The organism is Candidatus Planktophila sp., from assembly GCF_036734405.1.
Classification (GTDB): Bacteria; Actinomycetota; Actinomycetes; order Nanopelagicales; family Nanopelagicaceae; genus Planktophila.
Genome location: NZ_DAIMYR010000001.1, coordinates 252094 through 309250 on the forward strand (window position 1 = coordinate 252094; position 57157 = coordinate 309250).

Here is a 57157-nt window from a genome sequence, read left to right on the forward strand (position 1 = left end):
CGGACACACACGTGATGATTTCCCAGGCATGGATAACAAGTGGCGTCAGATCAACCACATCTCATCTTTTGATGGCGAGAAGGTAAATATTCGCAAGCAGTCACTGCCTTCAATGCCAAAGGAACTATTTGATCTCTTTGATATTCACGAGCTGGAGAAATACATGACACCGGATGAAGTTTCGAAAGGCGGTTCCAACTAATGGCGCGCAATATTAAACTTCGCATTTGGCGTGGAGATTCAACCGATGGTGGTCTCAAAGATGTTGTTGTAGAAGCTAACGAAGGTGAAGTAGTCCTAGATGTAATTCACCGCGTTCAAGCAACACAAATGGGCGACTTGGCGGTTCGTTGGAACTGTAAGGCTGGTAAATGTGGATCGTGTTCAATGGAGATCAACGGAAAGCCACGTCTTGCATGTATGACACAGGTTGCATCATTTGGTGAAGAAGAAACAATCACTGTTACCCCACTTCGTGCGTTCCCAATCATCAAAGATCTAGTTACAGATGTCTCTTTTAACTACAAGAAAGCAATGGAAATCCCGGCTTATGAGCACCCTAAGGATCTAGCACCAGGTGAAGCTCGTATGGAGCAGATCGATGTGGAACGCTCACAAGAGTTCCGTAAGTGCATCGAATGTTTCCTTTGCCAAGATGTGTGTCACGTTGTGCGCGACCACGAAGAGAACAAGAAATCATTTGCTGGCCCTCGCTTCTTTATCCGTATCGCAGAGCTAGATATGCACCCATTGGATACTTTGAAGAATCGCAAGAAGACAGCTCAAGAAGAGCACGGTCTTGGAATGTGTAACATCACCAAGTGCTGTACTGAAGTATGTCCTGAGCACATCAAGATCACTGATAACGCAATCATTCCTATGAAGGAGCGCGTGGCAGATATTAAGTACGATCCAGTTCGTTGGCTAGGTTCAAAGATTCGCAAGCGCGAGGGCCTATAATTTCTTCATGAAGTTATTGGTTCGTTGGGGTGCACTTGCTTTATCTTTTTGGGTAGCAACTGCGTTGATTCCAGGAATCGATGTTAAGGGTGGATTTACAACGTACCTATGGGTGGCTTTGTTGTTTGGTTTACTCAACACAACTCTGGGATCCCTGCTCAAACTTTTAACACTTCCTGCAGTAATTTTAACTTTAGGTTTATTTCTTGTCGTAGTTAATGCCGCAATGTTGATGTTAGTTGCGCGTTGGAGCGAGAGTTTAGATATCAATAACTTTTGGTCTGCAGTATTTGCAGCTGTTGTGATTTCTATAGTCACACGCATCGTTTCGAGCTTTGGTAAGAAAGCGTTACCCAACTGAACTCCTTAGCTCTTGTTTCACTTGGCGGTGTCGCCGGAACTTTGGCACGCTATGGAATCGGTGCGTTTTTTCCCGATGATCGGCAAGGAACATTAATAGCAAATGTTGCAGGCGTAACTTTAGCTTCAGCCCTGTTGGTCCTAATGGAACGTCGTGGAATCAGCCAATTACGCTTACTTTTACTGCCTGGGTTTTGCGCAGGTTTTACTACTTTTTCAGCAGTCACCGTGCACGCTCTTGAACCAATTGAAGGTGGAATGCTCTTTCTTGCACAAAACATATTATTTTCATTAATTGCTGTGATTATTGTTCTTCCCTTGGCCCGCAAAGTGATTCCGGTGCGCAGATGAAAACGACACTCATACTTCTAGGAGCTGCAATTGGTGGCTCAATGCGCTTTGTTGTTGACCAAAAGATTCGTTCATATACATCAAAGCCATACGGAATTTTTGCAGTAAATATTCTTGGTTCCTTTCTTTTGGGCCTAACCTATGGAAGAGTCGAAGAAAGTTTTGAGCTATTCGCAATTGGTTTTGCAGGTGCTTTTACAACTTGGTCAACTTTTATGCTCGATATCTATTTAGCCTATGAATTAAAGCGTCACAAAGAAGCAACAATTAATCTTGTGATGTCCCTTGGTTTTGGCTTGTTAGCTGCGTGGATTGGAATCCAATTAGCGCAGTGAAGCCATCCATGCTTCAATCTCATCTGGATGATGCGGAATATGCTCGCTTAAATTCAAGCAACCATCTTCTGTAACAACAACATCATCTTCAATGCGAATACCGATTCCGCGGTATTCAGCTGGAAACAGTTCATCATCAGGCTGGATATATAGACCAGGTTCAACAGTTAAACACATACCTACTTCTAGAATTCCATCGCGATACTGTTCTGCCCGAGCATGAGCACAGTCATGAACATCCATGCCCAACATGTGGCTAACTCCGTGCAAAGTCCAGCGCTTATGTAATCCAACCGCTGGATCCATAATTTCATCAAGACTCATAGTCAGAATTCCCATATCAATCAAACCTTGTGCCAAAACTGTGTGACTAGCCTTGTTGATACTTAAGAACTTTTCACCAGGCTTAACTGCAGCAATTCCAGCCTTTTGAGCCTCATAAACCAGCATGTATAGCGCGCGTTGTGCGGGAGTGAACTTTCCATTAATTGGCAAAGTTCTAGTGATATCTGCCGTGTAATACGAATCAACTTCTACACCAGCATCAAGCAGCAATAGCTCCCCATTTTTTACATCGCCATCGTTGCGATTCCAGTGCAATACACAAGCATGTGAACCAGAAGCTGCAATGGTGTTGTATCCAAGATCGTTGCCTTCAATACGTGCTCGGCCAAAGAATGCAGCTTCAACAACGCGCTCACCACGTGGTGTTGCAACCGCGGCAGGCAGTGCGCGAATTACATCGCTAAAGCCACGATGGGTTGCATCGACAGCCTTTTGCATTTCATTAACTTCGTATTGATCTTTAATAAGTCGAGCAACTGAAACAAATTCAACAAATTCAGCATCGCGTGCATGTTCTTTAACAGTTGCATCAACAATACCGTCAAAGCCACGAAGCGCTGCCGCTTTCTTACCCTTCAAAAACTTTTCAAGCTCAGCAATTTCGCGAACTTCAATTCCGTAACGCTCTGAAGCCTCACCAGTTGTGAAGCGACGGCCAACCCATAGTTCACCATTTTTTGCATCGGTATAAAAAGCAGATGTGTCACGAGTAGAACGTGGATTGATAAACAAAATTGGATTATGACCATCATCGGTTGGATCCATGACTAACACCGAATCAGGATTAGCTTCAACGCCTTGGACACCGGTGTAGTAAGCAAAAGCGGTATGTGGGCGATATAAATAATCGGTGTCATTGCTGCGTTGCTTTGGACCACCACTTGGAAGAACTAAACGAAGACCAGTAAATGCTGCCGATAACTCTGCGCGACGTGCAACACAAAAAGCAATTACCTCATCTTGGGTAATTCCAGTTAAAGGTGTTGGTGCCCATCCGGTTTTCATAAACTCGGCAAACATTTCAGATGGCGCTACGTCATAAACGCGCTTAGCGCCGGTATCTAAAGCTTTATCTGAATTCTCCATATATCTAGCCTACAAGTGCGGGGCTGGCGGGGCCAAAGGGTTGCGCTAAACTAGTGCTGCAACAAGGAGACGTCGCATAGCCCGGTCGAGTGCGCCTCACTGCTAACGAGGTAAGGGGTTAAACCCTTCAGGAGTTCAAATCTCCTCGTCTCCGCACAGATGTACCGCAGATTTCCTGGGGGATCAACGAGAACTTCGTGTGAATTTGTCACTTCACCTTAGTGTTGCATTCGATTAATTTTTCTAGTTGTACTTTGGAAAAATGAATAAACCCAATTTTCTTATCATTGGTGCTCAGAAATCGGGAACATCAAGTTTGCGGAAATTCATGGAACGAAATCCAAATCATTTTTTCACTCCGCGCCAAGAATTACATTTCTGGAACCGCGATCGAGAATATCGTGATGGTGAGGGAGTAGCCGAGTACTATGAAAACTTTAAAGAGGCCGCCCACAATCAGATAGTCGGTGAGAAATCACCGAGCTATCTCCCAAGCAGTTCAGCCGCAGAAAGAATTGCACACCACTTACCTCAAGTAAAGATTGTGGCAGTCCTTCGAGATCCCGTAGATAGAGCTCATTCGGCATATTTGCATGGGTTACGGGTTGGAGCAATTCCACGAAGTCGAACTTTTAGTCAGGCTATTCGGAATTACCAAGACTTTCAAGGAGTTCCATACGGTGATGTGGTGTCACAAGGATTCTATTTTGAAAACCTAGAGCGATACTTTAAATTTTTCCACGCAAAACAGATTCATGTCATGAGTTTTAGTCAACTCACTCAAACTCCGAATCTGATTCTGCCAAAGCTGATGAATTTCCTCATAACACCGGAATTCGACTATGAGCCGGCAAAGATCGACTACAGCATGCCGCGTGTAAACGTTGCCAGAACTTCTCGCTTTCCTCAACTAGTACGTCGGGTCAGAGCAAGTAAGAAACTTTCAATAGAACAAAAGAATTATCTATCTGGATTAACATTTAAGAAGTTGCCTGAAGCACCGATACTCCCTGAAGATAGAACATTCCTGGATGAAATCTATGCTGAGTCAAATTCTAATTTACAGAAACGCTTAGGCCCCAATTTCATTTTCTAACTCAAGGTCAAACCTTTCAGGAATTCAAACCGCTGGCCTCGGCACACCTTTATCTCAGTGTTATTGAACGGTGAACTTTTTGTCATCTATCGCAAAAAGTGAACCATCTTCGGCTGAATATTCGAGCACCTGGATTGTGTACTCGCCTGATTTCAATTCATCAAGGGAGATACTCCAATCCCCACGAGTTGGACATCCAGCACTAGCGGTCGTGAAGCCCTCCTTAATAACTGTGCCATCTTGCAGCAATTTCCACACAACATTCGCTTCAAAGGTGCAGGCCTGGCCCGAAATAGTTACCGGTGAAGCAAGTTCAGCTCCTTGATTAACAGAGCTGATCTGAAGTGGGTTTAAAACTTCATAATCAATAGCCCTTGCAAAGGTAGCGGTTGTATCAACGTGACCAGCAAAGGATTCAACAACTTCACCATTTACAGTAAATGCAACAGTTGTAACTTCGGGTGCAAACTCGGTAAGGGTCCACACGATTTGATCAATAGCCCGCTGTTCACCTTCAGCTCCGACATTCAAAGAGATCTCGCCCAGATCAACGGTTGCTACTGAATCATTTACATTGACTGAATTAACGGTATTTGTACTACCCCAGAGATTTACATATTCGGGATCAAGTGGGACCACATTTCCTGACACTAGATCTGAAACTACCTGCAGATTCAAATCTCCTTCTCTTGCCAACTGGTTTTGTACTTCAGAGAAAAGTTTGAACCCACGAGCGGTATCTGAGACGAAGTAAAACTTTATCGGGATCCCATCTTCAAACACTTTTTCAGTTGTAGTTTGAGAACATCCAGTAAGAATAAACAGGGAGACCATAAGTAAGGCGATTCTCTTCATAAATTCACCATAACACGCGTGCCTGAGAGGACGAGATAGACTTCTCTCATAACTCAGGTGTTTGAAGGAGCAGTTTTGTTGAACTTTAAGGTGGCAATTGTTGGCGCAGGCCCGGCGGGTTACTTCGCTGCACAAGCTCTGCAAAACCTTGCCAACGATGATCGCGCATTTGAAATCGATATGATTGAACGGCTACCAACACCATGGGGTTTAGTTCGAAGCGGTGTTGCACCAGATCACCCAAAGATTAAAACTGTTTCAAAGGTCTTTGAAAAGATCGCAGCACAAGAAACCTTTAGATTATTTGCCAATGTCGAAGTCGGTGACGACATTACTGTTGCCCAACTGCAGGAAAAGTACGACGCGGTCATTATCGCAACAGGCTCTTCACTCGGAAAGAAGCTTGGAATACCAGGTGAAGACCTGCGTGGATCTTTATCTGCTGCAGTCTTTGTACCTTGGTACAACGCCCACCCTGATTTTGTTGGGGTTGATACACCATTAGATGCAGACACAGCAGTTGTGATTGGCGCAGGTAATGTTGCGATGGATGTTGCCCGCATGTTGGCCTTAGAACCAAGCGAGCTCGATCCAACCGATACTGCAGATCACGCAATTGATGCCTTTAAGAAAAGCAATATTCGCAAGGTTTACATCAGTGCGCGCCGCGGGCCAGAGCATGCAGCTTTTACTTCGCCAGAATTGCGCGAGCTTCCAAAGTTAGAACACACAAATGTGATTATGAACAAAGCCGACATTGAAGCAGCGGTTGTGCGTGCGGGTGATGCACCTGAAAAAGATGTGAAGAGCAACCTGGATGCGATGCTTTTGATTGCAGAAAACCCTAAAACCGAGCATGAACGCACAATGCAATTTTTGTTTCAACACACGCCAAAAGAGATTCTTGGGTCAGATCGTGTTGAAGGTGTTGTTTATACAACGCCAAATGGTGATGTAACCATTAAATGTGGGCTAGTTATTACTGCAATTGGCTATCAAGCCGAAGGAATTAATGGCGTTCCATATGAAAATGGAAAAGTTGCAAACACTGATGGTCGGGTAGCGGGCAACATGTACGTTGTGGGTTGGGCAAAACGCGGTCCTTCAGGAGTAATTGGTACTAATAAGTCAGATGCTGCAGCGGTTATTGAGCTATTAGTGTCAGATTTAAAAACCCCAAAAAATACTGGCGATATTTCAGAACTTTTAACCCACCAAGTTGTTGTTACCCAAGAACATTGGCAAAAGATCAATGAAGCCGAAGTTGTAGCGGGTGAGGTAAAGGGTAAACCTCGGGTTAAGAGTGTGGACCGTGCAGAATTACTTAAGTACGCTGGAATGTAACAACATTCACTACGACGCAACCATTTCGTAACCTGAAAGTGTGCAAGGTGAATTCCTTGGTTGATTAGGATGCGGGTATGAACAAAACCCTCTCATCCCGCAAAATCTTTAGCTGGGGCTCACTTGCCCTTGCTACATCGCTACTAGTTTCATTACTAGTTCCATCAGCACAGGCAAACACATTTTCAGCGCCTAACGCTCCAACAAAAGTTACCTCTTACATCGGCGCTAGTGGCGTCGTCGTTCGCTGGGTAGCAGGTGCAGATGTTGCACCAGGTGTAATCGGACACGTTGTTTCAGCAGGTGCGGGTTCATGCCCAATCTTTGTTCCGATTAGAAACAACTCTGTTGTAACAATGCCAGTTGTTGAAGGACAACCAGCAGGAACTCCTGTTGTACAAGCAGTTAATGCATATGGTTTCTCAAAGCCAACCGCGTCTAACAAGAGCTACACAGCTGCTGAACTTGCAACAGTTGCAAGTTCAAGAAATAAGGCTGTTCAGGTTCTACAACTCAGCGACCTACACGGTGCGATTGAAGGAACTTCCTTCGGTGCCGCACTGCTAACAAGTAACTGGGCTGCAGATCGTAAAGCAAATGCTGCAACCGTTGCTATTTCAGCCGGTGACAATATTGGTGCAGCTCCACCAATCTCAACCGAGTTTGAAGAGCTTCCAACAATTGAAGCGTTAAACCTTGCAAAACTAGATGTATCCATCTTTGGAAATCACGAGCACGATCGCAATATCGATCACCTTAACAAGATGATCGGTGCATCTGATTTCCAGTGGGTAGTTTCTAACTACAGCGAAGGCGCACTAGATGCCCTTAAGTCAGGGGACAAGCAAGCCAAGAACTACACAATCATTAATCGTGGTGGCGTAAAGATTGGTGTTGTCGGTTCAAATACCCCTGAAACAATTGAGCAGGTATTCCCAGGAAACCTTGATTACAAGGATGCATCAGGTGCGAAGAAGACCATTGTTATCAACCCAGGCGTTGCTGGCGTAAATGCAGCGATCGTTGAGGCCAAGGCAGCGGGTGCGGACATCGTTATCGCAGCCCTTCACCAAGGTTGGTTGGAAAACGCAGATGGTGTTGCAAAGGGTCTATTTAACGAACTCGCATCACAGATCAAGGGTGCAGCAGCAATCTACGGTGGTCACAGCCACCAGACATATGCTTCTGTAATCCCTGGCAGCCCACGCGTTGCACCAACTGTTCTTGGACAGACTCGTAACGCAGGTGTTGAGTACACACGCACACAGATCTGTATGCGTAGTGGAAAGGTTGTTGGTCAATCAATTCAGCACGTATTGCGATCAGTATCAGCTTCAATTAATACAAGTGTTGCTGCCACAACTACAACAGCAGATGTAGCAACTGCTGCAATGGTTAAGAAGTACAAGGATCAACTATCTGCAAAGCTTGATGTCAAGATCGGTCAAGTTTCAGGAACATTCCCACGTGGTGGATCACCAGCTGTAGAGCGTTCAGGTGAAACTCCAATGGGTAACTACATTGCAGATGTTATGCGCGCTAAGTACAAGACTGATTTTGCAATTCAGAATGGTGGCGGTATCCGCGACACATTCCCTGCAAGAACATATATTCCAGCAGCTACAGGTCTTGTTCGCACAGGTACTGGTCCACTAGATGTAACACTTGGTGATGCGTTCACTGTGTTCCCATTTGGTAACCAGATTGCAACAACAGTGATTACTGGTGCAAACCTTTGGAAGGCGCTTGAAAACGGTGTCGGTGGTAACTATCCAGGAGATGGACGTTTCCCACAGATTTCCGGCTTCAAGTTCTCATTTGATGCATCAAAGCCAGTTGGTTCACGTATCGTCGAAGTTACAAAGCTTGACGGAACTGCAATCGCAAAGGATTCAAAGGAGTACACACTTACTACTCTTGACTTCCTAATCTACGGTGGAGATGGATACGTCAACGTATTCTCACCATCAAAGGCCAAGGTTCAAGGCGCGCTACTAGATGTATTTGTAGAAGCGTTGCGAGCAGACATGGCTGCTAAGAAGGTAACTCAGGTTCCTGCAGCAGATGGCCGCATTAAGAAAGTTGGCTAATAGTTAACTAAGTAAACAAAGGGCGTCCGTTAATTCGGGCGCCCTTTGTTATGCCTCCAAATACGCTTGATTTATAAGGGTTTTAGAGCATTTGGGCGATGAATAAAAAGCGGGTACTATTGCACTTCACAAATAAATAAGCGTGCGTAGCTCAACGGATAGAGCATCTGACTACGGATCAGAAGGTTAGGGGTTCGAATCCCTTCGCGCGCACAAGTTAAGCTCTCGGTGCCTTTCACACCGGGGGCTTTTCTTCTTTTAGTAAGGTTGGTAAATGACCAAAGTATTACTGACAGGCTTTGAGCCTTTCGGGACAGCAACATCAAATCCTTCGGGTGAGATTGTTAAGCAGATTAGCGGTGACAATATTGTCACCGCTATTTTGCCTGTTGCCTACACACAATCTGCCGAACGTTTATTGGAATTGATTGCAGACCACAATCCAGATGTAGTTATTTGTTTGGGCCAAGCCGAAGGACGTACCCAGATAACACCTGAAAAGGTTGCAATCAATCTAGATGATGCACGTCTTGCAGATAACGAAGGTGTCCTTCGAAATGATATGAAGATCATTGATGCAGGTCCAGATGGTTACTTTTCAACTCTTCCAGTAAATGAAATTGTTGAAGCAATCAAAGCCAAGGGAGTTCCGGCTACTGTTTCTTTAAGTGCGGGCGCTTTCTTGTGCAATCACGTTTTCTATGTTGCGCAGGACAAGTTTGCTGGCACCAAGGTGCGTAGCGGATTTGTTCACGTGCCATTGATGGATTCGCAGGCACCTGAATTTCCAGGGTTGCCTACGATGCCCTTAGATCAAATGGTTACTGCAGTGCGAGTTATATTGGAGATAGTTACTTAAGGATACAAACCGCGAAGTTTGTGGGCTTGTGCAACACGTCCAACACCAATCATATGTGCAGCTTCGCGCCATGAAACCTTTTTTGAAGTTGCAGTCTCTTCAACTTCTTTGAATGAGCGCATCATTATTTGATTTAGGTTAGATTTAACTTCTTCTGCGGACCAGAAGTAATTTTGTTTGTCCTGCACCCATTCAAAATATGAAACGATCACTCCGCCAGAGTTTGCGAGGATATCCGGCACTGTAAGAATTCCCTTGTCATTAAGGACGCGGTCTCCTGCAGGAGTAGTTGGAGCGTTTGCGCCTTCAACAACAATCTTTGCTTTAATGCCTGGTGCAGACTTTTCAGTGATTGCATCGGACAACGCGGCAGGAATCAAAACATCAACCTCTAAATGAAGAAGTTCTTCCTGAGTTAGCTTTTCCGTACCTGGCATATTTAATGAGTGATTTTCAGTAAAATACTTCCAAAGCTCTGCGACGCTTTTAAATCCGGTTACAGCACCATTTACATCACTTACCGCAACGACTTTAAGCCCTAAGTTTTCAAGTCCTATAGCGGTCCAGTAACCAACTTTTCCAAAGCCCTGAATTGCAACTGTTGCACCATTAGGATTTATTCCACGTGTTTTCAAAGCCTCAACCGTAGAGATCACAACACCATCACCAGTTGCTGAAGTTCGCCCTAAGGAGCCTCCTAGAACGATTGGTTTTCCTGTAACAACACCCGGTACTGAAAATCCAGCGTTGACCGAATATGTATCCATCATCCAGGCCATGTTACGTTCATCTGTTCCTACGTCAGGTGCGGGAATGTCTCTCTCTGGCCCAATGATTGGAAGAATTTCAGAGGTATATCTACGAGTTAATCTTTCGTTTTCGCGTTCAGATAAATTTTTAACATCTACCGCTATTCCACCTTTAGCACCACCGTAAGGAAGATTAGTAAGGGCACACTTCCAAGTCATCAACATTGCAAGAGCAACAGTTTCATCCATGTCAATTGATGGGTGGAATCGAACGCCACCTTTAGATGGTCCACGAGTTGTTGAATATTGAACGCGAAAACCTTTATACATTTCTACATCGCCATTATCACGTCGCAGAGGAACTGCGACTTCAAGTATTCGACGAGGGGTTGATAATGTCTGCCAGTCATTATCAGAAAGCTCAAGCAGTTGAACCGCTCGTTGTAATTGCTGCCTAGCAGTGTCGAGCGCTGACTCCATTGTCAATTAATTTACCCTATTCTTTTATGCGCGAAGTGCTTTTGCAAACTCCAAGAAATCATCAACTAATAAATCAATTTCCTTCTGCCCATGTGCCAAAGAGATCAACCATTGTTCATCTAGCCCCGGAGGTGTGATGATCCCTCGATTGAGTGCAAACAACCAGTGTGCTTCTGCAACGGTGAAATCAGTTGCTTTGTAGTCACGATAGTTGCGAACAGGCTGTGTAGACCAAGTAACACATCCTTTAACACCAAATCCAACTGTGTGTGCCGGAAGTTGGTACTCATCAATGATTGCACTGATGCGATCTAGAGCTTGCTGGTTAAGAGTTTCTGCTGCAGCAAGAGCTTCGTCAGTACAAATACGATCAATCGCCCGAACACCAGCCATCGCAAGAGGATTACCGTTAAATGTTCCGAAGTGAGCCATCTTGCCGTTAGTAACAAAGTCCATGAACTTCTTCTTGCCACCAAATGCGGCCAAAGGAAGTCCACCACCAATTGATTTAGCAAGGGTGATCAAATCTGGCTTCACACCTAAGCGGGCAGATGCACCATGTGCACCAGCTGTAAGGCCTGTCTTAACTTCATCAAAGATCAAAACAACGTTGTATTCGTCGCATAGTTCGCGAACACGCTCTAGGTAGCCCTCATCTGGTAAAACAATTGCAAGGTTTTCTAGAACTGGTTCAACGATGTAGCAAGCAATCTTGTTTGCATTCTTTTCAAACATTCTTTCAAGCGCGGGAATGTTGTTGAAAGGAACAACGTAGATATCTCCTGGAACCAAGTTTGAATCAATTGCTGGAATTGGTTCTTCAGGGTCACCAATCTTGTCTAAGGCTGGCTTACTAGAAACTACAAATGGGTCGTAGCTTCCGTGGTAGCCACCTTCGACCTTAAGAATTCCCATTTTTTCAGTCGCAGAGCGTGCAACACGTACGGCATACATTGTTGATTCTGTACCACTGTTTGTGAAACGAACTTGGTCAATTCCAAAGCGCTTACAGATTCGTTCTGCAGCATCGGTTGAAATTGGCGATGGTGTCACAAACAGCATTCCATGTGACAACGATGCTTCAATTTCTTCTACAACAATTGGATTTAGGTGACCGGCCAGCATTGCGCCAAAGCCCATTGAAAGATCAAGTAACTGACGACCATCGACATCAGTCATGTACGCACCCTTGGCGGACTTGATCGAAATTGGGTATGGATCCCAGTGCTGGAAGCTAGATGTAACACCTAAAGGCAGCGCCTTGAATGAACGGCGGCTCTCTTCGGCGCTCTTGCCGGTTCCTTTTGTAAATAGTTCCCACTCTTGCTTGAGAATTTCCTCGACACGCTTTGGGTCAATCGGAACTGAAGTGGACGGGACAAATCGAAATGTTTGCTTGTGGTTACTCTGTGTCAGCATTTGTAAAACTTGTACGGCAAAGGTTTCAGCTTTTGAAACTCGTTTGAGAAGTACTCTCCCGGTTCGTTTTTAGTTATTTCTAACTAAGCCCCAATTCTCCCACGGTTTATTTAAAAAGCAACCCCGCTAGACTGACGCCATGCGGAAAACCAGGGTTTTTATAGCCTTTTTATTGGTTTTTTCACTATTTAATGAGGTTTCTCACGCATCGGACACGATTCCTGTGCAATGTATGAATAAAAAAACATACCTTTTACGTATTTCTAATGTAATAAAGGGATGTGAAAAAACTGAAGTTTCTCTAGGCGCTGGCGCTATTCCGCGTTCTATGGTCCGCCCCTATGAATTAGATAAACAGCTTGTCTATCGATTTAAGGCAGCTCAAGCTGCAGCAAAAAAAGATGGACAAATCATTTATATTGTTTCTGGTTATAGAACTTTAGACCGTCAAAAAACTTTATTTGCAAACGCGATTAGAAAGTATGGCTCCGCAGCAGAGGCAAGTAAATGGGTTGCACCGCCATTAATTTCACATCATCCTTGGGGAACAGCAATTGATGTTAATTATCCGGATGAACCAATTGGTGCAGGTTGGTTAGAAGTAAACGGCTATAAGTTCGGATTATGTCGAGTCTTCGAAAACGAATGGTGGCATTTTGAACCAACTATTGCACCGGGATGGAAATGTCCTGCATTAGTGCCGGATGCAACGTACAGCTTGAATTAACGAAGGAACAATGCACGCAGTCTGCGAGAAGTTACAAAAAGTCCTATAGCGATCATCACTATGAAGTAACCAATATGAATTAAAACACCAGAGGTTAGATTTCCAAACCAGAACGCACGAACCATTTCAATTGCATGCCACAGTGGCAAAGCCATGATGATCTTTTCTAGCCAGTCTGGGTAAACCGAGATTGGGTAGAGCGAGCCCGAGAACAGGGTCATTGGAAGGAGCACGAAGTTAATGAAGCCCATCTGCTGGTAGGTCTTGAAATACGAGGTAATTGCCATTCCAAATGAGGCGAAGCCAAATGCCACCAAGGACGCTGCAGGAATTGCCAAGATCGCCCAGAAGCTCGGTGTTAAGCCAAGTGCGGTAACCACCGTTAGGAAGCCAAGTGAGTACACCAAGCCACGAATTAAGGCCCAGGTGATTTCACCCAGTGCGATATCAAGAGGTCCAAGTGGAGTTGAGAGCATGGTCTTATACAACTTGGATTCATTGAGTTTCCAGAAAACATTCCAGGTTGAATCATAAATTGCACCATTCATCGCACTATTTGCAAGCAAACCAGGAGCGATAAAGAGTGTGTAATCCATGGTTGTGTTACCTGTAGTTACATCTCCAACAAGACTTCCCATTCCGTAACCAAAAGCCAACAAGAAAAGAACCGGTTCAACAAAACCGGTAACAACTGGAATCCAATTGGTAGATCTAAATGCAATCCAACCGCGCTCTAGCAATACCCATGGACGTCCAGCGTACATAGCGCTGGATTTTCTGCTCTCTGCGATTTCAACGGCGGTCTTCACTTTGCCAACCTCTTTTCAAATTGGCGAGTCGCAAGGACTAGACCAATTACAAGCAAGGTAACAAGGAATACAAGATGAACAACAACCATTGTGGAGCTGATTCCGTAATCAAAAGCAGATTCACGGCCTAACTCAGTTGCATGCCATAACGGTGAAACCCATCCAATAGGTTGCAAGTAAATTGGCATTGATGACAAAGGAAAGAATGTGCCAGAGAACAAGAACATCGGCATGATCACCAAGCGACCCAAGATGTTGAAGAATTGATCTTCTTTTTCAATCTTTGCGGCGGCGAACAACATCAATGCACCAAAGGCGCCGCCACCAAGAACGGCAATCGGTACTAGCAAGATACTGATTCCAAAGTTAACAACATCAAAGGCAAGCAAGAGAATGTAATACATACATACTGAAAAGAGTGCACGGCAAAGGGCGGCTAGATAAACACCAATTGCAATCTGTTGACCAGTAATTGGTGTTGAATTTTGCGCAAAGAAAAGTTTGCGCCATTTGAAACCTTCAATAGTTGGAAAGACGGTTTCATCCATGATGCCTGTGATGGCGGTGTTCGCCAACAAGGCAGGGGCGATAAAAGCTATGTATTTAATGCCATTTGTACCGCTGGTTCCCGATCCTTGTTCAACCAGGACGCCAATACCAATGCCTACTGCGATTAAGTAAAACAAAGGATTTCCGATATCGACCGCAGCGATAATAGTTCGCCACTTAGACATCGACTTCAAACGTGCCGAAGCTATATACAAAGCTCCAAAACGTTGAATCTGCGGAACATCAATACCTGCGTTCATTCAATCAAAGTTCTTCCAGTTAAGCGCAAGAAGACATCTTCGAGCGAACTGCGACGTACAAGTGAAGTAGTTGCATGCATTCCTGCATGTGTAATTTCTTCAAGAAGCTTCTCGCCATCTTCGGTGTACATCAAGATGCGATCTGGCAGGGTCTCCATGCGCTCACACATTTGTGCAAGTTGTGGAGCGACCTCTGCGTTGCGGTCACTACCGAAACGAACTTCCAGAACTTCTTTACTTGAATACTTCTTAATCAAAGCTGCTGGTGATCCCTCGGCCATGATTGAACCTTTGTCCATCACAACTAGGCGATCACATAATTGTTCGGCTTCATCCATAAAGTGTGTTGTTAAGACAAGGGTTACACCTTGTTCTTTCAGGCGGAATAAGCGATCCCACAAAATGTGACGTGCTTGTGGATCTAAACCAGTTGTTGGTTCATCAAGTAACAAAATGTCTGGCTCGCTAACAAGGCCGCGGGCAATTGTTAAACGACGCTTCATGCCACCACTGAGCGCTTCAACCTTTACATCACGCTTTTCTTCTAATTGTGCAAATTCCAGCAGCTCTTCGATCTTGTTCTTAATAAATTTCTTTGACAAACCAAAGTAACGACCGTAAATGTACAAGTTCTCGCTAACCGTTAATTCACCATCAAGATTGTCTTGTTGTGGAACAACACCTAAATGTGCACGAACAAGTGGGCCAAATTGCTCTGGGTCTTTTTCAAGAATTTCGACCGTGCCAGATGTGCGTGTGGAGGTCGCGGCCAAAATACGCATAGTGGTGGACTTGCCAGCGCCGTTTGGGCCAAGTAATCCAAAAGATTCACCCTTAGCCACATCGAAGTCGATGCCGTTTACAGCGGTGAAATCCCCGAAAACCTTGGTTAAACCACGTACAGAAATGAGTGGATTAGACATCTTTCTATTCTACCTGAGTATTGTTAACCCACGTGCGATTCATAAATGAACCTACCCACGACCTCACCTATGACGATGTTTTCATGGTGCCAAGCCGTTCCGAACTTTCTTCCAGAATGGATGTTGATCTTTCTGCGATAGATGGAACTGGAACAACGATTCCGCTAGTTGTCGCAAACATGACAGCAATTGCAGGGCGTCGAATGGCCGAAACAATGGCTCGCCGCGGTGGATTAACTGTGATTCCGCAAGATATTCCACACGCTGTTGTTGATGATGTCATCAAATGGGTTAAACAACGTCACCCCTTCTTTGATACACCTATCACCCTGTCACCACAATCAACAGTTGCAGATGCAATTAGCTTGTTGCACAAAAGAGCGCATGGCGCAGTTGTTGTAGTTGAGAACGATAAGCCAGTTGGAATCATTACTGAAGAGGATTGCAAGAGCGTAGATCGCTTTACACAACTTGGTCAGGTGATGAGTAAGAATTTAACAACGATGCCAGATTCACTTGATGCCCGTGCGGCTTTTGATTTCTTAAATCAACATCGCCACAAGTTAGCTCCAGTAGTTTCAAGCAATGGTGACCTAGTGGGAATCATGACTCGTATTGGTGCACTCCGTGGAACCTTGTATTCACCTGCCGTAGATGCGCATGGACGTTTACGAATTGCGGCAGCAGTTGGAATCAATGGGGATGTGGCAGCAAAGGCTGCAGCACTTATTGAATCTGGCGCAGATGTGTTGGTTGTAGACACCGCGCATGGTCATCAAAAGAAGATGCTTGAAGCCTTGGCTGCAATTCGCGCAATTAATCCAAAGGTTCCAATCGTTGCTGGCAATGTTGTTACGGCACAAGGAACACATGATTTAGTAGAAGCCGGCGCTAACATTATTAAGGTTGGCGTGGGACCTGGCGCGATGTGTACTACCCGCATGCAAACTGGTGTAGGACGCCCACAATTTTCAGCTGTTCTTGAATGCGCAACCGAGGCGAAGAAGTTGGGCGCACATGTCTGGGCCGATGGTGGAGTTCGCCATCCGCGCGATGTTGCGTTGGCGTTAGCTGCAGGTGCTTCACAAGTCATGATCGGTTCATGGTTTGCCGGAACATATGAATCACCCGGAGATCTACAAAGTGATGCAAATGGTCGTTTGTACAAAGAGTCTTTCGGAATGGCATCAGCAAGAGCTGTAGCCGCGCGTACATCCAAGGAAGATGCATTTGATCGCGCTCGCAAGGCGCTATTTGAAGAAGGAATTTCTACTTCACGTATGTTCTTAAACCCAGCACGACCTGGCGTTGAAGATCTCCTAGATGAAATCATTGCTGGCGTTCGTTCTTCATTTACTTATGCCGGTGCAAAAAATATTGAAGAGTTTGCAGAGCGTGCAACTGTTGGCGTGCAATCCTCAGCAGGCTACGCCGAAGGACGCCCATTACATTCTTCTTGGAGTAACTAAAGCGATTTAAAGGTCGTATGCCTTACTAGCAATTTGATGGCGGACATCACTGTAACTTTTTGATGCTCCCTCGATTAAATGTTCAAATCTTTGACTACCCACGATCTGCGAACGTAAGTATTCTGCTTTAGTTTCTTGACTAAAGACAATCGTTTTTTCCGCTAAAGGTGCGACCTTTTTGTAAGGGCGAATTAAGCGAAAAAGATAGGTAGCTTTATGAATAGCTTGAGTAGCAACAAACCTGAGAACTCTTTTGCTTGGCTTCTTTGACGTAGCATTAGCTAAATCAAGCAAAATTCCAGCAATTTGCTTTCCACCTTCTGTATTTGAAAGTGCTGCACACTTAGTGCGTAGATTCTCACGTAAAACTGGATTATTTAATTTTTTCACCGTTGCAGTTATGTCAGTCAGACTGGCGTGATCGGCACGCAATGCGTAGCCATTGTCATGACACCACTGTGCTCGCGCATCTTGATCATCAGTTCCACGTATGTTTGAAATGAAAACGGTCGGAATCTGTGCCGGCAGCAGTTCGTGAACACTGTTGTATCCAGTTGCTGCAATTGCACCATCAAAGGCCGCCAGTAAATTTGCAAGCGGGAAATAACGTTGGATTGTGATATCTAGACCAGCCGGGACAAGAGTGTTTCCTTGTGCGTCCTGAGGATTTTTTGTCAGTACAACTTGTAATCCTTGCCAATCAAGTAATCCAGTGAGCGCCGCGCGCATCTTTTCATTCATATCAGCATCACCAGTGCCAAGTTGAACTAATACGGTGGGACGATCGAGGTCGAGACCTAAAATTTTGCGTGCATCATTGCGCGAGTATGCGCGATCCTTGGAATAGAGAGATACAGGAGAAGTCAATATGGCATCTTTACGTTTTGAAGTTGGCCCGTTGTCATAAGGGCGTGCAATATCACCAGGTTCGATGATGGCATCTACCAAGCGAGATTGAAGCGGAAGCGCAAAGCGAAGAATGTTTTTCTGCCAGAGGCCTCTTCGAACCCAAACAATTGTGAGATTTGGGCGCTTTAGTTTGGTCGCAATAAATCCTGAGTAAGGGACAACTCCATCGAAAGAAATAACAGATGCACCAGTTTCATCAGCGATTGCAATTAAGCGATCTCTGAAATAGCGGTCCCAACGCTGTGCAGGCATCCAACGTCGGCTTTTTCCAGGAATGTATTCGCAAGGTATTCCCATAACTGCTGGGACTTCTGCAATTCCTCCAGCTACAGAGACAATAATCGGATGCGCTGAACTCTTAAGCTCTTCTGCAACGGCAGTAGCTCGAGCCAAATGACCCATACCTATTCCATTGCTAGTGGCAAGAATGATCGTTGGCTTACCCACGACGCAGTGCTTTTCTTAGAAATAAAGAAGTAACTTTTCGCACAAAGATGAAAAGTTGTTTTAAAGAGTTGATCTTCTTGCCTTCACGCTTTAGGTAGCGAAGAAAACGCCTAAACCGATTGTGTTTTCCTTGATTTAGGGCGGCAAATTGATCATCACTCATCCATCGGATACCCCACTGTCGTTCAATCGAACTGTAAAGCGGAGCATTCACGGTTAAGGAACGTGCAAGGGCTGGGGCAAAGACAGCAAAGGCCCTTTGGTCTTTCTTAGTTACAACGCCCACCAAGCCATTTTCGCTTGCTAGAAGATGATCAACAAGGTCTTTCAGGTCGAACTGACCACTAGCTTCGGCGAAGATGTAATAAGGAGTAGGGCCATGTACGAATTCCTGAATGATTTCTTCAATCGTCAACTCTGAATCAATATCTATTTCTTTAAATGAATAGTTTGCATCACCCTTTACCCAATTGCGAATCTCGCGGAGATCACTATGAGAATCAGCTAGCGTTGAATACCGACTGTTTAACACTTTCCAAGATGCTAAAAGAGTGAAGTGTGCGTTAGTGCCCGGTAGCTTTAGAAGTTTGGTGCCAAGTTCTACTAATTGATCAAGGGTTGAATCACGAACATCTACATAGACTTGATAAGTTGGAACGGACCAGCCAAAACTGCTCTTTGCGCGCACACTATGCATCTGCGGAATGACTTGCGCAAGCATTGGATCATTATGACGATGAATCAAATCTTTATTTGATTCAATAGTGCTATAGCCCAGATGCCATGACTTGGCTTGACGATCCACAACAGTGCGCAAACCGTTGATAAATAATCGCCAACCTAATTCAGTATCTTCACCAGTGATTAAGTTTCGGTTATATCCACCGAGACTGCGCCATTGTTGATTACGAATAGAAAATGTTGCACCAACAAAAGCGCGGTAACCATCAAGCCCAGGTTTTTCTAAATCTTGTGTGCGAGAAATACGATCTTCCCAAAGATCTTTACCCCAACTCTCAACGTGTAACTGATCAAAAGCGCCGGCACCCAGTGAAGCCACAAGTGAATCTGGGGTGTAATTCCAGCTTTTCACAAAACGCTTCCAACCTAGAACCGCGTAATCATCATTATCGTGATGCCATTTCATGTGGTGCGCCAAGTGATCTGGTTCGAAAATCATGTCAGCATCGATAAACCAAAGTACATCCTCGCGCAGCTTCGCGACACAATCATTTGTTGCAGATGTTTTTCCCCACTTACCAGGTGCGTTTTTATATGAGATCAACTTGGTTTTCTTAGGCTTGATCTTGGGAAGCACTAGCGGTTTTGAACTAGCGTCATCAATTACATAGACAGAAATTAAGGCTGATGGATAATTTTGAGCCGAGAGAGAAGCTAAAACCAGATCAAGTTTTTCTTGGCCATCACGACAGGCAATCACGACTGCAACAGAGAGTTTGGGGCTAGACACAAGGGGAAGATCATGAGGGCGGCTAAAACGATATGGCTCGTATCTCATCGCTTGCCCCCAAAGATTGGGTGATCCCAGATCCCAACCTTTTGTTCATTTGCACCTTGTAGATACTTAGAATAATTCGTAACGTAGGTGTGAAAAGTAAACGTTCGACGATAAATGTATCCGGCACCAAAAGTTCGCCAGATTTTTCCACCATTATTTGTAACGTTGGTCAACAAGTATCTATCAACGGCGGTGTTACCGTCTCCAAACCATCCGGCAGCTTTTGCGACATTCAACTTTGCAAGAATTGTTCCTCCACAAACCCAATCACTCCACAGCTCAACTGCCTGTGTTCCATGCGGTGCAAATCTACGAACCGTCAATTGCAATGGTTCCAGGTAGACATAGTTCATAGCCTTTCCCACGACATCCGCACCTGTATCAAGTGCAGCATCAACTAAATCACGAAGATGCTCGGGCCCGTAATAATCATCATCATCCATTTTTGCGATGAAATCACTTTGTGATTGGGATGCCAATGAAGTAAGAATCATTCCTAAAGTCTTATCACCTGTGAATTTTTCGACAATCACATTCACTCTACGACGCTTAAGAGAAGCAATTTGTTTCTTGTGCGATTGTGATAACTCAATAGTGTGTAATCCTAGAATCAAATCAAATGTTTTAAGAGTTTGCTCAAGTAGCTGGTCGAGCAAATTTGTCAGATCATCTGCTCGAAGCGTAGAAACAACAACACTGACTGATGGATATTTTTTTATCGTCGATCTGCGAGATTTGCGGAGAGCGGTTAAAGCCTCTATTTCCTGTGAAAAAGTCGTGAATCGATCCATAGCCTTATGTGGATGCGATGACATGTGCCAAGACTACCAACAATCAAATAATGCAATGATAAGATCGGAAAATGTCCAGCAAGCGCATAAGTGCCAAAAAGCCTGCTAAATCTGAGTTTATTGTGACCCTCAAAAAGGCACTTCTAAATTTTAGGGCTCTTCCACGGTATTTCTACAAACGCTATATAAAAAAATCGCAACCAGTTGAATCAAAGGTTGTCTTTATTGTTTCATTTCCACGTTCTGGAACTCATGCAATGGGTAGTTTGCTTTCAAATGAGGAAGTTGGATTTAGATACTACGGGGAATTCTTCATATTCAATGCATGGAATAAAGCAATAGAACGAGTTAATCACTTTTATCCATTTTTCTCCTTACGGTACTCAATAAACTTACGCCAGCAACGCAAGTCTTGGGAATACTTAAAGTTTGAAAAAACTTCCTTAGATTCTCACCGCGTAGTCTCTGCGATTAAACATATCCCAGGTGTACATATCATCAAAGTTTTCCCTAAACATCTTTCAGACCCACTTCTTCAGTCGATCATCGCAGAGTTTAAACCGCATATTATTTTTCTACGTAGAAATCATCTTGATCGTTTTGTTTCTCATAAGAAGGCTAATGCATCTGGAAAGTGGCACACAGCAAATACCTCAGATGTAGTTATTGATTTAGATTTGAGAGAGTTCGAAACATTTATCTCTGATTACACAAAGTTCTACACTGATTACTATCACTTTGCCAAGGCACAAGGATGCCCAATTCTTGATGTTGATTTTGCCGATCTGAACAAGCCTGAAAAGGTTCGCGAGATCCAAAAGTTTGCCCAGTTCGAAGATTTCAAGGACTGGAACAAATTGACCCTTGCTCCCGCTACGGTGAAACAAGATCGATCAAACAAGACGCAAGAAGATTTCTTGGAAAAGATAGGAAAGAGTTATCAGGATTATGAATTCAAGGCTGTGACGTTATGAGCAAGATCCCCGCAATCCTTAAAGAGCTAGAGAATGAATCGATAGAGATTCTTCGGGAAACCGCCGCTGGTTTTAAGAAGCCAGTGATGATGTATTCAATTGGCAAGGATTCCTCCGTCTTGCTGCACCTTGCACTCAAAGCTTTCTACCCATCTCCAATTCCGTTTCCTCTTTTACACATTGACACAACATGGAAGTTCAAGGAGATGATCTCCTTCCGGGACAAAATTGCTGCTGAAACTAAATCACAATTAATTGTTCATACCAATCAAGAAGGTGTGCGATCCGGAATTAACCCCTTTAATACGAACGCTTCTGAATACACACGTGTCATGAAGACTGTCGCTCTGCGTGAAGCACTTGATATGCATGGCTTTGATGCAGCTATCGGTGGGTCTCGCCGTGATGAAGAAAAGAGTCGCGCAAAGGAGCGCATTTTTAGTGTGCGCGACCCCGGACATCGCTGGAATCCACGTGAGCAGCGTCCAGAGTTGTGGCGTACCTACAACACTCGTCTTGCACCAGAACAAACAATGCGCGTTTTTCCAATCTCCGACTGGACTGAAGCCGATATCTGGCATTACATATTGCAGGAAAGAATTAATGTGAATCCTCTTTATTTTGCGAAAGAGCGACCAATGGTTCAGCGTGGTGACCAGTTGATTATGGTCGATGATGAGCGCTTCCAACTTCGAGATGGCGAAACTCCCTTTATGAAGATGGTTCGCTTTCGCACACTTGGTTGCTACCCGCTTACTGCTGCAGTTGAATCTACCTCAACAACAATGGAAGAAGTGGTTGAAGAAGTACTGCAAGTCAAACTTAGTGAGCGTGCGACTCGTTTGATTGATGGCGAGAATGAAGATTCGATGGAGAAGAAAAAGACAGAAGGTTACTTTTAATGTCTGGCGCAATTGTTCGTTTACTTACTTGTGGAAGTGTTGATGATGGAAAGAGCACACTGATCGGACGTCTGCTTGTTGAAACAGATAGCGTTCCACACGACACAATCGGTGCAGCCCGAAAAGTAAGGCGGACTGGTTCAACTATTGCAGCTGGTGAAATTGACTTTAGTTTGTTTACAGATGGGCTTGAGGCAGAACGTGAACAGGGAATCACAATCGATGTTGCTTATCGGTCGATGACTTTGCTGGATGGAAAGCGCTTAATTATTAGCGATGCTCCCGGGCACGAGCAGTACACCCGCAACATGGTGGTAGCGGCGTCACGAGCCGACATTGGTTTAGTTTTAATCGACGCAATCAAAGGTGTGCGGACTCAAACTTTGCGCCACTTAACCATTTGTTCGCTTATGGGCGTTTCTCGGATCATCATTGCAATAAACAAGCTCGATGCCATGGATTACAAACAAGAGGTTTTTGATGCTATCTCTGCTGATATACAACGTGCAGTTGAACGGCTTGATGTTAAAGATGTCGAGATTATTCCTATAAGCGCTCTTGTCGGCGATAATGTTGTGTTTCCCAGCCAGAATATGCCTTGGTATAAAGGTCAAACTTTGCAAGATGCGATTCAAAGTTGGAAAAAACCTAAGGATCTTTCTGCCAACGGACTAATGCGAATTCAAATGATTGCTCGTGCGGACAACTTCCGTGGAGTTTCTGGAACCGTTCGTCGCGGTTCTTTCACACAAGGTGAAGAAGTCACAATCTTTCCAAGTAATCAAAAAGCGACAATAACTTCGATCGTAACTTTTGATGGTGAAATCAAAAAAGCAGAAACAGATATTGCGGTAACCCTAGTTCTTGCTCCAGAAGTTGATGCCACTCGGGGCGATGTAATCGCAGCCTCTAAAGATGACCTTACAGCGGCAGATCGTTTCGGTGCACATCTTGTTTGGCTTCACGAAGAGCCTTTGATCCATAGTCGTTCATATTTGATGGTTAGCGGAGCTTCTACTACGCCAGCAATTATTACCAAGATTCGACACAAGATCGATGTGAATACCGGTGAGCATATTTCTTCAGATGCCTTAAAGATGAATGAAATTGGTGATGTTGAAATTGCTTCAGATATTCCTTTGGTGATGCGTCCTTATACCGATGATCGCGAATTTGGAAACTTTATTCTCGTAGATCGTTTATCCCTTAAAACTGTTGGTGCAGGAATGATTCGTCACTCCTTGCGTCGAGCTACAAACATAACTCACCAAGAGTATGAAGTTGATAAAGCCCAACGTAGCGCTCAAAAGAACCAAAAGCCTAGTGTTGTCTGGCTTACTGGGTTATCTGGATCGGGAAAGTCAACAATCGCAAATGCTCTTGAAAAGCGTTTATTTGCGCAAGGAGCTCATGCATATGTTTTGGATGGCGATAACTTACGACTTGGCCTCAATATGGATCTTGGCTTTACAACTGAAGATCGAGCAGAAAATGTTAGACGCGTATCTGAAGTCGCAAAGTTGATGGTAGATGCAGGCCTAATTGTTATTACAGCGCTCGTCAGTCCCTTTGAAGTTGATCGTCAAAGAGCAAAAAGTAATTTTGAAGCGGGCGAGTTTCTAGAAATCTTCGTTGACACTCCTGTTGAGGTGTGCCGAGAACGTGATCCGAAGGGTCTGTACAAGAAATCTAGTGCGGGTGAAATACCAAACTTCACTGGAGTTGGGCAGGAATACGAGCGCCCAATGCACCCTGATTTAGTAGTTGATGGAACTGCGCCGATCGAAGAAACCGTAGAAAAAATCATCAGGATTCTTTTGTGAACTGGATAATCTTTGCATTTGTAGGAAGTATAGCCCAGCTCATAGATGGTGCACTTGGCATGGGCTTTGGCCTTACAAGTTCAACCCTGCTTGTCACTTTAGGTGCATCTGCTGCAGTGGCATCTGCTGCAGTGCATTTTGCTGAAATTGGAACAACCTTGGCTTCAGGAGCATCCCACTGGCACGCAGAGAATATTGATAAGAAATTTTTAGTGCGCCTAGCAATCCCTGGCGGCATAGGTGCATTTCTTGGTGCAACCTTCTTATCCTTCATTGATCTTTCTAGCTCAAAGATTTTTATCTCAACCCTTCTACTATTTCTTGGTTTTCTTTTGCTTTATCGGAATGTATTCAAATCAGAGGGTGATGTGAATATGGTCGAGATAAAGAACCCTAGATTTATAAGTTATCTGGGTTTTACTGGCGGATTTATTGATGCCTCAGGAGGTGGAGGTTGGGGTCCTATTGTTACTCCAACGCTAATTTCAACCACATCGATGCAACCTCGCAAGATCATTGGCACAGTTAGTGCCGCCGAGTTTGTAGTTGCAGTTGCAGCATCAGTGGGTTTCTTAGCTCAGATTGGGCGAATAGATATCGACTGGTCAATCGTCGGGGGGTTGGCACTCGGCGGGGTTATAGCTGCGCCCATAGCCGCACGACTCGTTGGAAAACTTCCTGCAAAACAACTTGGTATTTTCGTGGCAATTGCAATCATTATACTTAATGCGGTTGCCATTCTTCGAGCCTAGTTAGGAGTCAAAAACGAAATGAACTTTCGCACTTGGATAAGAAAAACTCCAGCCGGTCGCTTGGCATGGCGCTTAGTCATTGGAATAATCGGTGGTGGTGTTGCAGTGTTTGGAGCAATCTTGTTGGTTGCACCAGGCCCGGGTGTCTTAGTTTTGCTAGCGGGCTTAGGAATACTTGCAACAGAGTTTGCATGGGCTGGTCGCATCATGATGGAGACAAAGCGAATGGCTTCTCGTGCCGCAGAACGAACAGGTATGAAACCTTGGGTTAAGTACTTTTTAGTCGCAGGTGGTGCCGTTTTTTCAATCGTAGCAATCCTTATTTACTACTACAGTTAAAAACTAGAACGGATTTCCCACAAATCAGGGAAAGTTGGATTAAAGAGCGTGGTTGAAAGATAACCAACACCGCTTGATCCGCCAGTTCCCATCTTGTGTCCAATAGTTCTTTCAACCATTTTTACATGGCGGTAGCGCCATTCCTGCAATCCTTCATCAATATCTACCAGACGTTCGCAGACCATTGCAGATTCTGGATCTTTGCGATGGACTTCAAGTAATACATCTTGCACACCTTTGTGTGCAGCGTATGGCGCGCTCTTGTCTCGATTAAGCACATCGGTCGGAATCTTGTGCCCACGCTTATCGATATACGCAAGAGCTGAATCCCACACAGAATTCTTTGAAGTTATCTCTTTGATCTGTTCCTGAATATCTGGCGGTAAATGTCCCGCCATCTTGGAATCTCGACGACCTAGCAAAGCTTCAACCATTCTAAATTGTGCTGATTGAAAACCACTAGAAGATGAAAGATAAGAGCGGAAAGAATTAAATTGCAGCGGCGTCATTGTTTCCAAGATATCGATCTGCGTAACGCATACCTTCAAAATTGTTCTTATGCGACCCAAAATTGCTAGCGAATAATGTGAATCGCCAGATTCCAGAGCACGTTGGGCTTCTCGGAACTCATGAATTAATTGCTTAAACCATAATTCATAGGTCTGGTGAATAATAATGAATAACATCTCGTCATGTTCGGGACCTGTCGATAAAGGGCGTTGCAGCTTTAACAGTTCATCAACGGCCAAGTAAGAGGTATATGTAATTGCTGGATCAAAGTTTTCGCTCATGTGACTCGTGAACCGCCTTCTTTAACCTCTTTATAGCGACCAGATGCCACTAAATCACGCATACGTTCAAACCCGTCCCAAATTTCTACATAAGAAGTTGGAAGGGGAGAGATCGCCAAACGAATTGAATTAGGCGTGCGGTAATCAGGAATTACATTGCTCATTGTGCGCATTGCAACACAAATTTGAGCTGCATCTGGATGTACCAACGAAATATGTCCACCACGCTGCTTTGGGTCGCGGGATGTGTTGAGTTCGATACCAAGTGGTGCCAGCCATTCATCATATAAATCAATCATCATCTGCGTACCAATGGCAGCCTTGTGCGCAATTGCATCAATTCCTGCTTCTTTGATCATTGCAAAAGCGGTTTGCACGCAACGAATTCCCATCAATGATGGGCTTGCGATTTGGAAGCCTCTAATTGTTTGAGAGCGTTCAAAGACTGGACCCATTTCAAACTGTGCCTCTTGCGCAAACCAGCCCTGAATAGGAACCTGTAACTCTTTTTGAACTCGCTTTGAAACGTATAACCAAGCAGGTGAACCTGGCCCGGAGTTTCCATACTTGTATGTGCACCCAACGCAGAGATCAACACCATTTGCATCAAGATTCAGTTCGATTGCACCAACTGCGTGACTTGCATCCCAAACAACTAAACCACCAATTGCGCGAATTTGATCCGTAATTGATTTAAGGTCGGTACGAGCACCAGATCGGTATTGAATGACTTCTAGCGTCACCATTGCAACATCATCATTTAAATAGGGGGCAAGGACTTCGGTGGTAATTCGTTCATGCGTAGCAACTGCTGGGTCTTCGTTATCAATGATGACTAGATTCAAACCAAATTGTTTAGCAATTCCATCCAAGATGTAGCGATCTGTTGGAAAGTTTGCTGCATCAGTAATAATTGTTTTACGACCTGGGCGTGCATGTATTGCAGCAAGGCACAGTTGGTAGAAATTAACTGAAGTTGTGTCACAGACTAGAACTTGGCCTGCCGCAGCTCCCAGCGCTGCTTCGCCCAATAAATCACCCGTTGGCTGCGCCTCATCAACCCAGTGGCTCCAACCAGTTACAACTTCTGGACCCCATTCCTTGGTCATAAAGTCATTGATTGCTGTGATCGTTGCTTTTGGTAAACGACCCAGAGAATTTCCATCGAGATAACACATGGTGGGGTCGCCTACGACAAATTGGGATTTGAAATGAGCCAGCGGATCTTTTTTATCGAGCTCTTCAGCGTATTGGCGGTCAGTTACCTTCATGAGGGAAAGGTACGCTCTCCTACCGTGGCGCGCAATGTTGTAAACATAGAAGATGTCTCTAAAGCCTTTGATATCAAAGAGCTATTAGTAGGCGTCTCACTTGGCGTCTCTGAAGGCGATCGAATCGGAATTGTTGGCCGCAATGGCTCGGGCAAAAGTACTTTGATGAAAATTATGGCGGGAATTGAATCGCCAGATTCAGGACGTGTAACAAAATCAAATACCGCAAAGATCGGTTTGTTATCGCAGGTAGATCTTGCAAATCCTGAAAGCACAGTTGGTGAAGTTGTTTTAGGTGATGCAGCAAAACATGAATGGGCAAGTGATCCAAATATCCGTGAAGTGTTTACTGGATTGTTCGGAAGTTTTGATGACCACATTTTTGATCGCAAATTTGGTCAACTCTCTGGTGGAGAACGCAGACGAGTTGGTTTAGCAAAGCTACTAATTAACGAACTAGATCTTATTTTGCTGGATGAACCCACAAACCACTTAGATGTCGAAGGCGTTGCTTGGCTTGCAACCTATTTAAACAATCGTCGCGGCCTTGCGGTAGTTGTTGTTACGCACGATCGCTGGTTTTTAGATGCGGTTACAGATCGAACATGGGAAGTAGTAGAAGGAAAAGTTGAAGAGTATGACGGCGGATACAGCGCCTTTGTTTTGTCTAAAGCCGAACGTTCTCGCCAAGCATCAGTGATGGATCAAAGACGAAATATGTTGATCAAAAAAGAACTTGCTTGGCTGCGTCGTGGTGCACCTGCTCGTACTACTAAACCAAAGTTTCGAGTCGATGCCGCAAATGTTTTGATCGCAGATGAACCAGCACCGCGCGATCAAGGTGAATTGCTTAAATTTGCACTGAACCGTCTTGGTAAAACAGTGTATGAAGCACATCATGTTCAGGTAAAACTTGGCGATAAGGAACTTATCGATGATCTGTACTGGAATGTTGGCCCAGGGGATCGAATCGGCATTGTTGGTGTAAATGGCGCAGGAAAAACAACGTTGATGAAAACTTTAACTGGCGAGATTGCACCCACAGCCGGAAAGCTCGTAACTGGTGTAACGGTTAAAGCAGCGTTTTTAACCCAGCATCTAGATGAACTTGATCCAACTTGGCGGGTACTTGAAGCGGTTGAAAAGGTGGCTAATCGAGTTGAAATCGGTGGTGGACGTGAACTTTCGGCTTCTCAGTTGTGTGAGCGCTTAGGTTTTGATCGCGAATCTCAATGGACTCCAGTAGGAGATTTATCCGGTGGAGAGAAACGACGCTTGCAATTAACTCGATTGTTGATGGATAGTCCAAATGTTTTATTGCTTGATGAGCCAACAAATGACTTTGATATTGAAACTCTTACCGAACTAGAAGATCTTCTAGATAGCTACGGCGGAACTTTGATCGTTATCTCACACGATAGATATTTCTTAGAACGAGTTTGCGATCGCTTTGTTGGTTTGTTGGGTGACAAGAAAGTTCGCGATCTACCTAGAGGCGTGGATGAATATCTAGAACAACGTGCAGAAGCATTGTCGTCGGCAACAACGACCATCAAGGAAAAGAAGAGTTCAAATGCTGCAGAACAACGACAGTTAAAGAAAGATTTAGTTCGACTTGAACGCCAGATGGAAAAATGTAGTTCTGCGATTGCAGCATTAACTGCGGAACAGGAAGGTGCTGCCTTTGATGCTGATCGTTTGGTAGCAATTGCTTCAGAGCTTGCCGCTTTGGGTACGGAAGCTGCCAAATTAGAAGAAGAATGGCTCCACGTCACCCTTTCACTGGAAGCCTAAGTTAGGATTTTCTATGCGCTTAGATTTACTGGCCGCTCTTTCTGGGGCAATGATTGCTCTGCAAGCACGCGCAAATGGTGAACTTTCGCACCGCCTGGATAATGGCTTACAGGCTGCACTTGTTTCTTTTGGTTCAGGCTTATTGATCATCTTTGTCATCACGCTTTTTAATTCGAAGATCAAAGAAGGAATCAAAAACCTTCGCCAGTCCGTAGCCAATAAAGAAATCGCACGTTGGAAGTTATTTGCTGGGGCTCTCGGTGGCAGTTTTGTTGCAATTCAAACCCAGATCGTTCCGCTAATTGGTGTCGCTATTTATTCAGTTGCATCCATCGCAGGACAAACTGCAATGTCACTGATTGTTGATCGCATTGGTTTAACTGGTGGCGGCAAAAAACTGATTTCCCCACGACGCGTGTTAGCGGCCTTTTTGACCGTTCTAGCTGTTCTTGTTTCGGTGTGGGATCGCATCGATGCCAATGATTTATCAATGCTTGCAGTGACCGCTGGTGGTATTGCCGGGGCTGTTGTAGGTGTGCAACGCGCACTAAACGGCCAAATCAACGAACATTCACAACAGAGTTTTACTACCTCACTTTTAAACTTTATGACTGGTACCGCATTCCTATTGATTTTGATAATCATTGGGATGATTCTGGGTAGGAATCAACTTTCTCCATTACCAAGCGGTCCTTGGTGGATATATACCGGTGGCGTAATTGGCGTTATCTATATTGCTTTTACTTCAACAATTGTTCAACATCTAGGTGTTCTAACTTTTACTTTGTTTAGCGTGGGCGGACAACTTGTTGGCTCACTGATTATTGATCTTGTCTCACCGACAGATGGCGTAAGCGTCAGCGCTTACTTAGTTACAGGAATTATTATGACTTACGCTGGCGTTGTGGCCGGTGGCGTAAGTAATCAACGAGTGCGTAAGTAATCGAAGCAATAATGGTGAAAGCGGCAATCGAATAAGTCCACGTTTCTACCCAAGGCAATGTCGCTGTGTAATAGCCAGCCAAAGTAATTCCAACTCCCCACACCAAAGCACCAAGTAAGTTTGCAGATGAGAAGCTGTAGTAATTCATCTTAGAAGCACCAGCGATTGTTGGAACAAAAGTTCGCACCCACGGAATAAATCGTGCGGCGAAAACTGCCCACCAACCATTTCGTTTATAAAATGTTTCAGAGCGAGCAACTATTTTTTGAACCTTTAAATCCTTGTACTTATCCAGTAAAGGTCGTCCGATCTTTCGGCCAAGTGCGAAGCCAACCTGATTGCCAATGGCTGCGGCCATAAAAATCACCAATGCAACGTTGAAAATGCTTACATCTTTACCAGTTGAAGCAACTAAGCCTGCACTGAAAGGAATCGAGCTTCCGGGCAGGAAAAATGCCGGCAAAAAAGCGGTTTGAGCAAAAATGATTCCACCGGCAAGGAGATAGACAAAAATAGGCGCGATGCTGGCAAATTGTTGATCAAATGTTGCGGCGAGCTCGATCACACTGACTTCTTAACCGCCGCTGCCACAGCCTTAACAACATTGGGATCAAAGACACTTGGCACAATAAATGATGTGTTGAGCTGTTCAGGTGAAACACATTCTGAAATCGCTGCAGCAGCTGCAAGAAGCATCTGATCTGAAATCTTATGCGCGTTTGCATCTAGCAACCCACGGAAGATTCCTGGGAAGGCTAAAACGTTGTTAATTTGATTTGGTTGATCGCTGCGTCCAGTTGCGACAACAGTTGCATACTTTCTTGCAATCACGGGATCAATCTCAGGATCTGGGTTTGCAAGTGCGAAAACAATTGAACCCTTAGCCATCGATGCAACATCAGCTTCAGTTAATACATTAGGAGCGCTTACACCAATGAATATATCTGCACCGATCATGGCTTCAGAGATCTTGCCTGTAAAATTAGTTGGATTACTGTTGTTTATAAACCATTGCTGCATGGAATCATCAGATTTCATATCGTTGTGAATTACACCGTGATGATTAAAGCCGATGATGTTGCTTGCGCCATCTAAAGTTAACAAACGCGCAATTGCATTGCCTGCTGCGCCAACACCACTTAGAACAATCTTTGCGGATTTCAAATCTTTTTTAACCAATTTAAGGGCATTACGAAGCGCAGCTAGAACCACAATCGCAGTACCGTGTTGGTCGTCGTGGAAAACCGGGATATCTAACAGCTCGCGCAGACGCGCTTCAACTTCAAAACAACGGGGAGCAGAAATATCTTCAAGATTGATGCCGCCATAGACAGGTGCAATCAACTGGACCGTGCGAACGATTTCATCAACATCTTGGGTATCCAAACAAACAGGCCATGCATCAACATCGGCAAAGCGCTTAAATAAGGCGGCCTTACCTTCCATCACAGGTAGTGCCGCTGCTGGGCCAATATTTCCAAGGCCTAAAACGGCTGATCCATCGGTTACGACGGCCACGGTATTGCGCTTAATAGTAAGGCGACGGGCATCTGATGGGTCAGCAACGATCGCTTGGCAAATACGAGCAACACCTGGTGTGTAGGCACGGGATAAATCATCACGGGTTTTTAGTGGAACCTTTGATGCGATTTCGATTTTTCCACCAAGGTGAAGCAAGAATGTTCGATCACTTACCTTGCGAACAGTTAAATCAGAATTTAGAGAGATAGCTGCAGTAATTTGCTCTGCATGTTCAGCGTCAATAGTGTCGCATGTTATATCGATGACAACTTTTTCAAGAAGAGATTCAACAACGTCAAGTGCAGTAATTGTTGCACCAGCTCCAGTAATAACTGTTGTTGCTAGCGCTACCGGGTTTGCATCAGGTGAGCCTTCGACACGGATCGTAATTCCGTATCCAGGTGATGTAGATGCCATTTACACAACACCGTAAAGACGATCGCCAGCATCGCCTAAACCAGGGACGATGTACCCGTGCTCATTTAATTTCTCATCCAGTGCGCCAGTTACAATTGTGATTGGAACCTTGCTGTTTGCAAACTCTTTTTCAACTGCCGCAATTCCTTCAGGGGCAGACAAGATGCAGACAGCGGTGATGTCTGTTGCGCCAAGATCGATTAAATAATGAAACGCCATGATCAAAGTTCCACCCGTTGCAAGCATTGGATCCAAAACGAAAACTTGGCGACCTGAAAGATCATCAGGAAGACGATTTGCATAGGTGCTTGCTTCTAAAGTTTTTTCATCTCGAACCATCCCGAGGAAACCAACTTCTGCTGTTGGTACTAATTTGCTCATTCCTTCAAGCATTCCCAAACCTGCCCGAAGAATTGGCACCACAACCGGACGCGGCTCAGCTAATTTCTGGCCCTTTGTCTTTGTGACAGGAGTTGTAATCTCAACTTCATGTGTTCGAACATCGCGGGTAGCTTCGTATGCCAGAAGCGTTACGAGTTCTTCGACTAGACGTCGGAAGGTTGGTGAATCGGTGCGTTCGTCGCGCAAAACCGTCAGTTTGTGATTGATAAGCGGGTGATTGGCGACGTGTACTTTCATAGGTAATACCTTACAGGGGTTTTATTCCCTGCAAATGAGTGAAAGTATGGCCCCATGTCCGAATTCGAAGATGGCCTCAACGATGAGACCGAGGAGATTGAATCCTTCGATGACATACGCGATGAAGTGCGCGACCTCACAAGTGAAATGGATTTTGCTGTAGCGGCTTGGCATGAAGATGGCCGCTGGACCTTGGCAACATTGCCTGACCCATATGACATTGCACAAATTATTACCAGGCTGAAATCTCAACAAACCAATGGTGGCTCGATTGCACTAATTGCAATAGATGAAGAATTCTTTATTTTGATACGCGTACTTGGTGCACATATTTCTTTGTTCCTCAGCGATGCAACCGCAGCTTTAGATTATCCAGTAGCTGAAGAGTTAATGGAAATTGCTGATCTTCCTATTCCAGAAGATGATGAAGAATCTGGTCCTGTTGGACACCTAGAGATTTTGGCAGACCTTGGTCTAAATGGCATGGAAATTTCTGCTCTGTGTGATGATGAAGAATTATTCCCTGATGAACAACTAGAAGCAATTGCAGCTCGACTTGGTTTTGGAGAAGAGTTCTCGGAGCTTTTGGATCTGTGAACGATATTGAAATGATGCGCGTTGCTTTAGATGCAGCACGCAGTGCAATTGCAAGTGGTGATATTCCAGTCGGAGCTGCGATATTTAATAGCAACGGAGAAGTTGTTTCAATTGGTCACAATGAAAGAGAACTTCACAACGATCCAACTGCACATGCTGAAATCGTTGCGATTCGGCGTGCTGCAGAAAAGTTAGGTGATTGGCACTTAACCGAACACACACTTGTTGTAACTTTAGAACCATGTGCAATGTGTGCAGGTGCTATCGCGCAATCTCGTTTGCAAACCGTTGTCTTTGGGGCGTGGGATGAAAAAGCTGGCGCAGTTGGTTCTGTGTGGGACTTATTGCGAGATCCACGCAGCACATTTAGAACTGAAGTTCGTGCGGGTGTCATGGCCGATGAATGCGGTGCGTTAATTAAGAGTTTTATACAAGAAGTTCGTAAGAAGGATTAAGAATCACCATAGATCCTTCTACTTCACCAACCATGCCTTCGGCGCGCAATTGAGAACCAACTTCAAGTCCTGCAATGTCACGGCGACCCAAGAACTGCAGCGCAACTCCGCCGGTTTCATCCCAAATCTCAACCTCTAACACCGGTGCAGATCCACGCGGAGCCGCTTTAATCGATGTAACTCGACCTTGAACTTGAGCACGTTTGCGCCATTCAATATTGCCAATTGGAGTCAAGTTTTCTGCGTAGTGGCTTACTGGTTCGACATCTACTGGAACAACTTTCTGCATAGGCTTTGGGGCCACAACAGGTGCCGTAGGTTTAACAGAAACAAATGATGTTTTTCCAGAAGCGATGCGGTCAACATCGAATGGAACGATCGTTGCAACAACTCGTGGAAGTTGTGAAATTGGTGCAGCAATTTCTTCGGCAGTTTGATCATGCAGTAAACGTCCTAAGAATCCAGAATACGCACGGCGTGGAAGCAAGAGTGTTAGTTCGACATCTGGTTTTTCAGTCATTCGGATTGAATAATCCAAAGCAGCATTAGCAAGTCTGCGATCAGGGCAATCGATTAATTCCAGAGTCACATCATCTAGTGCATCTGATGCAGCCCAAGCCTTCTGAATCTGTTCTGCACGACGATCATCAATGACAAAGTGAACGGCCGACAAGTTACGCGGTTTTAAGCTTCGCGCATATCGAACGGCGCCAACTGTTGCAATGTCAACATTGTCTACAAGAACTGTTACATCATGGCGTGCAATTGATGTTGCGCGCTCTTGATGTTGCTTAACCTCTAACGCTTCTTGCTCACGGGTGTATTGCCGACGTAAGCGCAAAAATGTCATCACTAAAATTGGCGCCGTGATCAGTACTAACCATGCACCTTGCGTAAACTTAACTACAGAGAAAATAATTACAACTAGCAGTGAAATCGATCCTGCAAGTCCGTTAATAAACACTTTTGCTCGCCAGTGACCGGTTTTATTTCGCAAGGCATGACGAGTCATTCCAAACCCAGCCAATGCAAAGCCCGTAAATACACCCAGTGCATAAAAAGCAACTAAGTGCTCAACTGATCCACCAGTAATTAAAACTAAGAAAATTCCACCGCCAGCTAGAAACAAGATTCCGTTAGAGAATGCAAGGCGATGGCCGCGCTTGGTCAATTGACGAGGCAAGTAGCCATCCGTTGCAACAAAGTTCACGAGCAACGGGAAAGCGCTGTAAGTGGTATTTGCACCAGCGAACAAGATAAGCATTGTTGCTAGCTGAACCATTACGAACATCACTTGGCCAACAACACCATCACCCATGATCGTCTTAGCGATTTGAGAAATAACTGTTGGGGTACCAGATTCATATGGAACTGCGTGAATTTTATGAGCAAACCAAGAAACACCCAGAACTAGCGTTCCAAGCAGTGTGCTCATAATGTACAAAGTTCTGCGTGCGTTTACATGTTCTGGCGTCTTAAATAGTGCAACACCATCTGAAATCGCTTCAAGGCCAGTCAGCGATGATCCACCATTTGCAAAAGCACGAAGCAGAATAAATATTGCTGCAAAAGTCAACAACCCTTGTTCTTGCCCGATTTCAATTGCACCAGGTTGATCAACACTCAGCTTTATCAATGTTCCGTTGAACTGCTTATACAGCCCAACTGAGAAAACAATAAACATGCAACCAACGAAGAAATAGGTTGGCAAGGCAAAGGCTTTTCCAGCTTCTTTAACACCTCGTAGATTTCCATACGTTAACAAAGTAATTACAACTAAAATCATTGGAATCTTGTAGGGACCTAGTGATGGGAAAGTTGAAATAATCGCGGCAACTCCTGCTGCAGATTGAATTGCAATTGTCACGATGTAATCAAGCATCAGCGCAACTGCTGCAATTTGGGCAACTACTGGTCCAAAGTTATCGCGCGAGACAATGTATGCACCACCAACTTTTGTATAAACGTTGATGACATCTCGATATGACAAAGTGATGATTAGCAGAATCACCAAAACAACAGCAGTCATTGGCATCAAAATTGCAAAAGCAGCTAAACCAAATGCTGGCAGTAATGCAATCAAAATCTGTTCTGAACCATATGCAGATGATGAAATACAGTCAGAAGAAAGGATTCCTAATCCATAGCGCTTGCTCAGGCGCTGATGGCTTAGTGTGTGGCGATTAAGCGGATTACCTAATAGACGTCGTTTAATCGTATAGAAGGTGGAGTCTTTTAGATGTGCGTGATCCTTTAAAACTTCTGGGACAGGCGCATCATCGGTCCACGACTTAGGCACTTAAAACTCCTCTTTTAATTGCAATCAATGCAACTTAATAAGCATCACTCTACCTCAGCCCGCACAATCTTCACTGTTTTACGCCTAAAGCGTATGCTTCCACCATGCATACACAGTTATATATCGACGGCCAATGGGTAGATGGAATCGGAAAGCTACCTGTTTATGATCCCAGCGATGGCTCAGTAATCGCCGAGGTTTCACTTGCCGGAGATGCACAATGTGATGCCGCAATCGCTGCAGCAGATGCAGCTGCAAAGGCGTGGGCAAAGACTGCGCCACGTTATCGTTCTGAAATTTTGCGTAAAGCATTTGAATTAATGACAGCAGAAAATGAAGCAATCGCAACTTTGATCTCTCGCGAAAATGGCAAGGCAATGCCAGATGCACGCGGTGAAGCAACATATGCCGCCGAATTTTTCCGTTGGTTTGCTGAAGAAACAGTTCGCACACCTGGAGATTTCCGTAAATCACCATCAGGGGATAAGCGAATTCTTGTTTCACATGAACCAATCGGTGTCTCAATTCTGATTACTCCGTGGAACTTTCCAGCAGGCATGGCAACACGCAAGATCGGACCAGCAGTTGCGGCTGGTTGCACAATGATTTTGAAGCCAGCAGGTGAAACACCATTAACCGCGATGTACATTGTTGATTTGATGGAGCGCGCAGGTTTGCCAAAGGGTGTTCTCAATTTAGTTCTCCCAGAAAAAACAGGACCAGCGATTTCAAAGATGCTGCATGACCCACGTGTAAAAAACCTTTCGTTTACAGGATCAACAGAAGTTGGTCGCATCTTGTTAAAGGAAGCTGCAGACCGCGTTATTCGTTGCTCAATGGAACTTGGTGGAAATGCACAAGTTGTTATCCACGATGATGCAGATTTAGCAGTAACTATTCCGCAGCTTTCACTTGCAAAGATGCGCAATGGTGGCGCTGCATGTACTTCAGCAAACCGGATCTTTGTTCAACGTGGAATCGCAGAAAAGTTCATCGCAGAAATGACTAAGTCCATGAGTTCATACGTTATGGGCCGTGGAGTAGATGCGGGAACAACTCTTGGTGCTTATGTTTCTATGAAGGAACGCAACAAGATTGCTGACATTGTTGATGAATCAATTGCAGCTGGCGCTAAGGTCGAAGTTGGTGGAGTCAAGCCAGCAGGCGATGGAGCTTTCTACCCAGCAACAGTTTTGGTTGTTGAAAAAGATAACCCAATTTTGCTTCATGAAATCTTCGGACCTGTTGCACCGATTGTTATTTTTGATACCGATGAAGAAGGAATCGAACTGGCTAATGACACCGAATTCGGTCTGATTAGTTATGTCTTCTCTTCAAACCTGACTCGTGCTTTGCGCACAGCAGAGGCGATGGAATCCGGAATGGTTGCCATCAATAAGGGTGTTATTTCAGATCCGGCGGCACCGTTTGGCGGCGTAAAGCAATCAGGCTTGGGCCGCGAAGGTGGCTTCGATGGAATTCACGAGTTCTTGCAGACCAAGTTCATTGGCGTCGAGATTTAACCTACCTACAGAGCACGTAGTTTTGTAAGGATTTCTTTGTCATTGGTTTTCATTTTATTCATCAGACCTACGATTCGACCTCTGCCGTTAGAAAAATATCTCAAGTCAAAGTAGGGGTAGGAAAGGATGCAATAACTACCCTCTTCTTGAGGATTTCTTCCTTGAAGAGGGTAATTCCAAATCACATCAACTTCAGTTTGGGCGAAGAACTTGATCAGTTTGTTAATCCGAAGTTTTGAAAAATGACTAAGTTCTACTTGGCGGAGATCATGCTGGTATGCAGAAGTTCCACTTTTCCGGGCAGAGTAACTAACGACATTTTCCTTGAGAGAGTAGAAAATCTCACCATTTGCAATTGAGTTTCTTAATTCACCCGAATTCAAAAGTTGAAGGGCATTAGACTTGTAGGTGTTGTCCTTTGTCTTTAAAAGAAATTTATACAATGCCAAACGTTCATGTTCATGCAGGTGCTGTCCAAGAGTGAGAAGTTCTTCATAAAAACTCATAACCCTATTTTGCACTAATTCGGCAGATTAAGGGCATGGGTTTATCGGATTCGCCTGAGACAGGAACTGTTCGATTATCTTTCAGATGTATCTGCCCAAATGCCTTGCCAATGTATTCAGCCTGTCCTTTGCCATTGCAAGGAGCTGTCAAATTCTCGATGAGGACATAGTTTTCGCGTTCAGGTTTGGGTCGAGCGACAATGTTTCGAACTGTTTTCACTACATTGTTACCGCCATTAGGTAAAACCTCTTCAAACTTAACGGTGAGTGATGTGTACGCTTGGGGCACGTCACAGAGAGTGCTTATTTTGAGTTTTGCCTCACTCAAATTTTTGAATTCGAGCGAGTAAGTTGATTGATGAACTCTTTGGACATTCATTCTGCAGTTGGGCTCTATCGACTGACTCGCACTATTGATTGCATACTGAGCAGCCAGTGCGCCTACCAAAAGCCAAACTGGGACCCTTGCCTTGATTAAAGTCGGAATTAAAGTCTTCGGAATTGGTTGAAACATTTCATCAAGTTAATGAGTATCGCCGTAGGCGTGAATCGGGTTACCCCCAGCCACAACAAGCCGCAGTAATGTGTATCTGGCGGAGGATGAGGGATTTGAACCCTCGATAGGTTGCCCTATACACGCTTTCCAAGCGTGCGCACTCGGCCGCTATGCGAATCCTCCCGAGGGGGAGAACTCTATCGGTGGGTATAACTATGATTACACCAGATCCCTCGTACGGCGTTACCGTACTGAACTCCCCCAGGGCAGGAATGCAGCAAGGGTAGGTCCGCTCTGGCGGGTGTGCGAGGGGTCCTATTTTTAGTTTAATAAGCGCAGCGCGACGAACAGTAGAGGAGCACGGCGATGTCATTAGCTTTGTATCGTAAATATCGTCCCTCTGTTTTTGCAGATGTCATCGGACAAGAACATGTAACTGTTCCACTTTCAAATGCTTTGGAATCAGGTCGCACACACCACGCATATTTGTTTAGCGGCCCACGTGGTTGCGGAAAAACATCTAGCGCCCGAATCATGGCGCGCTCGCTCAATTGTGAAAAAGGTCCAACACCAAATCCATGTGGGCAATGTCAGTCATGTAAAGATTTAGTTGCCAACGGTCCAGGTTCATTAGATGTTATTGAATTAGATGCTGCGACCCACGGTTTAGTAGATGATGCGCGCGATCTTCGCGATAAAGCATTTTTTGCTCCAGTACAAAGTCGTTACAAGATTTACATTATTGATGAAGCGCATCAGCTTGGACCAGGAGCTGCAAACGCGTTATTGAAAGTTGTTGAAGAGCCACCCGCTCACGTAATTTTTATCTTTGCTACAACTGAACCAGATAAGTTGATTGCAACTATTCGTTCACGTACCCACCACTATCCATTCCGTTTAGTTCCACCAGGAACGCTGGCGGCGCACCTAGAAAAGGTTTGCAACGCCGAAGGTGTAAAAGTAGACAAGGGTGTTATTCCGCTAGTCGTTCGTGCCTCTGGGGGTTCTGTGCGTGACGCGCTTTCTGTGTTGGGTCAGCTCTTAGCTGGTGCAGGTAAAGATGGCGTTAGCTACGAGATTGCAATTCAATTACTTGGATTCACAGACGGTGCATTGCTCGATGATGCAATTGATGCGATCGCAGCCCACGATGGTGCAACTTTGTTTAAGACCATTGATCGCGTAATTGAATCAGGACATGATCCGCGTCGATTTACCAGCGATATGTTGGAACGTATTCGCGATTTGATGATTGTTGATGCGCTCAAGGATTCAACCGCTAATTCAATTTTGCGCGATATGCCTGATGATCAAATGGAGCGCATGCGCAATCAAGCAAACAGAATTGGTACCGCAAATCTTTCACGTGCTGCAGATATTGCAGCCGAAGGTTTGACTCAAATGCGTGGAGCTACTGCGCCACGTTTAATCCTTGAACTCATTTGTGGGCGCATATTGCTGCCAATTGGTGATAACACTGATGCGGGAATGCTCTCTCGCATTGAACGTTTGGAACGTGCAGAAAACATCGCACCTCTTACAACAGCTTCCGCTGCTTCCGCTCCAGCTCGAACCGTGGAGGCAAAAGAAAAAGCAGCCTCCACTCATTCGACTGAAGCACTCAGCAGCTCTAAGGCAACCGAAGAAAAACCTGCTGTTAAAGAAAAGGACTCCACTGCAAAGCACGTACCTGGCAATTTTGATATTGCCGCGCTACGCAGAGCGTGGCCGGATGTAATTGAGGATGTAAAGAAGCGTCGCAGACTGACATGGTCGCTGTTATCGGCAAGTGCGCAGGTGCTTAGCGTTGATGAAGATGCAATCACAATCGGCATTGTGAATGCTGGAGCTAAGGAAAGTTTTGAACGTTCTGAATCTGATGTAATTCTACGCAACGCATTTATCGATGTAGTTGGGTTAGATCGAAAGATTGCAGTAGTTGTTGATCCATCGATTGATACAAATACCCCAGCTGCGCGCGAGACACGGACATCAGAGGCACCAACAGATAAGACTCTGCTTACGGGTGCCGCTTTGCTTGCTCAAGAACTTGGCGCAAAAGTTATTGAAGGTAAGTAATACATGTCAGGTATGTATGAAGGTGCGATTCAAGATCTGATCGATGCTTTAGGTCGCTTGCCAGGTATTGGACCAAAGAGTGCCCAACGTATTGCCTTCCATATTTTGCAATCAGATTCCGAAGTTGCATCAGCCTTGGTTGATTCAATCCGCGTTGTAAAAGAGCGCGTGAAGTTCTGTGTGCAGTGCGGAAATGTTTCAGAAGAAGATGAATGCCGAATCTGCCGTGATCCGCGCCGTGACAACACGATCATCTGTGTTGTTGAAGAAAGTAAAGATGTAATTGCAATTGAACGAACTCGCGAATTTCGCGGTAAGTACCATGTGCTTGGCGGTGCGATTAGCCCAATTGATGGCATCGGCCCAGAACAACTTCGTATTCGTGAATTAATGGTTCGTTTGGCAGATGCTGGAATTGTTGAAGTTATCTTGGCGACCGATCCAAATCTTGAAGGTGAAGCAACAGCTACCTATCTATCTCGTCTGATTAAGCCGATGGAGATCAAAGTTTCACGTCTTGCTAGCGGTCTGCCCGTCGGCGGAGATTTGGAATATGCCGATGAGGTCACGCTTGGTCGTGCCTTTGAAGGCCGCAGGGATGTTTAATCTCATTATTTGAAACGCCTCTTGTCTCATTATTTGGGAAAACCGCGAAATTGAGTAGCCCCAGCCTGATATCTAGTTCATGATTGAGCCATGGGACTCATTGTTCAGAAATATGGTGGCTCTTCGGTAGCCGATGCTGAGGGCATGAAGCGCGTTGCCAACAGGATTGTGGCGGCAAAGCGGGACGGTAATCAGGTTGTCGTGGTGGTTTCGGCTATGGGCGACACAACCGATGAACTTATTGATTTAGCAGAACAGATCACGCCAATTCCACAGGGGCGCGAACTAGATATGTTGTTAACAGCTGGTGAGCGAATTTCAATGGCCTTGCTCGCAATGGCAATTAATAACTTAGGTCATGAAGCTTTGTCATTTACCGGAAGCCAAGCAGGTGTGATTACAACTTCTGCACATGGTCGCGCTCGCATCATCGATGTGACACCAGGTCGAATTAAGGAAGCGCTAGATAGTGGCGCAATTGCAATTGTTGCCGGCTTCCAAGGAATTTCGCAAGACACCAAGGATGTAACAACTCTTGGTCGCGGAGGCAGTGACACAACTGCAGTTGCTTTAGCTGCAGCACTTGATGCAGATGTCTGCGAAATTTACACCGACGTCGACGGCGTATTTAGCGCGGACCCTCGCACAGTTCCGGCAGCAAGAAAGTTAAAGACAGTTACATATGAAGAGATGTTGGAACTAGCTGCAAGCGGAGCAAAGGTTCTGCATTTGCGTTGTGTTGAATATGCACGCCGCTACAACTTACCAATTCACGTACGTTCATCTTTTTCTACCAATGAAGGAACATGGGTGGTCAAAGATCATCCAGAAGGAGGAGCAATGGAGCAAGCAATTATCTCGGGTATCGCACACGATAAGTCGGAAGCGAAGATCACAATCGTTGGCGTACCTGACCGAACCGGTGTTGCTGCACGCATCTTCCAAGCAATTGCAGATTCTGACATCAACATCGACATGATTGTGCAAAATGTTTCTGCTGCTGCAACTGGCCTAACAGATATTTCCTTCACATTACCAAAGGCAGAAGGCGCATCAGCAACTGCGATCTTGCAGAAGCTGCAGGGCGAAGTTGGTTTTGCTTCTATTCAATACGATGACCAAATCGGTAAATTGTCGTTAGTTGGCGCTGGTATGCGCTCACACCCAGGTGTGACTGCAACTTTCTTCGGAGCAATGTCTGATGCAGGCGTCAATATCGAAATGATTTCAACATCTGAAATTCGTATTTCAATTATTTGCCGTCAAGCAGATCTAGAGCGCGGTGCCAAGGCGGCACATACAGCTTTTGAGCTAGATGCCGATCAGGTCGAAGCCGTTGTATATGGAGGAAGTGGACGATGAGCAAAAAAGCTAAGAAAGTCACAAAGAAGCCAACCCTTGCAGTAGTTGGTGCAACCGGCGCCGTTGGCACGGTAATGCTTAGCATTTTGTCAGAACGCAAAGATGTGTGGGGAGAAATCCGTCTGATTGCTTCGGCGCGCAGTGCAGGAAAGAAATTGATGTGTCGTGGGGAAGAGTTAACAGTTGTAGCACTTTCACCTGAAGCTTTTGATGGCATCGATGTTGCAATGTTTGATGTGCCAGATGAGGTTTCTGCAGAGTGGGCACCTATTGCCGCCGCACGTGGCGCAGTTGTTGTCGACAACTCTGGAGCATTTCGCATGGATCCAAAAGTGCCTTTGGTTGTTCCAGAAGTTAATCCAAAGGATATCAAGAAGCGACCAAAGGGAATTATTTCAAATCCAAACTGCACAACGCTTTCGATGATTGTTGCAATGGGTGCATTGAATAAGAAATTTGGTTTGAAGGAACTTGTTGTTGCTTCGTATCAAGCTGCATCTGGTGCAGGTCAGCCCGGTATCGATGCATTGCGTGAACAGATTTCAGCAGTTGCTGGTACAAATGCTGGTGAAGCAACAGGTGACGTACGCAAGCATGTAAAGGATTCAGGACCATTTCCGGCACCGCTTGCACTTAACGTTGTGCCTTGGGCCGGTTCGCTAAAAGAAGCAGGGTATTCATCTGAGGAGATCAAGGTTCGCAATGAGTCTCGCAAGATTCTGGGAATGCCAAAGCTTAAGGTTTCAGCAACATGTGTTCGCGTTCCTGTTTTAACAACTCACTCCTTAGCGGTTCATGCAACTTTCAAGACTGAAATCTCACGTAAAGCAGCGCAAAAAGTTCTTGAAAAAGCTGCTGGTGTGATTTTGTTTGATGATCCAGAGAATAAGAAGTTCCCAACACCTAATGATGTTGTCGGAACAGATGAAACCTGGGTTGGTCGCGTTCGCCAGTCGCTAGATGACAAGAAATCTATTGATTTGTTCCTATGTGGAGACAATCTACGCAAGGGAGCAGCGTTAAATACTGCCCAGATCGCTGAATTATTGGCGGTAGAGTTCACAGCATGAGCATTAAAGAAACCTTACGCACCGACTTAACTGAAGCAATTCGTGGTCGCAATGAAATCACATCAAGCACTATCCGCATGGTTCTAACTGCAATCACCAATGAAGAGGTTGCAGGAAAGGAAGCACGCGTTTTAAGTGATGATGAAGTAATTGTTGTTTTGTCACGCGAGGCAAAGAAGCGCCGTGAAGCAGCAGAAGCTTTCGAAGGTGCCGGTCATGCAGAAAAAGCTGCTTTAGAAAAAGCAGAAGGCGAAGTTATTGCCAAGTATTTGCCAGCGCAGTTAAGTGCTGATGAAATCAAGGCGATGATTGCTGAAGCAATTGCGGCAACAGGTGCTGCCGGACCTGCAGATATGGGCAAGGTAATGGGCGCGATTAAGGCAAAGATTGCAGGAAAGGCTGATGGAGCACTTGTTTCATCACTAGTGAAAGAGAGCCTCAACAAATGACTAAGTATGAATACGCAACTGTTCCACTTCTTTCTCATGCAACAAAGCAGATTCTTGATACATGGGGTTCAGATGGTTGGGAACTAGTACAAGTTATCCCGGCACCAGGAACTGGCGAGCAGCTAGTTGCGTACATGAAGCGACCACTTGCATGAATAAAGTAGATGTCCGCGCAAAGCTCGCAGAACTCGGATTAGAACTTCCGGTTGCTGCAAAGCCAGTTGCTGCTTATGTTCCAGCAATTCGTACTGGGAATTTAGTTTTCACTGCAGGGCAACTTCCATTAGCTAATGGCGAAATGGCTGGCGTTGGAAAAGTTAACGGAGAGATAACTCCTGAGCGTGCAAAGGAGCTTGCACAGATTTGTGCACTCAATTGTTTAGCTGCTGTTGAAACTGTTGCAGATGTAAACAAGATTACAAAGATTGTTCGTGTAGTTGGTTACGTCAATGGTGTTCCTGGCTTCATCGGTCACCCAGGTGTAGTAAACGGAGCTTCTGAACTATTTATCTCTATCTGGGGCGATGGTGCAAAACATGCACGGAGCGCTGTTGGTATTGCAGAGCTTCCTCTGAATTCACCTGTAGAGATTGAATTAACAGTCGAAATTACCGACTAACAGCAGCGTTTATTTACCACGCTTTGAAAGACGTTCGAAATCGGTAATAAGAACTGCGCGACCATCTAGCTTGAGCCAGTTGCGTCCTGCGAAATCAGCAAGAGCTTTGTTAACGGTTTCGCGGGATGCGCCAACTAGTTGAGCTAACTCTTCTTGAGTTAAGTCGTGGTGAACAAACAAACCTTCTGCTGTCTGCTTTCCGAAACGCTCGCCCAGGTCAATAAGTGCTTTAGCAACACGTCCCGGTACATCTGAAAAGACTAGATCTCCAACCGCTTCATTTGTACGGCGTAAGCGCTGTGCTAAACGAGCGAGAAGCTGAAGTGAAACTTCTGGATTTGTTGCAAGCCAAGGAATTAATTTTTCTTGACCAAGGCTTAGTAATTTTGCATCAGTTACAGCAGTTGCTGTTGATGTACGGGGACCTGGATCAAACAGGCTTAGCTCACCAAACATTTCACCTGGTCCAAGAATAGACAACAGGTTTTCGCGACCATCACCACTAGAAGTTCCCAGCTTTAGCTTTCCTTCTGCAATTACATATAGGTGATCGCCTTCATCACCTTCGGCGAACAAAACCGTGCCCTTTGAAATCTTTACTGAATCCATGTTCGCCAGCAAAGAAGCGGCAGCCGCGTCGTCCAAGGCGGTGAACAGTGGCGCTTTGCGAATAACTTCTTGATCTATAGGCACGAGGGGTACTTTACTACCCATGGCGGTCGATGGCGAAACCCGAAAAGGGGCAAAGGCGGTTTATCGCATCCTTACAAAGACCTACCCCAATATTCGCTGTGAATTAGATTTTACAAACCCGTTGGAATTAATTATCGCTACGGTGTTAAGCGCCCAGTGCACAGATAAGAGAGTTAACACTGTCACCCCAGCGCTATTTAAAAAGTATAAGAACCCAAAGGCTTACGCAAAAGCAGACATTCACCAGATTGAAGAGCTGGTCCATTCCACCGGTTTTTATCGAGCAAAAGCTCGAAATATAAAAGCGCTCAACATTAAATTACTAGAAGATTTTGAGGGAGAAGTTCCAAGAACTCTTGAAGAGTTAATTACCTTGCCAGGTGTTGGTCGCAAAACTGCAAATGTTGTTTTAGGACATGCCTTCGATACTCCGGGTATAACCGTTGATACTCACTTCGGACGTTTATCACGCAGATTTGGCTGGACCAAGGAAACTGATCCAGTAAAAGTAGAAATGATTGTTCAGCAATTGATTCCACAACCTGAATGGACAAATCTTTCACAACGCATGATTTGGCATGGACGCAGAATTTGTCATTCGCGTAAACCAGCCTGCGGTGCATGCCCAGTAGCAAAAATCTGTCCAAGTGTTGGAATTGGTGAGATGGATATAGAGAAAGCATTACTGTTAGTTAAGACCGATAAGGATTTCAGATGAAGAGAGTTATGTTTGCAGCGGCTTTACTTTTGTTGACCGCATGTTCTTCTTCAGCACCCTTTGTTCAAGGCGAAGTTGTTTCTTGCGAAACTATTACTCAAGCTGCAAACTTTGCTGACGGTGTCGCAATGGATTGCCTTGATGGTTCAGAAGGTGCTCGATTGGGTGGCTTGCGTGGGCCAATGGTGATTAATGTTTGGGGTTCATGGTGTGGTCCGTGTAAAGAAGAAATGCCCGTTCTTCGTGCGTTTCACGAAAGAGCTAAAGATAAAGTTCAATTAGTCGGTGTTGATGTTGAAGAAGCAAGCCTTGAAGATGGCCGCACTTTTGTAGAGCAAAATGGAATTACTTGGCCCAATTTGTATGACCCAGATGGCCGTTCACGCCAGTACTTTGGTTTAGGCGTGCCTGTTACATGGTTTATCGCCGCTGATGGAAGCGTTGCTCACAAGCACATTGGAATCATCAATGACTTAGATGAAATTCTTACCCTTACTGAAAAACATTTAGGTGTGAAACTTTAATCTTCATCCTTTGAAGTATGTAAGCCTTCGGAGATCAGCTTCATTACATTGGGATCAGCAAGGGTTGTGGCATCTCCAACCTGGCGGTTTTCAGCCACATCCTTAAGCAATCGACGCATAATTTTGCCGCTTCGAGTCTTTGGTAATTCAGCAACTACCAAAATTTGACGAGGTTTTGCAATTGCACCGATTTCTTTGGCAACATGATTACGTAATTCGGTAACTAATTTTTCCCCGCTGGCGTGGACAATTCCGCCACGCAAGATAACAAAGGCAACAATTCCTTGCCCTGTCATTGCATCTTGTGCACCAACGACGGCAGCTTCTGCAACAGATTCATGGGAAACAAGTGCTGATTCAACTTCGGTCGTTGAAATGCGGTGACCTGATACATTCATTACATCGTCAACGCGACCGAGTAACCAAATCGCTCCATCTTTATCTAGCTTTGCGCCATCTCCTGCAAAGTAAATTCCCTTAAATCGCGACCAATACGTTTCTTTGTACCGCTCATCTTCGCCCCAAACACCACGCAACATTCCGGGCCATGGTTTATCAAGAATTAAAAAGCCACCATGACCTTTTGCAACGGGGTTTGCATCATCATCAACTACTACCGCGCTGATGCCAGGAATCGCTGTCATTGCAGAGCCAGGTTTAGTTGCGGTTACACCAGGCAAAGGTGAAATCATGATTCCACCTGTTTCTGTTTGCCACCAGGTATCAACAATTGGGCAGCGATTTCCACCGATCACGTCTCGGTACCACATCCAAGCTTCAGGATTAATTGGTTCGCCAACTGAACCCAGCAAACGAAGTGATGACAAGTTAAATTTATTTGGAAATTCATCTCCCCACTTCATCCAAGTACGGATCAAAGTCGGCGCCGTATACAAAATAGTTACGCCGTATTTTTCGATTAACTCAAAGATTCGTCCCTTATGAGGCGTATCTGGAGTTCCTTCGTACATGACTTGTGTCGCACCATTAATCAGTGGGCCATAAACAATATAACTGTGGCCGGTAATCCAACCAACATCTGCGGTGCACCAGTACACATCGGTTTCAGGCTTGATATCAAAGACGATTCGATGCGTGTAGGCGGCTTGCGTTAAATAACCGCCAGTTGTGTGAAAAATTCCCTTTGGTTTTGCAGTAGTTCCTGATGTGTACAAAATGAATAGCGGGTGCTCAGAATCAAAGCCCACAGCGGTGTGCTCTGCCGATTGGCGATCGACAATGTCATGCCACCAGATATCAGTTGCAGAATTCCATGCAGTTTCTTGTTGAGTGCGTTGAACAACTAAAACCTTTTGAACATTGTGCTTACCTTTAAGCGCTTCATCGACCGCAGGCTTTAACGCAAAAGCTGCACCTTTTCTAAAGCCACCGTCTGCGGTGATAACTAATTTTGCATCCGCATCCTGAATTCGTGACAACAACGCTTCTGCAGAAAATCCACCAAAGACAACAGAATGAGCTGCGCCAATGCGTGCACAAGCCAACATAGCAATTACAGCTTCCGGAATCATCGGCATATAAATTGCAACTCGATCTTTCGCTTCGACACCTAATTCGATAAGTGCATTTGCGGTTTTCTTAACTTCAATTAACAGCTGTGCATACGTGATGGTTCGAGTGTCACCTGGTTCACCTTCAAAATGAAAAGCCACTCGGTCTCCGCGACCTTCAATGACATGTCTGTCCAGTGCATTAAATGCTGCATTAATTTTTCCGCCCACGAACCATTGTGCATAAGGTGCATCCCATTGAAGAGTTTGCGTCCATGGTGTTTCCCACGACAAAGCTCCAGCTTGTTGATCCCAAAAAGCTAATCGATCTTTTTCGGCCAGTTCGTATAAATCCGCAGTGGCATTGGCCTGAGCTGCAAACTCTGCAGTTGGCGCAAATTCGCGTTCCTCGCTGAGCAGGTTCTCTAAAGATTCGTGGTCTTGACTCATAACGCTAGAGGTTACTCCCTGAACATTGTTATCAACAGCGAATTGGTGATTGATTTTTTATTTGTGCGCTGCCCTGAAGATGTCCCGACAGAAAGGAGATGCAATGTTAACCGCATTTATTTTGGCTTTGATAAAGCTATTGAGTAACCCAGTGCTACTGGCGGCCCTTGCTAAGTTCTTGGCCAACGCCTTGAAATCGGTGAGTTAGCGGGTAAATCCCACACACGAAGACCCTCCCAGCCCAGTGTGCGGAGGGTCTTTTTGTGCCATTGGGGCCAAGGTGAGAGGATTGGTCGTAAGCCTCTAGACGACTCAACGAAGCGCTCAGTCTAAAGATTTACAACGAGCCATAGGAGTCACCGTGCCAATTGCAACCCCAGAAATTTATGCCGACATGTTGGATCGCGCCAAGAAAGGCGCTTTTGCATATCCTGCAATTAACGTTTCATCGTCACAAACCCTAACTGCTGCTATTCGTGGTTTCGCCGAAGCAGAGTCAGATGGAATCATTCAATTTTCTTGGGGCGGTGCTGAATACGCATCTGGTTCAACAGTTAAGAACATGGTTGATGGCGCAGTTGCGCTCGCAGAGTATGCCCATGTTGTTGCAAAGAATTACAAAGTAAACATTGGAATTCACACAGATCATTGCCCGGCGGAAAAGTTGGACGGCTTTATGCGTCCTCTTCTTGCATTTGGTGCAGATCGCATTAAGTCAGGCAAGGCTCCTTTGTTTAACTCACACATGTGGGATGGATCAGCTGTAGACATGACAGAAAACATGAAGATTGCTAAGGAAATGTTAGCCATGTCTGTTGCGGCAAAGACAATTCTTGAAATTGAAATTGGTGTTGTTGGTGGAGAAGAAGATGGTATTGAGGCTAAGCATGATGCGAAGCTTTACTCAACTCCAGAAGATGCACTTATGACTATTGAAACTCTTGGAACTGATGTAAATGCGCGCTACATGGTGGCAGCAACATTCGGAAACGTTCACGGTGTTTACAAGCCAGGAAACGTTGTTTTGCAACCAAAGATTCTTGCAACTTTGCAAGAAGCGGTTTCGGTAAAGCTTGGTCTTCCCGCAGGTAGCAAGCCAATGGACTTGGTATTCCACGGTGGTTCTGGCTCACTTCTTTCAGAGATCCGCGAATCACTTGATTACGGTGTTATCAAGATGAACGTAGATACAGATACTCAGTACGCATTTACTCGTCCAGTTGTAGAGCACATGCTCAAGAACTATGACGGCGTTCTCAAGATTGATGGAGAAGTTGGAAACAAGAAGGCGTACGATCCACGTGCATGGGGTAAGGCGGCTGAAGCAGGAATGGCAGCTCGCGTTGTCCGTGCTTGTGAAGATCTTCGCTCTAACGGAACTTCATCACTTAAGTAATTAACTACTAGTCGGAGAGGCTTTACCTATGCCTGCATTAGTACTGCTCGGAGCTCAGTGGGGCGACGAAGGCAAGGGTAAAGCCACAGACTTATTAGGCGATCGTGTTGATTATGTTGTTCGCTATCAAGGTGGAAACAATGCTGGTCACACAGTTGTAATTGGCGATCAAAAGTACGCACTTCACTTGTTGCCATCAGGAATTCTTTCCCCCAACGTAATTCCTGTTATTGGTAATGGCGTTGTTATCGATCCAAGTGTTTTACTGGAAGAAATTCGTGGCCTCAATGAACGTGGCATCGACACCAGCAAACTTCTGATTTCAACTAACGCACATTTGATTACGCCTTATCACCGGACAATTGACAAGGTTTCTGAACGATTCTTGGGCAAGTCAAAAATTGGTACAACGGGTCGCGGAATCGGGCCTGCCTATGCAGACAAAATCAACCGCATCGGTATTCGTGTTCAAGATTTATTTGATCCATCAATCTTGCGTCAAAAGCTGGAAGGCGCACTGCGCGATAAGAACCAGATTCTTATCAAGGTGTTTAATCGCAAGAACATCGAAGTTGATGAAGTGCTAGATGAGTATTTAAAGTATGCAGATATCTTGCGTCCGTATGTTGCAGATACTGTTTTAATTTTGGATGAAGCGTTAAAGGCCGGAAAGCGCGTTCTGCTAGAAGGATCACAAGGAACTTTGCTGGATGTCGATCACGGTACCTACCCGTTTGTTACTTCAAGTAATCCAACTGCGGGTGGAGCCTGTACAGGTTCGGGAATTGGACCTACAAAGATCGAACGTGTAATTGGCATCGTCAAGGCGTACACAACGCGTGTTGGTAGCGGACCTTTCCCAACTGAATTATTTGATGAAGATGGCGAAGCACTTCGTCGCATTGGCGGAGAAATCGGTGTAACAACTGGTCGTGCACGCCGATGTGGTTGGTACGACGCACCTATCGCTCGCTATGCAGTACGTGTCAACGGCTTAACAGATTTCTTCTTAACTAAGCTAGATGTTCTAACTGGCTGGGAAAAGATTCCAGTATGCGTTGCTTATGAAATTGATGGAAAGCGCGTTGAAGAACTTCCCGCTTCACAATCAGATTTCCACCACGCAAAGCCAATCTATGAATACTTAGCTGGCTGGACCGAAGATATTTCAGGTGCGCGCAAGATGTCTGATCTGCCAAAGAACGCGCAAGATTATGTTGCTTTCCTAGAAAAGATTTCAGGTGCTCCGATGAGCGCAATTGGTGTGGGACCCGGACGCGATCAAACAATCGTCGTAAAGGATTTCATCTAAGAATGAAAATCCTCCTAGTCGGAAGCGGCGGACGCGAACACGCGCTAGGAGTAGGGCTACAGGCAGATCCAGTATGTACCGAGCTTCATGCTGCACCAGGAAATCCGGGCATTGCAGAGTTTGCGCAATGTCATCCACTCGCTGTCACAGATAATCAAGCAATTGTTGATTTAGCAAAGCGTTTAGAGATTGATTTAGTTGTTGTGGGGCCCGAAGTTCCACTTGTTAATGGTGTTGGCGATCTTCTACGAGCAGCAAATATCGCTGTCTTTGGGCCATCCAAGGCTGCTGCTCAATTAGAGGGTTCTAAAAACTTTGCTAAAGAAGTTATGCGTGATGCTGGCGTACCAACTGCACATAGCTTTACTTGCATAAGTAAAGATGAGATTGAAAAAGCATTAGATACTTTTGGCCCGCCATATGTTGTTAAGGATGACGGCTTGGCTGCAGGTAAGGGTGTTGTTGTCACTAATGATCGACAAGAAGCATTAGCGCATGCACTTAGTTGTAAGCGAGTTGTAATTGAAGAGTATTTAAATGGACCAGAAGTTTCTCTTTTTGGCATTAGTGATGGAACAACTATTTTGCCAATGCAACCAGCCCAGGATTTTAAGCGCGCATACGATGGCGATGAAGGTCCAAATACTGGAGGAATGGGTGCATATTCTCCTTTGCCATGGGCGCCATCTGACATAGTTGAAGACACACACAAACAAGTCTTAGCGCCAATGATTGCTGAAATGGCTGCACGGGGAACACCTTTTGTGGGTTTACTCTATGCAGGCCTTGCATTAACAGACCACGGAACTCGCGTTATCGAGTTTAATGCACGCTTTGGCGATCCTGAAACTCAAGTTCTAATTCCTCGACTAAAAACCCCTCTTGCAACTTTGCTCTACAAAGCAGCAACAGGAAACTTAGCCGGCATAACTTTGGACTGGAAGGATGATTCAGCTGTAACAGTTGTGTTGGCCGCTCAGGGATACCCAACAGCACCAATAAGTGGATCGATCATTAGCGGATTTACACATTTTGATAATGTTCAGATTTATCATGCAGGTACCTTAAGTACAGAACAAGGGTTAGCTTCTTCGGGCGGCCGGGTGCTGACTTTGACTGGAATTGGCGAAGACCTGACGGAGGCCCGAAACCGTGCATACCGAGCAATCAGTCAAATCTCATTAACTGGATCCTTTTACCGTTCCGACATCGCACTTAATGCGTCGGTCGCAGAGAAGGGCAATTAAATGGCAGATAATGCACCAATGAGCCTGCTTGCTAGCCGATATGCATCAGCAGCGATGTGCGAAATCTTTGCGCCAGAGGCCAAAATTATCGCAGAACGTAAGTTGTGGATCGCAGTTATGCGGGCTCAATCAACACTGGGCCACGCAATTTCCAAGAATGTAATTACAGATTACGAAAATGTAGTTACACGTGTAGATATTGCATCAATAGATGCGCGCGAAAAGCAAACCCGTCACGATGTTAAGGCTCGTATTGAAGAGTTCAACGCACTTGCGGGTCACGAAGCGATTCATGCAGGTATGACCAGCCGCGACTTAACTGAAAATATTGAAGCGCTCCAGATTCGAAATGGTTTAGAAATTGTCCATAACAAGGTCGTAACGCTTCTCGCCCGTCTCGCCGAACGGGCAACACAGTACATTGACCAACCAATAGCTGGACGTTCACATAATGTGCCCGCACAAGTTACAACTTTAGGAAAGCGCTTTGCATCAGCTGCTGAAGAGTTGTTGTTCGCATACGAACGTCTAATTGCATTACAAGATCGCTATCCAATGCGTGGCATCAAGGGTCCAGTAGGTACCGCGCAAGATTCAATTGATCTCTTGGGTTCAACTGATGCGCACTTGAAGTTAGAAGGTGCGATTGCAAAAGAACTTGGGTTTAACAAAGTTCTAGATTCAACAGGCCAGATTTATCCACGTTCTTTTGATTATGATGTTGTGACAACTTTGGTACAGATTGCCGCATCACCATCATCTCTTGCTACGTCAATTAGATTAATGGCTGGTGCTGAACTAGTAACCGAAGGCTTTAAGGCTGGGCAGGTTGGCAGTAGCGCAATGCCTCACAAGATGAATACACGTTCATGTGAGCGCGTAAATGGATTTTCAGTTGTTTTACGTGGATATGCATCAATGGTGAGTGAGCTCTCTGGTGATCAATGGAATGAAGGCGATGTTTCATGCAGTGTTGTTCGTCGCGTTGCTTTGCCAGATGCCTTTTATGCAATCGATGGATTGCTCGAAACAATGCTCACAGTCCTTGATGAGTTTGGTGCATTCCCAGCGGTAATCAGCGCTGAATTAGAGCGTTATTTACCTTTCTTGGCGACTACAAAGATTCTAATGGCTGCGGTTAAAGTGGGCGTTGGGCGCGAAGTTGCTCATGAAGTAATCAAAGAGCACGCAGTAAAGGCTGCTCTCGGAATGCGCGAAGGCAAAAAGAATACTCTTCTTGATGATCTTGCAGCTGATAGCCGATTACCTCTAGACCGTGCCGCACTTGATGTCTTAATTAGTGATCCCATCGAATTTACTGGCGAAGCTCGCCAACAAGTAGCTCGAGTTGTTAGTCGCATTGGTGCGATTACTTCCGCGCATCCTGCCGCAGCGCAGTACAAGCCCGGCTCTATTCGGTGAGCGGCTTTGGCCTAGCTGGCCCACCGCCAGCGCCTGAAATAACTGGGTGGAAACATCTGCGCACCGGAAAAGTAAGAGATCTTTATACAAATGATAAAAATGAGATTTTACTTGTTGCATCAGATCGCATTTCAGCTTATGACTGGGTTATGCCAACTGTGATCCCAGGTAAAGGTGCAGTACTAACTCAGCTGTCATTGTTTTGGTTTGAATTACTTGAAGACATAATTGGCAACCACATTATCTCAACAGATGTTCCTGCTGCAGTTGAAGATCGTGCGATCATCGCACAGCCACTGACTATGTTTAATGTTGAATGTGTTGCTCGTGGCTACTTAACAGGTAGTGGTTGGAGCGAGTACCAGAACAACAAAGCGGTTTGTGGAAATACCTTGCCAGATGGTTTGCTTGATGGATCACAGTTGCCTAACAGCATCTTCACCCCAGCGACTAAAGCTGAAATTGGTGATCACGACATTAATATTGATTTTGATGGCGCGGCAGCAATTGTTGGCGTAGCTGATGCCGCCGAACTTCGGGATATCACAATTAAGTTATATGAAACGGCAACAGAGTTTGCAGCTAGCCGCGGAATTATCGTGGCAGATACAAAGTTTGAATTCGGTCGAAATAACAAGGGAGAAATACTCCTTGGTGATGAGGCGCTAACCCCTGATTCTTCAAGGTTTTGGGAGGCTTCGGCCTGGAAGCCAGGCGGGGCTCAGCCTTCTTACGACAAACAATTTCTACGTGACTACCTAGTAGCAAGTGGATGGGATAGAAATAGCCCACCCCCTGAACTGCCTAGTGAGATCGTAGAGAAGACAGCACAACGTTATCAAGAAGCATTTTTTCGAATCACTGGCAGTAAGTTCTAAAAGGGAGAAAATAAATGGCAAAGATCGTGGTTGATGTGATGTTGAAGCCCGAAATTCTTGACCCTCAAGGAAATGCTGTTGCAGCTGCACTGCCACGATTAGGATTTACCTTTGCTAAATCTGTTCGTCAAGGAAAGCGCTTTGAAATTGAAATCGATGGCGAACCAACAGCTGCGCAGCTTGCTGAGGTTGAAAAAGCTGCTGAAGTTTTGCTCTCAAACCCTGTCATTGAAAATTACGTTGTAAGAGTTGAGAAGTAATGCGTATAGGAGTTATTACATTTCCAGGCACTCTGGATGATCGAGACGCTGCCCGCGCAGTCGTTGCAGGTGGTGCTGAATCTGTCCCATTGTGGCATGCAGATGCAGATTTGAAGGGCGTAGATGCAGTTGTTCTACCCGGTGGGTTTTCCTACGGCGATTATTTGCGCTGTGGTGCTATTTCTCGTTTTGCGCCAGTTATGCAACTAGTTATTGAAGCAGGAAATAAAGGAATGCCAGTTCTTGGCATTTGTAATGGTTTTCAGGTTTTGTGTGAATCGCATTTATTACCAGGTGCACTAACTCGTAACGCTGATCTGCACTTTCTTTGCCGTGATCAAGAGATTGAAATTGTTAATATTCAAACACCCTGGACAAATTCCTTTAAAAAAGGTGAGCAAATTGTTATTCCATTGAAAAATGGCGAGGGCTCTTTCCAATGCGATGATCAAACCCTTGCGATGCTTGAAGCTGAAGGTCGTGTAATTGCCCGCTATGTGGGTGAAAATCCGAATGGATCTCGTAATTTAATCGCTGGTATTACAAATACAAAGGGCAATGTCGTGGGCCTCATGCCCCACCCAGAGCATGCGATAAATGAGTTAACTGGTCCATCAGCGCAAGGTCTTGGATTCTTCACATCGATCTTGAATGCAATGGTGAAGTAATGGCGCTAGATACTGTCGCAATCGCACAAAGCACTCCTGATAACTCACAACCTTTTGCAGAACTGGGTCTCAAGTCTGATGAATATGCACGCATCAAGGAAATTCTGGGTCGCCGCCCGACTTCATCTGAGCTAGCCATGTATTCGGTAATGTGGTCAGAACACTGTTCTTACAAATCATCAAAGGTTCACCTTAAGCAGTTTGGGGAAAAGGCACCAAAGTCTGATGCGCTGTTGGTAGGTATTGGTGAAAATGCTGGTGTTGTTGATGTGGGTCAGGGCTATGCCGTCACCTTTAAAATTGAATCGCACAATCACCCATCATTTGTTGAGCCATATCAAGGAGCAGCAACGGGTATTGGTGGAATTGTCCGAGACATTTTGACTATGGGTGCTCGCCCAATTGCTGTAATGGATCCACTGCGCTTTGGTCCGGCAGAGGCACCAGATACTCGTCGCGTACTACCAGGAATCGTTGCTGGTGTTGGTGGATATGGAAACTGTTTAGGACTTCCAAACATTGGTGGTGAAATCACATTTGATGAAACGTATGCTGGTAATCCACTTGTTAATGCATTGTGTGTTGGCGTAATGAAGCACAGCGACATTAAGCTGGCAAAAGCAGCAGGTGCTGGCAATTTAGTTGTCCTGTATGGCGCAAAAACAGGTGGCGATGGAATTGGCGGAGTGTCAGTACTTGCATCAGAGACATTTGGAGCTGGTGGGTCTACAAAACGTCCAAGCGTTCAGGTCGGTGATCCATTTGTTGAAAAGGTTTTAATTGAATGTTCCCTAGAAATCTTTGCTGAAGATTTAGTTGTAGGTATCCAAGACCTTGGCGGGGCAGGCCTATCGTGTGCCACAAGCGAGCTGGCTTCTGGTGGTTCTGGTGGCATGAAGGTGCAGTTAGATAAGGTTCCACTGCGTGACCCGTCACTTTCTCCTGAAGAAATCTTGATGTCTGAATCACAAGAGCGTATGTGCGCAATCGTAGAACCAAACAAGATTGCCCGATTCTTAGAAATCTGTAAGAAATGGGATGTAACTGTCACGGTTATTGGTGAAGTAACAAATGGAAAGCATCTTGAAATCACCTGGAATGGTGAATTAATTGTTGATG

58 protein-coding genes, 3 tRNA genes and 1 other RNA gene (2 of these 62 running past the window's edge) are annotated in these 57157 nt (G+C 45.1%); 41 read left to right on the forward strand and 21 right to left on the reverse strand.

Going from position 1 to position 57157, the window contains the following annotated elements:
* The 5 genes in view from AC9UC2_RS01210 to AC9UC2_RS01230 are tightly spaced (at most 7 nt apart) and all read left to right on the forward strand, a layout consistent with a single transcriptional unit that may run on beyond the window.
* Positions 1-202: the 3' portion of a fumarate reductase/succinate dehydrogenase flavoprotein subunit gene (locus tag AC9UC2_RS01210; RefSeq protein ID WP_509524295.1), read on the forward strand. 1679 nt of this gene lie to the left of the window's left edge; the window shows 202 of its 1881 coding nt (coding positions 1680-1881); its start codon lies off the left edge, out of view; its stop codon occupies positions 200-202.
* Positions 202-960, forward strand: a complete 759-nt coding sequence (locus AC9UC2_RS01215) for a succinate dehydrogenase/fumarate reductase iron-sulfur subunit (RefSeq protein WP_509524298.1) — start codon at positions 202-204, stop codon at positions 958-960. The genes AC9UC2_RS01210 and AC9UC2_RS01215 overlap by 1 nt, the downstream gene beginning before the upstream one ends.
* A gap of 7 nt (positions 961-967) precedes the next feature.
* The gene (locus tag AC9UC2_RS01220; RefSeq protein WP_509524301.1) at positions 968-1321 is read left to right on the forward strand and encodes a phage holin family protein; all 354 of its coding nucleotides are present in this window, start codon (positions 968-970) and stop codon (positions 1319-1321) included.
* Positions 1318-1671, forward strand: coding sequence for a fluoride efflux transporter FluC (locus AC9UC2_RS01225; RefSeq protein ID WP_509524718.1), 354 nt, complete (start codon positions 1318-1320; stop codon positions 1669-1671). The genes AC9UC2_RS01220 and AC9UC2_RS01225 overlap by 4 nt, the downstream gene beginning before the upstream one ends.
* On the forward strand, positions 1668-2006 hold the full coding sequence (locus AC9UC2_RS01230) for a fluoride efflux transporter FluC (protein WP_509524303.1): 339 nt from the start codon (positions 1668-1670) through the stop codon (positions 2004-2006). The genes AC9UC2_RS01225 and AC9UC2_RS01230 overlap by 4 nt, the downstream gene beginning before the upstream one ends.
* Here the strand turns inward: AC9UC2_RS01230 and AC9UC2_RS01235 are convergent.
* Positions 1995-3437: an aminopeptidase P family protein gene (locus AC9UC2_RS01235; protein ID WP_509524305.1), complete on the reverse strand. Its 1443-nt coding sequence runs from the start codon at positions 3435-3437 to the stop codon at positions 1995-1997. The genes AC9UC2_RS01230 and AC9UC2_RS01235 overlap by 12 nt on opposite strands.
* 65 nt (positions 3438-3502) lie before the next feature.
* On the opposite strand from AC9UC2_RS01235, the gene AC9UC2_RS01240 reads away from it, so the two are divergent.
* Together AC9UC2_RS01240 and AC9UC2_RS01245 are read left to right on the forward strand one after the other, a co-directional pair.
* Positions 3503-3591, forward strand: a tRNA-Ser gene (locus AC9UC2_RS01240).
* A gap of 108 nt (positions 3592-3699) precedes the next feature.
* Positions 3700-4533, forward strand: coding sequence for a sulfotransferase domain-containing protein (locus AC9UC2_RS01245; protein ID WP_509524307.1), 834 nt, complete (start codon positions 3700-3702; stop codon positions 4531-4533).
* Positions 4534-4593: 60 nt separating this feature from the next.
* Here AC9UC2_RS01245 and AC9UC2_RS01250 read toward each other — a convergent pair whose 3' ends face one another.
* On the reverse strand, positions 4594-5388 hold the full coding sequence (locus tag AC9UC2_RS01250; protein WP_509524309.1) for a Gmad2 immunoglobulin-like domain-containing protein: 795 nt from the start codon (positions 5386-5388) through the stop codon (positions 4594-4596).
* Between the two features lie 75 nt (positions 5389-5463).
* Between AC9UC2_RS01250 and AC9UC2_RS01255 the strand changes: the two genes are divergently transcribed.
* The 4 genes from AC9UC2_RS01255 (at position 5464) to pcp (ending at position 9681) form a co-directional block, all read left to right on the forward strand.
* Positions 5464-6732, forward strand: coding sequence for an FAD-dependent oxidoreductase (locus AC9UC2_RS01255; protein WP_509524312.1), 1269 nt, complete (start codon positions 5464-5466; stop codon positions 6730-6732).
* 77 nt (positions 6733-6809) lie between these two features.
* Positions 6810-8822, forward strand: a complete 2013-nt coding sequence (locus AC9UC2_RS01260) for a bifunctional metallophosphatase/5'-nucleotidase (RefSeq protein WP_509524315.1) — start codon at positions 6810-6812, stop codon at positions 8820-8822.
* 140 nt (positions 8823-8962) lie between these two features.
* Positions 8963-9035 (forward strand) — tRNA-Arg (locus tag AC9UC2_RS01265).
* Positions 9036-9096: 61 nt separating this feature from the next.
* On the forward strand, positions 9097-9681 hold the full coding sequence (gene pcp, locus AC9UC2_RS01270) for a pyroglutamyl-peptidase I (RefSeq protein WP_509524318.1): 585 nt from the start codon (positions 9097-9099) through the stop codon (positions 9679-9681).
* On the opposite strand, the gene AC9UC2_RS01275 is transcribed toward pcp, so the two are convergent.
* Positions 9678-10916 carry a Glu/Leu/Phe/Val family dehydrogenase gene (locus AC9UC2_RS01275; RefSeq protein WP_509524321.1) on the reverse strand — a complete coding sequence of 413 codons (1239 nt, stop codon included), beginning with the start codon at positions 10914-10916 and terminating at the stop codon, positions 9678-9680. The two genes, pcp and AC9UC2_RS01275, sit on opposite strands and share 4 nt — an antisense overlap.
* 18 nt (positions 10917-10934) lie before the next feature.
* A complete protein-coding gene (locus AC9UC2_RS01280) occupies positions 10935-12329 on the reverse strand; it encodes an aspartate aminotransferase family protein (protein ID WP_509524323.1) in 1395 nt (464 codons plus the stop codon).
* Between the two features lie 139 nt (positions 12330-12468).
* Between AC9UC2_RS01280 and AC9UC2_RS01285 the strand changes: the two genes are divergently transcribed.
* Complete coding sequence (locus tag AC9UC2_RS01285; protein WP_509524326.1) at positions 12469-13056, forward strand: D-alanyl-D-alanine carboxypeptidase family protein; 588 nt, start codon at positions 12469-12471, stop codon at positions 13054-13056.
* Here AC9UC2_RS01285 and AC9UC2_RS01290 read toward each other — a convergent pair.
* The 3 genes from AC9UC2_RS01290 to AC9UC2_RS01300 are packed head-to-tail and all read right to left on the reverse strand — an operon-like array spanning position 13053 to position 15597.
* Positions 13053-13820 (reverse strand): ABC transporter permease, encoded by a 768-nt coding sequence (locus AC9UC2_RS01290; RefSeq protein ID WP_509524721.1) that lies wholly within the window; start codon positions 13818-13820, stop codon positions 13053-13055. The two genes, AC9UC2_RS01285 and AC9UC2_RS01290, sit on opposite strands and share 4 nt — an antisense overlap.
* Before the next feature lie 41 nt (positions 13821-13861).
* On the reverse strand, positions 13862-14674 hold the full coding sequence (locus AC9UC2_RS01295; RefSeq protein WP_509524328.1) for an ABC transporter permease: 813 nt from the start codon (positions 14672-14674) through the stop codon (positions 13862-13864).
* Positions 14671-15597, reverse strand: coding sequence for an ABC transporter ATP-binding protein (locus tag AC9UC2_RS01300; protein WP_509524330.1), 927 nt, complete (start codon positions 15595-15597; stop codon positions 14671-14673). The genes AC9UC2_RS01295 and AC9UC2_RS01300 overlap by 4 nt, the downstream gene beginning before the upstream one ends.
* Positions 15598-15629: 32 nt before the next feature.
* Here AC9UC2_RS01300 and AC9UC2_RS01305 point away from each other — a divergent pair, with 32 nt between their 5' ends.
* Entirely contained in the window at positions 15630-17066 is a 1437-nt protein-coding gene (locus AC9UC2_RS01305; RefSeq protein ID WP_509524333.1) for a GuaB1 family IMP dehydrogenase-related protein, read from the forward strand.
* A 6-nt stretch (positions 17067-17072) separates the two neighbouring features.
* On the opposite strand, the gene AC9UC2_RS01310 is transcribed toward AC9UC2_RS01305, so the two are convergent.
* Genes AC9UC2_RS01310 through AC9UC2_RS01320 form a run of 3 tightly spaced genes read right to left on the reverse strand, consistent with a single transcriptional unit; the run spans position 17073 to position 20756 of the window.
* Positions 17073-18422 (reverse strand): glycosyltransferase, encoded by a 1350-nt coding sequence (locus AC9UC2_RS01310; protein WP_509524335.1) that lies wholly within the window; start codon positions 18420-18422, stop codon positions 17073-17075.
* A complete protein-coding gene (locus tag AC9UC2_RS01315) occupies positions 18415-19893 on the reverse strand; it encodes a glycosyltransferase family 2 protein (RefSeq protein ID WP_509524337.1) in 1479 nt (492 codons plus the stop codon). The genes AC9UC2_RS01310 and AC9UC2_RS01315 overlap by 8 nt, the downstream gene beginning before the upstream one ends.
* Before the next feature lie 44 nt (positions 19894-19937).
* Entirely contained in the window at positions 19938-20756 is an 819-nt protein-coding gene (locus AC9UC2_RS01320; protein ID WP_509524340.1) for a glycosyltransferase family 2 protein, read from the reverse strand.
* Between the two features lie 47 nt (positions 20757-20803).
* Between AC9UC2_RS01320 and AC9UC2_RS01325 the strand changes: the two genes are divergently transcribed.
* The 5 genes from AC9UC2_RS01325 to AC9UC2_RS01345 are packed head-to-tail and all read left to right on the forward strand — an operon-like array spanning position 20804 to position 25522.
* Positions 20804-21706, forward strand: a complete 903-nt coding sequence (locus AC9UC2_RS01325) for a sulfotransferase domain-containing protein (protein WP_509524342.1) — start codon at positions 20804-20806, stop codon at positions 21704-21706.
* The gene (cysD, locus tag AC9UC2_RS01330) at positions 21703-22608 is read left to right on the forward strand and encodes a sulfate adenylyltransferase subunit CysD (protein ID WP_509524344.1); all 906 of its coding nucleotides are present in this window, start codon (positions 21703-21705) and stop codon (positions 22606-22608) included. The genes AC9UC2_RS01325 and cysD overlap by 4 nt, the downstream gene beginning before the upstream one ends.
* Positions 22608-24431 carry an adenylyl-sulfate kinase gene (cysC, locus tag AC9UC2_RS01335; protein ID WP_509524346.1) on the forward strand — a complete coding sequence of 608 codons (1824 nt, stop codon included), beginning with the start codon at positions 22608-22610 and terminating at the stop codon, positions 24429-24431. The genes cysD and cysC overlap by 1 nt, the downstream gene beginning before the upstream one ends.
* Positions 24428-25183, forward strand: coding sequence for a sulfite exporter TauE/SafE family protein (locus AC9UC2_RS01340; RefSeq protein WP_509524349.1), 756 nt, complete (start codon positions 24428-24430; stop codon positions 25181-25183). The genes cysC and AC9UC2_RS01340 overlap by 4 nt, the downstream gene beginning before the upstream one ends.
* Positions 25184-25201: 18 nt before the next feature.
* Positions 25202-25522, forward strand: coding sequence for a PGPGW domain-containing protein (locus tag AC9UC2_RS01345; protein WP_509524351.1), 321 nt, complete (start codon positions 25202-25204; stop codon positions 25520-25522).
* On the opposite strand, the gene AC9UC2_RS01350 is transcribed toward AC9UC2_RS01345, so the two are convergent.
* Together AC9UC2_RS01350 and AC9UC2_RS01355 are read right to left on the reverse strand one after the other, a co-directional pair.
* The gene (locus AC9UC2_RS01350) at positions 25519-26313 is read right to left on the reverse strand and encodes a tryptophan 2,3-dioxygenase (RefSeq protein WP_509524353.1); all 795 of its coding nucleotides are present in this window, start codon (positions 26311-26313) and stop codon (positions 25519-25521) included. The genes AC9UC2_RS01345 and AC9UC2_RS01350 overlap by 4 nt on opposite strands.
* On the reverse strand, positions 26310-27584 hold the full coding sequence (locus AC9UC2_RS01355) for a kynureninase (RefSeq protein WP_509524355.1): 1275 nt from the start codon (positions 27582-27584) through the stop codon (positions 26310-26312). Before AC9UC2_RS01355 ends, AC9UC2_RS01350 begins: the two co-directional genes overlap by 4 nt.
* 24 nt (positions 27585-27608) lie before the next feature.
* Between AC9UC2_RS01355 and AC9UC2_RS01360 the strand changes: the two genes are divergently transcribed.
* Positions 27609-29378: an ABC-F family ATP-binding cassette domain-containing protein gene (locus AC9UC2_RS01360; RefSeq protein WP_509524358.1), complete on the forward strand. Its 1770-nt coding sequence runs from the start codon at positions 27609-27611 to the stop codon at positions 29376-29378.
* 13 nt (positions 29379-29391) lie between these two features.
* A complete protein-coding gene (locus AC9UC2_RS01365) occupies positions 29392-30321 on the forward strand; it encodes a DMT family transporter (protein ID WP_509524360.1) in 930 nt (309 codons plus the stop codon).
* On the opposite strand, the gene AC9UC2_RS01370 is transcribed toward AC9UC2_RS01365, so the two are convergent.
* The 3 genes from AC9UC2_RS01370 to upp are packed head-to-tail and all read right to left on the reverse strand — an operon-like array spanning position 30263 to position 32898.
* Positions 30263-30886 (reverse strand): DedA family protein, encoded by a 624-nt coding sequence (locus tag AC9UC2_RS01370; RefSeq protein WP_509524362.1) that lies wholly within the window; start codon positions 30884-30886, stop codon positions 30263-30265. The two genes, AC9UC2_RS01365 and AC9UC2_RS01370, sit on opposite strands and share 59 nt — an antisense overlap.
* Entirely contained in the window at positions 30883-32259 is a 1377-nt protein-coding gene (locus AC9UC2_RS01375) for an NAD-dependent malic enzyme (RefSeq protein WP_509524365.1), read from the reverse strand. The genes AC9UC2_RS01370 and AC9UC2_RS01375 overlap by 4 nt, the downstream gene beginning before the upstream one ends.
* Complete coding sequence (gene upp / locus AC9UC2_RS01380) at positions 32260-32898, reverse strand: uracil phosphoribosyltransferase (RefSeq protein WP_509524367.1); 639 nt, start codon at positions 32896-32898, stop codon at positions 32260-32262.
* Between the two features lie 54 nt (positions 32899-32952).
* On the opposite strand from upp, the gene AC9UC2_RS01385 reads away from it, so the two are divergent.
* Together AC9UC2_RS01385 and tadA are read left to right on the forward strand one after the other, a co-directional pair.
* Positions 32953-33495 carry a tRNA adenosine deaminase-associated protein gene (locus AC9UC2_RS01385; RefSeq protein ID WP_509524369.1) on the forward strand — a complete coding sequence of 181 codons (543 nt, stop codon included), beginning with the start codon at positions 32953-32955 and terminating at the stop codon, positions 33493-33495.
* On the forward strand, positions 33492-33950 hold the full coding sequence (gene tadA / locus AC9UC2_RS01390) for a tRNA adenosine(34) deaminase TadA (RefSeq protein WP_509524372.1): 459 nt from the start codon (positions 33492-33494) through the stop codon (positions 33948-33950). The genes AC9UC2_RS01385 and tadA overlap by 4 nt, the downstream gene beginning before the upstream one ends.
* Here tadA and AC9UC2_RS01395 read toward each other — a convergent pair.
* A complete protein-coding gene (locus tag AC9UC2_RS01395) occupies positions 33922-36249 on the reverse strand; it encodes an amino acid permease (RefSeq protein ID WP_509524374.1) in 2328 nt (775 codons plus the stop codon). The two genes, tadA and AC9UC2_RS01395, sit on opposite strands and share 29 nt — an antisense overlap.
* Positions 36250-36353: 104 nt before the next feature.
* Between AC9UC2_RS01395 and AC9UC2_RS01400 the strand changes: the two genes are divergently transcribed.
* Entirely contained in the window at positions 36354-37772 is a 1419-nt protein-coding gene (locus AC9UC2_RS01400) for an NAD-dependent succinate-semialdehyde dehydrogenase (RefSeq protein WP_509524376.1), read from the forward strand.
* A gap of 5 nt (positions 37773-37777) precedes the next feature.
* Here the strand turns inward: AC9UC2_RS01400 and AC9UC2_RS01405 are convergent, their stop codons facing one another.
* From AC9UC2_RS01405 to AC9UC2_RS01415, 3 genes are all read right to left on the reverse strand, one after another.
* Positions 37778-38278: a hypothetical protein gene (locus AC9UC2_RS01405; RefSeq protein ID WP_509524379.1), complete on the reverse strand. Its 501-nt coding sequence runs from the start codon at positions 38276-38278 to the stop codon at positions 37778-37780.
* 4 nt (positions 38279-38282) lie between these two features.
* Positions 38283-38792, reverse strand: a complete 510-nt coding sequence (locus AC9UC2_RS01410) for a hypothetical protein (protein WP_509524382.1) — start codon at positions 38790-38792, stop codon at positions 38283-38285.
* A 77-nt stretch (positions 38793-38869) separates the two neighbouring features.
* A tRNA-Ser gene (locus tag AC9UC2_RS01415) sits at positions 38870-38957 on the reverse strand.
* 41 nt (positions 38958-38998) lie between these two features.
* Between AC9UC2_RS01415 and ffs the strand changes: the two genes are divergently transcribed.
* From ffs to AC9UC2_RS01455, 8 genes are all read left to right on the forward strand, one after another.
* Positions 38999-39095, forward strand: an RNA gene (gene ffs / locus AC9UC2_RS01420) — signal recognition particle sRNA small type.
* A gap of 45 nt (positions 39096-39140) precedes the next feature.
* Positions 39141-40853 (forward strand): DNA polymerase III subunit gamma and tau, encoded by a 1713-nt coding sequence (locus tag AC9UC2_RS01425; RefSeq protein WP_509524385.1) that lies wholly within the window; start codon positions 39141-39143, stop codon positions 40851-40853.
* Positions 40854-40865: 12 nt separating this feature from the next.
* On the forward strand, positions 40866-41459 hold the full coding sequence (gene recR / locus AC9UC2_RS01430; protein ID WP_509524723.1) for a recombination mediator RecR: 594 nt from the start codon (positions 40866-40868) through the stop codon (positions 41457-41459).
* Positions 41460-41549: 90 nt separating this feature from the next.
* Positions 41550-42821, forward strand: a complete 1272-nt coding sequence (locus tag AC9UC2_RS01435) for an aspartate kinase (RefSeq protein ID WP_509524387.1) — start codon at positions 41550-41552, stop codon at positions 42819-42821.
* Positions 42818-43891 carry an aspartate-semialdehyde dehydrogenase gene (locus tag AC9UC2_RS01440; protein WP_509524390.1) on the forward strand — a complete coding sequence of 358 codons (1074 nt, stop codon included), beginning with the start codon at positions 42818-42820 and terminating at the stop codon, positions 43889-43891. Before AC9UC2_RS01435 ends, AC9UC2_RS01440 begins: the two co-directional genes overlap by 4 nt.
* Positions 43888-44340 (forward strand): GatB/YqeY domain-containing protein, encoded by a 453-nt coding sequence (locus AC9UC2_RS01445; protein ID WP_509524393.1) that lies wholly within the window; start codon positions 43888-43890, stop codon positions 44338-44340. The genes AC9UC2_RS01440 and AC9UC2_RS01445 overlap by 4 nt, the downstream gene beginning before the upstream one ends.
* Positions 44337-44495, forward strand: a complete 159-nt coding sequence (sp36, locus tag AC9UC2_RS01450) for a Sp36 family protein (RefSeq protein ID WP_509524396.1) — start codon at positions 44337-44339, stop codon at positions 44493-44495. Before AC9UC2_RS01445 ends, sp36 begins: the two co-directional genes overlap by 4 nt.
* Positions 44492-44959: a RidA family protein gene (locus AC9UC2_RS01455; RefSeq protein ID WP_509524399.1), complete on the forward strand. Its 468-nt coding sequence runs from the start codon at positions 44492-44494 to the stop codon at positions 44957-44959. The genes sp36 and AC9UC2_RS01455 overlap by 4 nt, the downstream gene beginning before the upstream one ends.
* A gap of 9 nt (positions 44960-44968) precedes the next feature.
* Here the strand turns inward: AC9UC2_RS01455 and AC9UC2_RS01460 are convergent, their stop codons facing one another.
* A complete protein-coding gene (locus AC9UC2_RS01460) occupies positions 44969-45652 on the reverse strand; it encodes a Crp/Fnr family transcriptional regulator (protein WP_509524402.1) in 684 nt (227 codons plus the stop codon).
* A gap of 19 nt (positions 45653-45671) precedes the next feature.
* Here AC9UC2_RS01460 and nth point away from each other — a divergent pair, with 19 nt between their 5' ends.
* Complete coding sequence (gene nth, locus AC9UC2_RS01465) at positions 45672-46370, forward strand: endonuclease III (protein ID WP_509524404.1); 699 nt, start codon at positions 45672-45674, stop codon at positions 46368-46370.
* Positions 46367-46894: a TlpA family protein disulfide reductase gene (locus AC9UC2_RS01470; protein ID WP_509524407.1), complete on the forward strand. Its 528-nt coding sequence runs from the start codon at positions 46367-46369 to the stop codon at positions 46892-46894. Before nth ends, AC9UC2_RS01470 begins: the two co-directional genes overlap by 4 nt.
* Here AC9UC2_RS01470 and acs read toward each other — a convergent pair.
* A complete protein-coding gene (gene acs / locus AC9UC2_RS01475) occupies positions 46891-48855 on the reverse strand; it encodes an acetate--CoA ligase (RefSeq protein WP_509524409.1) in 1965 nt (654 codons plus the stop codon). The two genes, AC9UC2_RS01470 and acs, sit on opposite strands and share 4 nt — an antisense overlap.
* 361 nt (positions 48856-49216) lie before the next feature.
* On the opposite strand from acs, the gene fbaA reads away from it, so the two are divergent.
* The 8 genes in view from fbaA to purL are tightly spaced (at most 28 nt apart) and all read left to right on the forward strand, a layout consistent with a single transcriptional unit that may run on beyond the window.
* Entirely contained in the window at positions 49217-50251 is a 1035-nt protein-coding gene (gene fbaA / locus AC9UC2_RS01480; protein WP_509524412.1) for a class II fructose-bisphosphate aldolase, read from the forward strand.
* A gap of 28 nt (positions 50252-50279) precedes the next feature.
* Positions 50280-51563, forward strand: a complete 1284-nt coding sequence (locus AC9UC2_RS01485) for an adenylosuccinate synthase (RefSeq protein ID WP_509524415.1) — start codon at positions 50280-50282, stop codon at positions 51561-51563.
* Positions 51564-51565: 2 nt separating this feature from the next.
* Positions 51566-52810 carry a phosphoribosylamine--glycine ligase gene (gene purD, locus AC9UC2_RS01490; RefSeq protein WP_509524418.1) on the forward strand — a complete coding sequence of 415 codons (1245 nt, stop codon included), beginning with the start codon at positions 51566-51568 and terminating at the stop codon, positions 52808-52810.
* A complete protein-coding gene (purB, locus tag AC9UC2_RS01495; RefSeq protein ID WP_509524421.1) occupies positions 52811-54232 on the forward strand; it encodes an adenylosuccinate lyase in 1422 nt (473 codons plus the stop codon).
* Positions 54229-55110 (forward strand): phosphoribosylaminoimidazolesuccinocarboxamide synthase, encoded by an 882-nt coding sequence (locus tag AC9UC2_RS01500; RefSeq protein ID WP_509524424.1) that lies wholly within the window; start codon positions 54229-54231, stop codon positions 55108-55110. The genes purB and AC9UC2_RS01500 overlap by 4 nt, the downstream gene beginning before the upstream one ends.
* Before the next feature lie 14 nt (positions 55111-55124).
* Positions 55125-55370 (forward strand): phosphoribosylformylglycinamidine synthase subunit PurS, encoded by a 246-nt coding sequence (gene purS / locus AC9UC2_RS01505; RefSeq protein ID WP_509524427.1) that lies wholly within the window; start codon positions 55125-55127, stop codon positions 55368-55370.
* Positions 55370-56038: a phosphoribosylformylglycinamidine synthase subunit PurQ gene (purQ, locus tag AC9UC2_RS01510; protein ID WP_509524430.1), complete on the forward strand. Its 669-nt coding sequence runs from the start codon at positions 55370-55372 to the stop codon at positions 56036-56038. The genes purS and purQ overlap by 1 nt, the downstream gene beginning before the upstream one ends.
* A protein-coding gene (gene purL / locus AC9UC2_RS01515; protein WP_509524433.1) for a phosphoribosylformylglycinamidine synthase subunit PurL crosses the window boundary here: on the forward strand, positions 56038-57157 show its 5' portion. It continues 1106 nt past the right edge of the window; 1120 of the gene's 2226 nt are visible here — the first part of the coding sequence; its start codon is at positions 56038-56040; the stop codon falls past the right edge of the window. The genes purQ and purL overlap by 1 nt, the downstream gene beginning before the upstream one ends.

Bases quoted from the DNA above. Each gene is read 5' to 3' on its own strand.
- AC9UC2_RS01215 (WP_509524298.1), top strand. From the start codon at position 202: ATGGCGCGCAATATTAAACTTCGCATTTGGCGTGGAGATTCAACCGAT.
- AC9UC2_RS01220 (WP_509524301.1), top strand. From the start codon at position 968: ATGAAGTTATTGGTTCGTTGGGGTGCACTTGCTTTATCTTTTTGGGTA.
- AC9UC2_RS01230 (WP_509524303.1), top strand. From the start codon at position 1,668: ATGAAAACGACACTCATACTTCTAGGAGCTGCAATTGGTGGCTCAATG.
- AC9UC2_RS01235 (WP_509524305.1), bottom strand. From the start codon at position 3,437: ATGGAGAATTCAGATAAAGCTTTAGATACCGGCGCTAAGCGCGTTTAT.
- AC9UC2_RS01245 (WP_509524307.1), top strand. From the start codon at position 3,700: ATGAATAAACCCAATTTTCTTATCATTGGTGCTCAGAAATCGGGAACA.
- AC9UC2_RS01250 (WP_509524309.1), bottom strand. From the start codon at position 5,388: ATGAAGAGAATCGCCTTACTTATGGTCTCCCTGTTTATTCTTACTGGA.
- AC9UC2_RS01260 (WP_509524315.1), top strand. From the start codon at position 6,810: ATGAACAAAACCCTCTCATCCCGCAAAATCTTTAGCTGGGGCTCACTT.
- pcp (WP_509524318.1), top strand. From the start codon at position 9,097: ATGACCAAAGTATTACTGACAGGCTTTGAGCCTTTCGGGACAGCAACA.
- AC9UC2_RS01280 (WP_509524323.1), bottom strand. From the start codon at position 12,329: ATGCTGACACAGAGTAACCACAAGCAAACATTTCGATTTGTCCCGTCC.
- AC9UC2_RS01285 (WP_509524326.1), top strand. From the start codon at position 12,469: ATGCGGAAAACCAGGGTTTTTATAGCCTTTTTATTGGTTTTTTCACTA.
- AC9UC2_RS01290 (WP_509524721.1), bottom strand. From the start codon at position 13,820: ATGTACGCTGGACGTCCATGGGTATTGCTAGAGCGCGGTTGGATTGCA.
- AC9UC2_RS01295 (WP_509524328.1), bottom strand. From the start codon at position 14,674: ATGAACGCAGGTATTGATGTTCCGCAGATTCAACGTTTTGGAGCTTTG.
- AC9UC2_RS01300 (WP_509524330.1), bottom strand. From the start codon at position 15,597: ATGTCTAATCCACTCATTTCTGTACGTGGTTTAACCAAGGTTTTCGGG.
- AC9UC2_RS01320 (WP_509524340.1), bottom strand. From the start codon at position 20,756: ATGTCATCGCATCCACATAAGGCTATGGATCGATTCACGACTTTTTCA.
- AC9UC2_RS01325 (WP_509524342.1), top strand. From the start codon at position 20,804: ATGTCCAGCAAGCGCATAAGTGCCAAAAAGCCTGCTAAATCTGAGTTT.
- cysD (WP_509524344.1), top strand. From the start codon at position 21,703: ATGAGCAAGATCCCCGCAATCCTTAAAGAGCTAGAGAATGAATCGATA.
- cysC (WP_509524346.1), top strand. From the start codon at position 22,608: ATGTCTGGCGCAATTGTTCGTTTACTTACTTGTGGAAGTGTTGATGAT.
- AC9UC2_RS01345 (WP_509524351.1), top strand. From the start codon at position 25,202: ATGAACTTTCGCACTTGGATAAGAAAAACTCCAGCCGGTCGCTTGGCA.
- AC9UC2_RS01350 (WP_509524353.1), bottom strand. From the start codon at position 26,313: ATGAGCGAAAACTTTGATCCAGCAATTACATATACCTCTTACTTGGCC.
- AC9UC2_RS01355 (WP_509524355.1), bottom strand. From the start codon at position 27,584: ATGAAGGTAACTGACCGCCAATACGCTGAAGAGCTCGATAAAAAAGAT.
- AC9UC2_RS01365 (WP_509524360.1), top strand. From the start codon at position 29,392: ATGCGCTTAGATTTACTGGCCGCTCTTTCTGGGGCAATGATTGCTCTG.
- AC9UC2_RS01375 (WP_509524365.1), bottom strand. From the start codon at position 32,259: ATGGCATCTACATCACCTGGATACGGAATTACGATCCGTGTCGAAGGC.
- upp (WP_509524367.1), bottom strand. From the start codon at position 32,898: ATGAAAGTACACGTCGCCAATCACCCGCTTATCAATCACAAACTGACG.
- AC9UC2_RS01385 (WP_509524369.1), top strand. From the start codon at position 32,953: ATGTCCGAATTCGAAGATGGCCTCAACGATGAGACCGAGGAGATTGAA.
- AC9UC2_RS01400 (WP_509524376.1), top strand. From the start codon at position 36,354: ATGCATACACAGTTATATATCGACGGCCAATGGGTAGATGGAATCGGA.
- AC9UC2_RS01405 (WP_509524379.1), bottom strand. From the start codon at position 38,278: ATGAGTTTTTATGAAGAACTTCTCACTCTTGGACAGCACCTGCATGAA.
- AC9UC2_RS01410 (WP_509524382.1), bottom strand. From the start codon at position 38,792: ATGTTTCAACCAATTCCGAAGACTTTAATTCCGACTTTAATCAAGGCA.
- AC9UC2_RS01425 (WP_509524385.1), top strand. From the start codon at position 39,141: ATGTCATTAGCTTTGTATCGTAAATATCGTCCCTCTGTTTTTGCAGAT.
- recR (WP_509524723.1), top strand. From the start codon at position 40,866: ATGTATGAAGGTGCGATTCAAGATCTGATCGATGCTTTAGGTCGCTTG.
- AC9UC2_RS01435 (WP_509524387.1), top strand. From the start codon at position 41,550: ATGGGACTCATTGTTCAGAAATATGGTGGCTCTTCGGTAGCCGATGCT.
- AC9UC2_RS01440 (WP_509524390.1), top strand. From the start codon at position 42,818: ATGAGCAAAAAAGCTAAGAAAGTCACAAAGAAGCCAACCCTTGCAGTA.
- AC9UC2_RS01445 (WP_509524393.1), top strand. From the start codon at position 43,888: ATGAGCATTAAAGAAACCTTACGCACCGACTTAACTGAAGCAATTCGT.
- sp36 (WP_509524396.1), top strand. From the start codon at position 44,337: ATGACTAAGTATGAATACGCAACTGTTCCACTTCTTTCTCATGCAACA.
- AC9UC2_RS01455 (WP_509524399.1), top strand. From the start codon at position 44,492: ATGAATAAAGTAGATGTCCGCGCAAAGCTCGCAGAACTCGGATTAGAA.
- nth (WP_509524404.1), top strand. From the start codon at position 45,672: ATGGCGGTCGATGGCGAAACCCGAAAAGGGGCAAAGGCGGTTTATCGC.
- AC9UC2_RS01470 (WP_509524407.1), top strand. From the start codon at position 46,367: ATGAAGAGAGTTATGTTTGCAGCGGCTTTACTTTTGTTGACCGCATGT.
- acs (WP_509524409.1), bottom strand. From the start codon at position 48,855: ATGAGTCAAGACCACGAATCTTTAGAGAACCTGCTCAGCGAGGAACGC.
- AC9UC2_RS01485 (WP_509524415.1), top strand. From the start codon at position 50,280: ATGCCTGCATTAGTACTGCTCGGAGCTCAGTGGGGCGACGAAGGCAAG.
- purD (WP_509524418.1), top strand. From the start codon at position 51,566: ATGAAAATCCTCCTAGTCGGAAGCGGCGGACGCGAACACGCGCTAGGA.
- purB (WP_509524421.1), top strand. From the start codon at position 52,811: ATGGCAGATAATGCACCAATGAGCCTGCTTGCTAGCCGATATGCATCA.
- purS (WP_509524427.1), top strand. From the start codon at position 55,125: ATGGCAAAGATCGTGGTTGATGTGATGTTGAAGCCCGAAATTCTTGAC.
- purQ (WP_509524430.1), top strand. From the start codon at position 55,370: ATGCGTATAGGAGTTATTACATTTCCAGGCACTCTGGATGATCGAGAC.